At 33.2% G+C, this 57,671-nt stretch carries 52 protein-coding genes (1 of these 52 running past the window's edge); 47 read left to right on the plus strand and 5 right to left on the minus strand.

Annotated features, from left to right (window positions below; all coding sequences use genetic code 11):
• Positions 1 to 210: 210 nt before the first annotated feature.
• From SBL15_RS11025 to SBL15_RS11095, 15 genes are all read left to right on the plus strand, one after another.
• The gene (locus SBL15_RS11025) at positions 211 to 1,722 is read left to right on the plus strand and encodes an NAD(P)H-binding protein (RefSeq protein ID WP_317955979.1); all 1,512 of its coding nucleotides are present in this window, start codon (positions 211 to 213) and stop codon (positions 1,720 to 1,722) included.
• Between the two features lie 420 nt (positions 1,723 to 2,142).
• Positions 2,143 to 2,937 (plus strand): VOC family protein, encoded by a 795-nt coding sequence (locus SBL15_RS11030; protein WP_107611403.1) that lies wholly within the window; start codon positions 2,143 to 2,145, stop codon positions 2,935 to 2,937.
• Between the two features lie 4 nt (positions 2,938 to 2,941).
• Entirely contained in the window at positions 2,942 to 3,421 is a 480-nt protein-coding gene (locus SBL15_RS11035) for a CHAP domain-containing protein (RefSeq protein WP_107611404.1), read from the plus strand.
• Between the two features lie 115 nt (positions 3,422 to 3,536).
• A complete protein-coding gene (gene lspA, locus SBL15_RS11040) occupies positions 3,537 to 4,013 on the plus strand; it encodes a signal peptidase II (protein WP_107611405.1) in 477 nt (158 codons plus the stop codon).
• 11 nt (positions 4,014 to 4,024) lie between these two features.
• Positions 4,025 to 4,942: an RluA family pseudouridine synthase gene (locus SBL15_RS11045; protein WP_107611406.1), complete on the plus strand. Its 918-nt coding sequence runs from the start codon at positions 4,025 to 4,027 to the stop codon at positions 4,940 to 4,942.
• Between the two features lie 446 nt (positions 4,943 to 5,388).
• Complete coding sequence (pyrR, locus tag SBL15_RS11050) at positions 5,389 to 5,916, plus strand: bifunctional pyr operon transcriptional regulator/uracil phosphoribosyltransferase PyrR (protein ID WP_107611407.1); 528 nt, start codon at positions 5,389 to 5,391, stop codon at positions 5,914 to 5,916.
• 231 nt (positions 5,917 to 6,147) lie between these two features.
• A complete protein-coding gene (locus tag SBL15_RS11055; RefSeq protein WP_107611408.1) occupies positions 6,148 to 7,458 on the plus strand; it encodes a uracil-xanthine permease family protein in 1,311 nt (436 codons plus the stop codon).
• 32 nt (positions 7,459 to 7,490) lie between these two features.
• Positions 7,491 to 8,384, plus strand: a complete 894-nt coding sequence (locus SBL15_RS11060; RefSeq protein WP_317955981.1) for an aspartate carbamoyltransferase catalytic subunit — start codon at positions 7,491 to 7,493, stop codon at positions 8,382 to 8,384.
• A gap of 3 nt (positions 8,385 to 8,387) precedes the next feature.
• Entirely contained in the window at positions 8,388 to 9,662 is a 1,275-nt protein-coding gene (locus SBL15_RS11065; RefSeq protein ID WP_317955983.1) for a dihydroorotase, read from the plus strand.
• Positions 9,663 to 10,763: a carbamoyl phosphate synthase small subunit gene (locus tag SBL15_RS11070; protein WP_107611411.1), complete on the plus strand. Its 1,101-nt coding sequence runs from the start codon at positions 9,663 to 9,665 to the stop codon at positions 10,761 to 10,763. It abuts the gene before it with no gap.
• The gene (gene carB / locus SBL15_RS11075) at positions 10,756 to 13,929 is read left to right on the plus strand and encodes a carbamoyl-phosphate synthase large subunit (protein WP_107611412.1); all 3,174 of its coding nucleotides are present in this window, start codon (positions 10,756 to 10,758) and stop codon (positions 13,927 to 13,929) included. The genes SBL15_RS11070 and carB overlap by 8 nt, the downstream gene beginning before the upstream one ends.
• Before the next feature lie 96 nt (positions 13,930 to 14,025).
• Positions 14,026 to 14,718: an orotidine-5'-phosphate decarboxylase gene (pyrF, locus tag SBL15_RS11080; protein WP_317955985.1), complete on the plus strand. Its 693-nt coding sequence runs from the start codon at positions 14,026 to 14,028 to the stop codon at positions 14,716 to 14,718.
• A gap of 1 nt (position 14,719) precedes the next feature.
• Positions 14,720 to 15,328 (plus strand): orotate phosphoribosyltransferase, encoded by a 609-nt coding sequence (pyrE, locus tag SBL15_RS11085; protein WP_037536306.1) that lies wholly within the window; start codon positions 14,720 to 14,722, stop codon positions 15,326 to 15,328.
• Positions 15,329 to 15,358: 30 nt separating this feature from the next.
• Positions 15,359 to 15,586: a hypothetical protein gene (locus SBL15_RS11090; RefSeq protein WP_233641622.1), complete on the plus strand. Its 228-nt coding sequence runs from the start codon at positions 15,359 to 15,361 to the stop codon at positions 15,584 to 15,586.
• Positions 15,587 to 15,922: 336 nt separating this feature from the next.
• Positions 15,923 to 16,327, plus strand: a complete 405-nt coding sequence (locus SBL15_RS11095; protein WP_317955987.1) for a VOC family protein — start codon at positions 15,923 to 15,925, stop codon at positions 16,325 to 16,327.
• Positions 16,328 to 16,404: 77 nt separating this feature from the next.
• Here the strand turns inward: SBL15_RS11095 and SBL15_RS11100 are convergent, their stop codons facing one another.
• Positions 16,405 to 18,102 (minus strand): NFACT family protein, encoded by a 1,698-nt coding sequence (locus tag SBL15_RS11100; RefSeq protein WP_053017060.1) that lies wholly within the window; start codon positions 18,100 to 18,102, stop codon positions 16,405 to 16,407.
• Positions 18,103 to 18,260: 158 nt separating this feature from the next.
• On the opposite strand from SBL15_RS11100, the gene gmk reads away from it, so the two are divergent.
• The 4 genes from gmk (at position 18,261) to priA (ending at position 22,866) form a co-directional block, all read left to right on the plus strand.
• Positions 18,261 to 18,884: a guanylate kinase gene (gmk, locus tag SBL15_RS11105; protein ID WP_016930696.1), complete on the plus strand. Its 624-nt coding sequence runs from the start codon at positions 18,261 to 18,263 to the stop codon at positions 18,882 to 18,884.
• On the plus strand, positions 18,884 to 19,096 hold the full coding sequence (rpoZ, locus tag SBL15_RS11110; protein WP_107611415.1) for a DNA-directed RNA polymerase subunit omega: 213 nt from the start codon (positions 18,884 to 18,886) through the stop codon (positions 19,094 to 19,096). The genes gmk and rpoZ overlap by 1 nt, the downstream gene beginning before the upstream one ends.
• Positions 19,097 to 19,258: 162 nt before the next feature.
• Positions 19,259 to 20,458 carry a bifunctional phosphopantothenoylcysteine decarboxylase/phosphopantothenate--cysteine ligase CoaBC gene (gene coaBC, locus SBL15_RS11115; protein WP_107611416.1) on the plus strand — a complete coding sequence of 400 codons (1,200 nt, stop codon included), beginning with the start codon at positions 19,259 to 19,261 and terminating at the stop codon, positions 20,456 to 20,458.
• Positions 20,458 to 22,866: a primosomal protein N' gene (gene priA, locus SBL15_RS11120; protein ID WP_317955989.1), complete on the plus strand. Its 2,409-nt coding sequence runs from the start codon at positions 20,458 to 20,460 to the stop codon at positions 22,864 to 22,866. Before coaBC ends, priA begins: the two co-directional genes overlap by 1 nt.
• A 62-nt stretch (positions 22,867 to 22,928) precedes the next feature.
• Here the strand turns inward: priA and SBL15_RS11125 are convergent, their stop codons facing one another.
• Positions 22,929 to 23,132, minus strand: coding sequence for a TM2 domain-containing protein (locus SBL15_RS11125; protein ID WP_037537906.1), 204 nt, complete (start codon positions 23,130 to 23,132; stop codon positions 22,929 to 22,931).
• A 177-nt stretch (positions 23,133 to 23,309) separates the two neighbouring features.
• Between SBL15_RS11125 and SBL15_RS11130 the strand changes: the two genes are divergently transcribed.
• The 9 genes from SBL15_RS11130 (at position 23,310) to SBL15_RS11170 (ending at position 32,259) form a co-directional block, all read left to right on the plus strand.
• A complete protein-coding gene (locus SBL15_RS11130) occupies positions 23,310 to 23,798 on the plus strand; it encodes a peptide deformylase (RefSeq protein ID WP_317955991.1) in 489 nt (162 codons plus the stop codon).
• Entirely contained in the window at positions 23,791 to 24,723 is a 933-nt protein-coding gene (gene fmt, locus SBL15_RS11135) for a methionyl-tRNA formyltransferase (protein WP_107611450.1), read from the plus strand. Before SBL15_RS11130 ends, fmt begins: the two co-directional genes overlap by 8 nt.
• Positions 24,720 to 26,027, plus strand: a complete 1,308-nt coding sequence (rsmB, locus tag SBL15_RS11140; protein WP_107611418.1) for a 16S rRNA (cytosine(967)-C(5))-methyltransferase RsmB — start codon at positions 24,720 to 24,722, stop codon at positions 26,025 to 26,027. The genes fmt and rsmB overlap by 4 nt, the downstream gene beginning before the upstream one ends.
• Position 26,028: 1 nt before the next feature.
• Positions 26,029 to 27,123, plus strand: a complete 1,095-nt coding sequence (rlmN, locus tag SBL15_RS11145) for a 23S rRNA (adenine(2503)-C(2))-methyltransferase RlmN (RefSeq protein WP_317955993.1) — start codon at positions 26,029 to 26,031, stop codon at positions 27,121 to 27,123.
• A gap of 5 nt (positions 27,124 to 27,128) precedes the next feature.
• On the plus strand, positions 27,129 to 27,872 hold the full coding sequence (locus SBL15_RS11150; protein ID WP_011275981.1) for a Stp1/IreP family PP2C-type Ser/Thr phosphatase: 744 nt from the start codon (positions 27,129 to 27,131) through the stop codon (positions 27,870 to 27,872).
• Complete coding sequence (gene pknB, locus SBL15_RS11155; protein WP_317955996.1) at positions 27,869 to 29,896, plus strand: Stk1 family PASTA domain-containing Ser/Thr kinase; 2,028 nt, start codon at positions 27,869 to 27,871, stop codon at positions 29,894 to 29,896. Before SBL15_RS11150 ends, pknB begins: the two co-directional genes overlap by 4 nt.
• 194 nt (positions 29,897 to 30,090) lie before the next feature.
• A complete protein-coding gene (rsgA, locus tag SBL15_RS11160; protein WP_317955998.1) occupies positions 30,091 to 30,966 on the plus strand; it encodes a ribosome small subunit-dependent GTPase A in 876 nt (291 codons plus the stop codon).
• Complete coding sequence (rpe, locus tag SBL15_RS11165) at positions 30,966 to 31,610, plus strand: ribulose-phosphate 3-epimerase (protein ID WP_107611423.1); 645 nt, start codon at positions 30,966 to 30,968, stop codon at positions 31,608 to 31,610. The genes rsgA and rpe overlap by 1 nt, the downstream gene beginning before the upstream one ends.
• 7 nt (positions 31,611 to 31,617) lie before the next feature.
• Positions 31,618 to 32,259, plus strand: a complete 642-nt coding sequence (locus SBL15_RS11170; protein WP_107611424.1) for a thiamine diphosphokinase — start codon at positions 31,618 to 31,620, stop codon at positions 32,257 to 32,259.
• A 61-nt stretch (positions 32,260 to 32,320) separates the two neighbouring features.
• Here SBL15_RS11170 and rpmB read toward each other — a convergent pair whose 3' ends face one another.
• A complete protein-coding gene (gene rpmB / locus SBL15_RS11175; RefSeq protein WP_011275976.1) occupies positions 32,321 to 32,509 on the minus strand; it encodes a 50S ribosomal protein L28 in 189 nt (62 codons plus the stop codon).
• Positions 32,510 to 32,791: 282 nt separating this feature from the next.
• Here rpmB and SBL15_RS11180 point away from each other — a divergent pair, with 282 nt between their 5' ends.
• From SBL15_RS11180 to rplS, 18 genes are all read left to right on the plus strand, one after another.
• On the plus strand, positions 32,792 to 33,160 hold the full coding sequence (locus SBL15_RS11180) for an Asp23/Gls24 family envelope stress response protein (protein ID WP_011275975.1): 369 nt from the start codon (positions 32,792 to 32,794) through the stop codon (positions 33,158 to 33,160).
• A gap of 20 nt (positions 33,161 to 33,180) precedes the next feature.
• Positions 33,181 to 34,839, plus strand: a complete 1,659-nt coding sequence (gene fakA, locus SBL15_RS11185) for a fatty acid kinase catalytic subunit FakA (RefSeq protein ID WP_107611425.1) — start codon at positions 33,181 to 33,183, stop codon at positions 34,837 to 34,839.
• Between the two features lie 184 nt (positions 34,840 to 35,023).
• Complete coding sequence (locus tag SBL15_RS11190; protein ID WP_107611426.1) at positions 35,024 to 35,827, plus strand: thermonuclease family protein; 804 nt, start codon at positions 35,024 to 35,026, stop codon at positions 35,825 to 35,827.
• Between the two features lie 154 nt (positions 35,828 to 35,981).
• Positions 35,982 to 38,033: an ATP-dependent DNA helicase RecG gene (gene recG, locus SBL15_RS11195; RefSeq protein ID WP_317956001.1), complete on the plus strand. Its 2,052-nt coding sequence runs from the start codon at positions 35,982 to 35,984 to the stop codon at positions 38,031 to 38,033.
• A 135-nt stretch (positions 38,034 to 38,168) separates the two neighbouring features.
• Positions 38,169 to 38,729 (plus strand): transcription factor FapR, encoded by a 561-nt coding sequence (gene fapR, locus SBL15_RS11200; protein ID WP_107611428.1) that lies wholly within the window; start codon positions 38,169 to 38,171, stop codon positions 38,727 to 38,729.
• A gap of 1 nt (position 38,730) precedes the next feature.
• On the plus strand, positions 38,731 to 39,717 hold the full coding sequence (plsX, locus tag SBL15_RS11205; RefSeq protein ID WP_107611429.1) for a phosphate acyltransferase PlsX: 987 nt from the start codon (positions 38,731 to 38,733) through the stop codon (positions 39,715 to 39,717).
• The gene (gene fabD, locus SBL15_RS11210) at positions 39,710 to 40,639 is read left to right on the plus strand and encodes an ACP S-malonyltransferase (RefSeq protein WP_107611430.1); all 930 of its coding nucleotides are present in this window, start codon (positions 39,710 to 39,712) and stop codon (positions 40,637 to 40,639) included. The genes plsX and fabD overlap by 8 nt, the downstream gene beginning before the upstream one ends.
• Positions 40,629 to 41,366: a 3-oxoacyl-[acyl-carrier-protein] reductase gene (gene fabG / locus SBL15_RS11215; RefSeq protein ID WP_011275968.1), complete on the plus strand. Its 738-nt coding sequence runs from the start codon at positions 40,629 to 40,631 to the stop codon at positions 41,364 to 41,366. The genes fabD and fabG overlap by 11 nt, the downstream gene beginning before the upstream one ends.
• A 112-nt stretch (positions 41,367 to 41,478) precedes the next feature.
• A complete protein-coding gene (locus SBL15_RS11220; RefSeq protein ID WP_001830184.1) occupies positions 41,479 to 41,712 on the plus strand; it encodes an acyl carrier protein in 234 nt (77 codons plus the stop codon).
• 69 nt (positions 41,713 to 41,781) lie between these two features.
• A complete protein-coding gene (rnc, locus tag SBL15_RS11225; protein ID WP_411861500.1) occupies positions 41,782 to 42,534 on the plus strand; it encodes a ribonuclease III in 753 nt (250 codons plus the stop codon).
• Positions 42,535 to 42,618: 84 nt separating this feature from the next.
• Positions 42,619 to 46,188: a chromosome segregation protein SMC gene (gene smc, locus SBL15_RS11230; protein WP_317956005.1), complete on the plus strand. Its 3,570-nt coding sequence runs from the start codon at positions 42,619 to 42,621 to the stop codon at positions 46,186 to 46,188.
• The gene (ftsY, locus tag SBL15_RS11235; RefSeq protein WP_037557992.1) at positions 46,185 to 47,408 is read left to right on the plus strand and encodes a signal recognition particle-docking protein FtsY; all 1,224 of its coding nucleotides are present in this window, start codon (positions 46,185 to 46,187) and stop codon (positions 47,406 to 47,408) included. The genes smc and ftsY overlap by 4 nt, the downstream gene beginning before the upstream one ends.
• Positions 47,395 to 47,727, plus strand: a complete 333-nt coding sequence (locus SBL15_RS11240) for a putative DNA-binding protein (RefSeq protein ID WP_037537868.1) — start codon at positions 47,395 to 47,397, stop codon at positions 47,725 to 47,727. Before ftsY ends, SBL15_RS11240 begins: the two co-directional genes overlap by 14 nt.
• 25 nt (positions 47,728 to 47,752) lie before the next feature.
• Positions 47,753 to 49,123 (plus strand): signal recognition particle protein, encoded by a 1,371-nt coding sequence (ffh, locus tag SBL15_RS11245; RefSeq protein ID WP_107611433.1) that lies wholly within the window; start codon positions 47,753 to 47,755, stop codon positions 49,121 to 49,123.
• Between the two features lie 462 nt (positions 49,124 to 49,585).
• The gene (gene rpsP, locus SBL15_RS11250; RefSeq protein ID WP_011275962.1) at positions 49,586 to 49,861 is read left to right on the plus strand and encodes a 30S ribosomal protein S16; all 276 of its coding nucleotides are present in this window, start codon (positions 49,586 to 49,588) and stop codon (positions 49,859 to 49,861) included.
• A gap of 118 nt (positions 49,862 to 49,979) precedes the next feature.
• Entirely contained in the window at positions 49,980 to 50,483 is a 504-nt protein-coding gene (rimM, locus tag SBL15_RS11255) for a ribosome maturation factor RimM (RefSeq protein ID WP_317956007.1), read from the plus strand.
• Positions 50,483 to 51,220 carry a tRNA (guanosine(37)-N1)-methyltransferase TrmD gene (gene trmD, locus SBL15_RS11260; RefSeq protein WP_107611435.1) on the plus strand — a complete coding sequence of 246 codons (738 nt, stop codon included), beginning with the start codon at positions 50,483 to 50,485 and terminating at the stop codon, positions 51,218 to 51,220. Before rimM ends, trmD begins: the two co-directional genes overlap by 1 nt.
• A gap of 104 nt (positions 51,221 to 51,324) precedes the next feature.
• Positions 51,325 to 51,675 carry a 50S ribosomal protein L19 gene (gene rplS, locus SBL15_RS11265; RefSeq protein ID WP_037537864.1) on the plus strand — a complete coding sequence of 117 codons (351 nt, stop codon included), beginning with the start codon at positions 51,325 to 51,327 and terminating at the stop codon, positions 51,673 to 51,675.
• 156 nt (positions 51,676 to 51,831) lie between these two features.
• Here rplS and SBL15_RS11270 read toward each other — a convergent pair whose 3' ends face one another.
• Together SBL15_RS11270 and SBL15_RS11275 are read right to left on the minus strand one after the other, a co-directional pair.
• The gene (locus tag SBL15_RS11270) at positions 51,832 to 54,441 is read right to left on the minus strand and encodes a YfhO family protein (RefSeq protein WP_107638618.1); all 2,610 of its coding nucleotides are present in this window, start codon (positions 54,439 to 54,441) and stop codon (positions 51,832 to 51,834) included.
• 1 nt (position 54,442) lies between these two features.
• Positions 54,443 to 57,037 carry a YfhO family protein gene (locus SBL15_RS11275; RefSeq protein WP_317956010.1) on the minus strand — a complete coding sequence of 865 codons (2,595 nt, stop codon included), beginning with the start codon at positions 57,035 to 57,037 and terminating at the stop codon, positions 54,443 to 54,445.
• A gap of 237 nt (positions 57,038 to 57,274) precedes the next feature.
• On the opposite strand from SBL15_RS11275, the gene ylqF reads away from it, so the two are divergent.
• Positions 57,275 to 57,671, plus strand: the 5' portion of a protein-coding gene (gene ylqF / locus SBL15_RS11280; protein ID WP_107611438.1) for a ribosome biogenesis GTPase YlqF. It continues 488 nt past the right edge of the window; 397 of the gene's 885 nt are visible here — the first part of the coding sequence; it begins with the start codon at positions 57,275 to 57,277; its stop codon lies beyond the right edge, outside the window.

The raw sequence follows: 57,671 nt of genomic DNA on the forward strand, positions 1-57,671 counted from the left end.
TCTCTCTACAACTATAAAAAATAGCTGTGAAAAAATCTATCGTCATAGATTTCTTCACAGCTAATCTTAGTATGTTTGTATTTACATTTATAATTTATAAGTAAAAATAATGACGATATGCAATGTTTCACTTTTTAATAAAAGGCTATTTAAATAGATATATTAATTAAATCAAGATTATTCGACTATTTAATAATTAGGGGTGAAATCATGAGTAAAATCTTATTAACAGGTGCATCTGGTTATATTGGAGGACATTTAAAAGATCAATTAAAAATGCATCATGATATTATAGCAATTTCAAGAAATACTAGTAACAAAGAAAATGAAGAGAATGTTACTTGGAAAGCTGCTGATTTATTTGATTTAGATGAGATAACAGAAGTAATGGAAGGAGTAGATACTGCAATTTACCTTGTCCATTCTATGATGCCAAACGCCAAGTTAACGCAAGCAAACTTTGAAGATATGGATGCTTTATTAGCAGATAATTTTGCGAGAGCTGCAAAGAAACAAGGCGTTAAACATATTGTATTTATGAGTGGTTTAATTCCAAATGAAGATAAACTATCTGCTCATTTACGTAGTCGTTTGGAATGTGAAAAAATTCTAGGTTCTTATGGTATACCTGTAAGTACATTAAGAGCTGGTTTAATTATTGGGGCTAAGGGAAGTTCTTATCCTATTTTAAAACGTTTAGTTGAACGATTGCCTGGTATGGTATTACCTAGTTGGGCATACAATATGATAGCACCAGTTTCAATTAATGATGTAATTAATAAACTGGCATTACTAGTAGAGCGAACACCACAACATAATGAGGCTTTTGACATTACAGGACCCGAAATTATGAATTATAAAGAATTAATACAACGTACAGCATTAGTGCTAAATAAGCGATTACCAATCGTTGATTTACCAATTATACCTATTTGGGTAAGTAGATATTGGGTACACCTCATTTCACAAGTACCTAAAGAAATGGTTTACCCACTTATGAATAGTTTAGTTCATGATATGATTCCGCAACCAGAGCGCACGCATCCTGATATTTCTATTGGAGAGATGACGTATGAAGAAAGTGTGCAACAAGCGCTAGATGAAGAAAATGAAATAAATGAAAATCAAAACAAATCAAAAAAATCATCTAGTTCTAATAGTAAAGAACAAATTAAAGATGTTAGAGCAATATCACGCTTTAGAATTCCAGAAAATTATTCAATGGAAGATGTCTCAAAAACATATGCGAAGTTTATAAATAATATTACGTTACATTTAATTAATGGAACTATAAATGAAAATGAATTTAATATTAGTTTGCCATTTACTAATCAATTTATTTTAAAAATGGAACGTGATATGCAAGATTCTTCTAAAGATATGATTGTTTATAAAATCGTAGGTGGTAATTTAGCATTATCTAATAATGGTGGTAATGCTAGATTTGAATTTAGACGCATCTTGGATTCAAATGAAGCTATTATTGCATTACAAGAATATGAACCGACGTTACCTTGGTCTGTTTATAAGTTTACACAGGCTAATATCCATAAATCTGTAATGGAATTATTTGTTAATCATATGAATAATCTTGCAGATAAAGATAAAGATAAAGAAGCGACAACACAAAGTGATCAATTGTTTAGTACAATCGCGATGACTGCAGGAGCAGTTATAGGTGCATATGTTGGATCAAAAATTTATCATTTGATTAAAGCCTAAATGACGAAAAATTAGTATTAATTTTAAGCTAAATAAAATACACGACTAATAACTTCATAATTAGTGAGAAAAGACAATTTCTATGAATTATTATAGAAATTGCCTTTTCTTTTTTATGTTTGAATTAAGATGTGTAGCTTTATTAAACTTAAGTGCAACTGCACTTGTGTATGGCGTTCTTAAATAAATAACAAAACATAGTTGTGAAACTTTTAAGCAAGCATCTCGACTTAAGTGAAATAATGAACCCAATTTCTAAGACACTACTTTAGAAGTTAATAAATTGCAATATACATACAAAGACTGATAAAATTTTATATATTTTAAGATAAAATAGTAGGTATTATTTTCATTGAATTGTATTTTTCATCCAGTAAAAGAAGTAAGTTATATTTAGTCATGCAGTATTAGGAGGCCATAATGTTTCATTCAAAACATTCACATTTTGTAAATGGTATAACTTTAAATGTTAGAAATTTAGCAGACTTAAGACCATTTTATGAAACTATATTGGGATTTGAAGTTATTACAGAAACAAATCATTCTGTTCAGTACGAGATAGGTCAGTCAAATCATTTTTTAACATTAAATGAAGTTATAAATGGTAGGGAACCACTTTTATCTGAAGCAGGATTATTTTATGTAGGTATAATGCTTCCTAATATTACAGATTTAGCCGATTTACTTGTACAAATGACAGACTTTGAAATTCCGGTCAATGGTGGAGAACAAAGTGTTTGTACGTCCCTCTTTTTTGAAGATCCAGAGGGGAATGCGTACAAGTTTTATGTCGACCATGATATGGATTACTGGGGCTACGATAATGAAAATGTAAAGTTAGATATTGAAGCAATCAATGTTACACGTTTACTAACAAATGTATCAGAACAAACTTGGCAAGGGATTCCTAAAGGCACTAAAATAGGAAATTTATCACTTAAAACGATACATATGTCAGAGGTTGAATCTTATTATTTAAGATATTTTGGACTTGAACCATCTGCGTTTTTAGATAAGTTTTCACTCTATATGTCTTCAAATCAATACTATCATCATTTAGCTGTTAATCAATGGTTATCAAGTACTAAACGTGTGATGAATAACGTAACATATGGTCTTGCTTTAATTGATTATTATTATCCCGAAACAACGCATATTGATGTTAAAGGTCCAGATGGGCTTTGTTTTAGATTTAATTTTATAGAAGTAGTGTGATTTAATGAAGAAATATATACTTATAATGGTTTTAGGAAGTGCACTTTTCACTGGTGGAGCGATATATGATGGAATTGATAATCAAGATATGACGCAACCGACAATTCATTTTTGGGAAAAGAACCCAATGAAATTAAACTTATATGCTAAAGGCCAATGTACGTATTATGTGTTTGATAGAATTAGACAAGATGGCAATATGATTAGTAATAGATGGGGAGATGCCAAATATTGGGCTAATGAAGCAAGCAAAGAAGGATATAAAGTTAATGATAATCCAAGTGTTGGTTCAATCCTTCAATATCCAAAAGGTCAACATGGTCATGTTGCATATGTAGACAAAGTTAATCATGATGGCTCGTTAACCGTTTTTGATATGAATTATCGTAAACCATATGAAGTTACTAAGCGCACAGTTTACGAATACCAAGTAGATGAATTTAATTATATTCATCCTAAGAAAAATCAAAGTGAAAACGCATAATGAACTACAGTTACTAATATCATCATCTATTTGTAACTGTAGCTTTTTTTATATAGAGGAGTAAGCTATAATGTAGAGTGTTGTCAAAGTGTAGTGTGTGAATGGAGGCACGTGAATGAAAAAGAAATATTATATAACCATATCTTTAATAGTAGCAATCGCTATATTAATTATTGACCAAGTCACAAAACGGATTATTGCTACAGCAATGAATATTGGTGATTCATATGAAGTTATTCCTAATTTTTTAAATATAACATCACATAGAAACAATGGTGCAGCATGGGGAATTCTTAGTGGTAAAATGGGATTCTTTTATATTATTACGATAGTTATTCTCATCGTACTTGTACTATTTTATATTAAAGAAGCAAAGTATAATCTATTTATGCAAGTTGCAATAAGTTTACTATTTGCAGGTGCATTAGGTAACTTTATTGATCGATTAGTTAATGGTGAAGTAGTTGATTTTGTTGATACTAATATTTTTGGATATGATTTCCCAATATTTAATGTTGCGGATTCAAGTTTAACAATAGGTGTATTGTTCATAATCATTGCCTTACTTAAAGATGCGAATTCAAAAGAATAGGAGGCTATAATTTGAAAACACATGAATTTAAAATTGAAAACCAAGAACTTGTTGGACAGCGTATTGATAAATTATTACCTGAATTCAATAATGAATGGTCTAGAAGTCAAATTCAAGATTTGATTAAAGAAGATTTAGTTACAGTTAACGAAAAAGTGATTAAGTCTAATTACAAAGTTAAATTAAATGATCTTATTATCGTTACAGAGAAGGAAGTTGTCGAAGCCGATATTCAGCCAGAGAACCTAAATTTAAATATCTATTATGAAGATGAAGATGTAGCGATAGTTTATAAACCTAAAGGCATGGTAGTACATCCATCACCAGGTCATTATTCTGGTACATTAGTTAATGGCTTAATGTACCAAATTAAAGATTTATCTGGAATTAATGGTGAAATTCGCCCAGGTATAGTTCATCGTATTGATAAAGATACTTCAGGGTTATTAATGGTTGCCAAAAATGATATTGCTCATAGAGGGTTAGTGGAACAATTAATGGATAAATCCGTTAAAAGAAAATATACCGCTTTAGTACATGGAAATATTCCACATGATTATGGCACGATTGATGCGCCTATCGGACGTAACGAGAAAGATCGACAATCAATGGATGTCGTTGATAACGGTAAAGAAGCGGTTACACACTTTAATGTTTTAGAACATTTTAATGATTACACATTAATTGAATGTCAATTAGAGACAGGGCGTACGCACCAAATTCGTGTTCATATGAAATATATTGGTTTCCCACTTGTTGGTGATCCAAAGTATGGTCCACGGAAAACACTTGATATTGGTGGACAAGCATTACATGCAGGTGTTATAGGATTTGAACACCCTGTTACTCATGAATACATTGAACGTCAAGCAGAACTGCCTAAAGAATTTGAAACACTTTTAGAAGATATTCGCTTAAGAGATGCATAAGAAGAGAATAGTTTGGTAGCCCGCAAAGTTTCAACGCTTTGTGGGTATTTTTTCTAATTTCACATTTAATCAATGATTCTTTAATACGTATGTTTCGAAAAGTTAGACTAATTTTTTAGTATTTCTCAAATTCGATTAACTACAGTAAAAGTATTATTTATTTACAATTGATAATTTTAAAAATTGCATTGACTTATAGCTCAAAAAGTTTTAAGCTAGTAACAGTTCAAAAAAGAAATCGGTGTCTTTAAAAGAGATTCCAGAGAGGCTTCAAAGACAATGAGTATAATTCTATATACTTTCTTAAAATAATTCAGCGAAATATATGAATTATTTTATTAGAATGGCTTTATCATGTAATGTATAACATTACATGTGTGTATATAAATTTGCCCTCATGTCTTTGAAAAAGGCATGAGGGTTTTTTAATTTTAAGAGGTGAGATAATGTCTGAGCGAATCATCATGGATGAAGCTACAATACAACGTACTGTAACGCGTATGGCACATGAAATTCTTGAATATAACAAAGGTACAGAAAATCTTGTGTTACTCGGAATTAAAACGAGAGGCGAATTTTTAGCAAGACGTATACAAGACAAAATCAATCAAATTGAACAAAAAACAGTTCCAACAGGTACAATTGATATTACACATTTTCGAGATGATATTGAAATTGCTAACAAGCAAATTACTCAAGATGCAATAGAAATTGATGCTGAAATTAACGATAAGGTAGTCGTCATCATTGATGATGTACTTTATACAGGAAGAACTGTTAGAGCTTCATTAGATGCAATTCTGCTTCATTCTCGACCGATTAAAATTGGCTTAGCCGCACTTGTAGATCGAGGACATCGAGAATTACCAATAAGAGCAGATTTTGTAGGGAAAAACATACCAACTTCTAAAGAAGAATCTGTTTTAGTGTATTTAAACGAAAAAGATTCACAGAATGCAGTAATAATTGAATAAAGACCTTTTAAATCAGTACGAGAGACTGAAAAAGGTAAAGTATTCAAAAGTGAGTGTAGGTTACGATGATAGAATAGTCAGTACTAATAACCATCTCACTATATTTGAATGCTTTGTCACGTAGATACGGATAACGATAAGTATGAGTGCTTATCTGTATGTTTACTACGATTTTTTAGTCTCTTTACATTTAAATGTAAAGAGACTTTTTTTATGAAAGGAAGAAAAAAGATGGAAAATGAACAAATGTTTGAACGCACCGTCAAACCGGTGTTAGACGTACAAGACAAACCTAAACCAACACAATGGGCGCTACTGAGTTTACAACATTTATTTGCAATGTTTGGTTCTACAGTATTAGTGCCATTCCTAACTGGCTTGCCAATATCAGCTGCTTTACTTGCATCTGGGATAGGAACATTGTTTTATATATTAATTACTAAGGCAAAGATTCCAGCATATTTAGGATCAAGTTTCGCATTTATCACACCAATTATTACTGGATTAAGTACACATAGCTTAGGAGACATGTTAGTAGCACTATTCGCTAGTGGCGTAATGTATGTCATCATCGGTATCCTAATCAAAATCAGTGGTACAGGATGGTTAATGCATTTACTTCCACCGGTAGTTGTAGGTCCAGTAATCATGGTAATTGGATTAAGTTTAGCACCAACGGCAGTTAATATGGCAATGTACGAGAACTCAGGAGATATGAAAGGGTACAATTTAAGCTATCTGGTTGTCGCGCTTATTACATTACTTGTAACAATAATTGTGCAAGGGTTCTTCAAAGGTTTCTTATCACTTATACCGGTACTTTTTGGTATCATTATTGGCTATATTGTTTCAATCTTTATGGGATTAGTTAACTTTTCGAATATTGCTAAAGCAAACTGGATTGATTTCCCACATATCTATTTACCATTCAAAGATTATGTGCCATCGATACACCTTGGTTTAATACTCGTTATGTTACCAATCGTTTTCGTAACCGTTAGTGAGCATATCGGTCACCAAATGGTTATCAACAAAATCGTAGGTAGAAACTTCTTCGAGGATCCAGGTTTACATCGCTCAATAATCGGAGATGGTGTTTCAACAATGTTCGCTAGTATTATTGGTGGTCCACCAAGCACAACATACGGTGAAAACATCGGTGTACTAGCAATAACAAAGATTTACAGTATCTATGTTATTGGCGGTGCAGCGGTTATAGCGATTGTCTTATCATTTATTGGTAAGTTCTCAGCGTTGATTTCTTCAATACCGACACCGGTAATGGGCGGCGTGTCCATCCTATTGTTCGGTATTATAGCAGCAAGTGGACTAAGAATGTTAGTTGAAAGTAACATTGATTTTGCAAGCAACCGCAACCTAGTAATCGCATCAGTCATCTTAGTAGTAGGTATAGGTAACTTACTCATCAATTTAAAAGGTTTAGGTGTAAACCTTCAAATCGAAGGTATGGCACTAGCAGCACTTTCAGGTATTATCTTAAATTTAATTTTGCCAAAAGAAAAACAGGATTCAAAAAACTAATTTAACAAGGATTATTTATCAGGAGGCGCTTTATGAATAACTTATTATCTATGGAACATTTATCTAACGAGGACATTTACGATTTAATTCAAACAGCTTGTGATTACAAATCAGGAAAGCAAACATTACCACAATTCGTAGGGAAGTTTGTTTCTAATTTATTCTTCGAAAATTCAACTCGAACAAAGTGTAGCTTTGAAGTAGCAGAACAAAAATTAGGACTTAAAGAAGTTAATTTTGAAACGAGTACTTCATCAGTACAAAAAGGCGAATCACTGTATGATACATGTAAAACACTTGAAAGTATAGGTGTTGATTTACTAGTAATCAGACATTCTCAAAATGCATACTATGAAGAATTAGAAAATCTTAATATTCCGATTGCTAATGCTGGAGATGGTAGTGGTCAACATCCTACACAAAGTCTGTTAGATATTATGACAATCTATGAGGAATATGGTTCATTTGAAGAATTAAACATTTTAATATGTGGTGATATTAAAAATTCACGTGTAGCGCGAAGTAATTTCATAAGTCTAACTTCATTAGGCGCAAATGTAATGTTCTCAAGTCCAGATGAATGGGTGGACGACTCATTAGATGCACCATATGTTCAAATTGATGATGTCATCGACCAAGTAGATATTGTTATGTTGTTACGTGTTCAACATGAACGTCATGGTATTACTGGAGAAGCTAATTTCGAGGCAAATGATTACCATGAACAATATGGTTTGACAATGGATAGATACAATAAGTTAAAAGATAAAGCAATCGTAATGCACCCTGCACCAGTTAACAGAGGAGTAGAAATCGATAGTGAATTAGTTGAAGCACCAAAGGCACGAATTTTTAAACAAATGACTAATGGCATGTATTTAAGAATGTCAGTAATCAATAAACTATTATCAGGAAAAGAGGCGTAAACATTGAAATTAATTAAAAATGCTCAAATTTTAGATAACGGTGAACTTAAACAAGCATCCATTTTAATAGATGGTCAGCACATCAAAGAAATTAACAATAACATTGAAGTAGATGAAAATGTTGAAGTAATTGATGCACAAGGTCATTTTGTAGCACCAGGTTTAATCGATGTTCATGTTCATTTACGTGAGCCTGGTGGGGAACATAAGGAGACAATTGAAACAGGTACAAAAGCTGCAGCACGTGGAGGATTCACAATTGTATGTCCAATGCCTAATACACGTCCAGTACCAGACTCAGTTGAACATATGGATCGATTACAACAATTAATTCAAGATAATGCGCAAGTCCGTGTATTACCATATGCTTCAATAACTGTGCGTCAAGCTGGAAAAGAACATGTTGACTTTGATGCATTAGCAAAGCAAGGTGCGTTTGCTTTCACTGACGACGGCGTTGGTGTGCAGGAATCAGCAATGATGTATGAAGCAATGCAACAAGCTGCAAAGGTCAACAAAGCAGTTGTAGCACATTGTGAAGATAATAGTTTAATTTATGGCGGTGCTATGCATCAAGGTAAACGTAGTGAAGAACTTGGTATACCTGGTATTCCAAATATTTGTGAAGCGGTACAAATAGCAAGAGATGTATTATTAGCTGAAGCAGCTAACTGTCATTATCATGTATGTCACGTATCGACAAAAGAAAGTGTCAGAGCTATTCGTGATGCTAAAGCAGCAGGTATTCATGTGACGGCTGAAGTTACACCACATCATTTACTGTTAACTGAAGATGATGTTCCAGGGGATAATGCAATCTATAAAATGAACCCTCCTTTAAGAAGTAAAGAAGATAGAGACGCATTATTAGAAGGATTATTAGATGGCACAATTGATTGTATCGCAACAGACCATGCACCACATGCTAAAGAAGAGAAAGCACAGCCAATGACTAAAGCACCATTTGGCATAGTAGGAAGTGAAACAGCTTTCCCATTACTTTACACGCATTTTGTAAAAAATGGTGACTGGTCATTACAACAATTAGTTGACTACCTAACAATTAAACCAGCACAAACATTTGATTTACCTTATGGCAAATTGGAAGAAGGTTGCTTTGCTGACTTAACGATTATCAATTTAGATGAAGAACGTGAAATCAAAGGTGAAGATTTCTTATCTAAAGCAGACAACACACCATTCATTGGTTACAAAGTTTATGGTAATCCAATTTTAACAATGGTAGAAGGCGAAGTTAAATTTAAGGAGGATAAATAAATGCTTGAGCGACGTTATCTTGTATTAGAGGATGGGACTTATTTTGAAGGGTATCAATTAGGATCTAATGATTTATCTGTGGGAGAAATCGTATTTAACACAGCGATGACTGGATACCAAGAGACGATATCAGACCCTTCATATACTGGTCAAATCATTACATTCACATACCCATTAATCGGTAATTACGGTATCAATAGAGATGACTTCGAGGCACTAACACCAACTTTGAATGGTGTAGTAGTGAAAGAAGCAAGCACACATCCTAGTAACTTTAGAAACCAAAAGACGTTACATGATGTGCTTGTTCAATACAAGATACCTGGCATTTCAGGTGTAGATACACGTAGCATCACACGTAAAATTAGACAACACGGTGTTTTAAAAGCTGGGTTTACTGATAACCGAGATGACATTGATTCATTAATTAACACATTAAAAAGTACTGAATTACCTCGCGATGAGGTGGAAACAGTATCTACTAAAACACCTTATGTTTCAACAGGTTCAGATTTGAGTGTAGTCTTATTAGACTTTGGTAAAAAACAAAATATTGTCAGAGAATTAAATATGCGTGGCTGTAACGTAACTGTAGTACCATATAACACCACTGCTGAAGAAATATTAGCCATGTCACCAGATGGTGTCATGTTATCAAATGGTCCTGGTGATCCAGATGTTGTAGAGGTTGCAATAGAAATGATTAAAGGTATTTTAGGTAAAATTCCATTCTTTGGAATTTGCTTAGGACATCAATTATTTGCATTATCTCAAGGTGCAACATCATTTAAAATGAAATTCGGTCATCGTGGCGCTAATCATCCCGTAAAAGACTTACGTAGTGGGAAAGTTGATATTACAAGTCAAAACCATGGTTATGCTATCGATAAAAATTCATTGGTAAATACTGACTTAGAAGTAACTCATATTGCACTTAATGATGGTACTGTTGAAGGATTAAGACATAAAAGCTTGCCAGCATTCTCTGTACAATATCATCCTGAAGCAAGACCAGGTCCAAGTGACTCAAATTATTTATTCGATGAATTTATGACTATGATGAAAGAATTTAAAGAAAAGGAGCAAACAGCAAATGCCTAAACGTGACGATATACAAACGATTCTAGTGATTGGATCAGGTCCAATTATCATCGGACAAGCTGCAGAATTTGATTACGCAGGTACACAAGCGTGTCTTGCCTTAAAAGAAGAAGGCTACCGTGTCATATTAGTAAATTCTAATCCAGCAACAATTATGACGGATAAAGAAATTGCAGATAAAGTTTATATCGAACCGTTAACACACGACTTTATTGCACGTATCATACGTAAAGAACAACCTGATGCATTGCTACCAACTTTAGGTGGTCAAACAGGATTAAATATGGCTATTCAATTACATGATAGTGGTGTATTAGAGGCTAATAATGTGAAATTACTTGGTACAGAATTAAAGTCAATTCAACAAGCAGAAGATAGAGAGCTATTTAGATCATTAATGAATGATTTGAATGTACCTGTTCCTGAAAGCGATATTGTGAATAATGTTGAACAAGCATTTGCATTCAAAGATGAAGTAGGTTATCCACTCATCGTTCGTCCAGCATTTACTATGGGCGGTACAGGTGGTGGCATATGCTACAATGATGAAGAATTAAAAGAAGTAGTGAGTAATGGATTGCATTACAGCCCAGCTACACAATGCTTAATTGAAAAGTCAATTGCTGGTTTCAAAGAAATCGAGTATGAAGTAATGCGCGATAAAAATGACAATGCTATTGTGGTTTGTAATATGGAGAATATAGATCCTGTAGGTATTCATACAGGTGACTCTATCGTAGTTGCGCCAAGTCAAACATTATCAGATGTTGAATATCAAATGTTACGTGATGTATCTTTAAAAGTAATTAGAGCATTAGGTATTGAAGGAGGATGTAATGTTCAACTTGCATTAGATCCACATTCATTTAATTACTACATTATTGAAGTGAATCCACGTGTATCTCGTTCATCAGCGCTTGCATCTAAAGCAACTGGATATCCAATAGCGAAATTAGCTGCGAAGATTGCAGTGGGCTTAACATTGGATGAAATGCTAAACCCAGTTACAGGCACATCATATGCAGCCTTTGAACCAACACTAGATTATGTTATTTCCAAAATTCCAAGATTCCCATTTGATAAATTTGAAAAGGGTGAACGTGAATTAGGTACTCAAATGAAAGCCACTGGTGAAGTAATGGCTATAGGACGTACATATGAAGAATCTTTATTAAAAGCGATACGTTCACTTGAATACGGTGTACATCATTTAGGTTTACCAAATGGAGAGAGTTTTGACTTAGATTATATTAAGGAACGCATCAGTCATCAAGATGATGAAAGACTCTTCTTTATAGGTGAAGCAATTAGACGTGGTACAACACTTAAAGAAATACACAATATGACGCAAATCGATTATTTCTTCTTAAATAAATTCCAAAATATCATTAATATTGAACATGAATTAAAAAATCACCCAGGAGATTTGGAATATCTTAAATATGCTAAAGATTATGGATTTAGTGATAGAGTAATAGCACATCGGTTCGGCATGACAGAATCAGAAGTATATCAATTACGCCAAGATAATAATATTAAACCAGTTTACAAAATGGTTGATACTTGTGCTGCAGAGTTTGAATCAACAACGCCATACTACTATGGCACATATGAAACTGAAAATGAGTCAATTGTAACTGATAAAGAGAAAATCTTAGTGCTTGGTTCAGGTCCTATTCGTATTGGACAAGGGGTAGAATTTGACTATGCTACTGTACACGCTGTATGGGCAATCCAAAATGCTGGGTATGAGGCAATTATCGTGAATAATAACCCTGAAACAGTATCTACTGACTTTTCAATTTCAGATAAGTTATACTTTGAGCCGCTAACTGAAGAAGATGTGATGAACATTATTAATTTAGAACAACCTAAAGGTGTTGTAGTTCAATTTGGTGGTCAAACAGCAATTAACTTAGCAGATAAACTAGCTAAACATGGTGTCAAAATATTAGGTACGTCTTTAGAAGATTTAAATCGTGCTGAGGATAGAAAAGAATTCGAAGCGTTATTGCATACGATTGATGTACCTCAACCTAAAGGTAAGACTGCAACTTCTCCAAGTGAGGCACTAACGAATGCACGTGAAATTGGTTATCCTGTAGTTGTAAGACCATCTTATGTGCTCGGTGGTCGCGCAATGGAAATTGTGAATAGCGATGCAGAATTAGAAAATTATATGGAGCAAGCTGTTAAAGCTAGCCCTGAGCACCCAGTGTTAGTTGATAGATACTTAACAGGTAAAGAGATAGAAGTCGATGCAATTTCAGATGGAGAAACAGTTATCATTCCAGGTATTATGGAACATATAGAACGTGCTGGTGTGCATAGTGGTGACTCAATAGCTGTATATCCGCCTCAAACGTTAAGTCAAGAAGATATCGATACGCTAGAGGATTATACTATCAAATTAGCAAAAGGGTTGAACATCGTTGGTCTAATTAATATTCAGTTTGTTATTGCACATGACGGTGTTTACGTATTAGAAGTAAACCCTCGTGCAAGTCGTACCGTACCTTTCTTAAGTAAAATTACCGATATTCAAATGGCACAACTAGCGATGCAAGCTATTATGGGTACTCGTCTTAAAGACTTAGGCTATAAACAAGGTGTACAACCTTATTCAGAGGGTGTGTTTGTTAAAGCACCAGTATTTAGTTTTAATAAACTAAAAAATGTTGATGTGACATTGGGACCAGAAATGAAATCTACCGGTGAAGTTATGGGTAAAAATTTAACTTTAGAAAAAGCACTTTACAAAGGATTAACAGGTAGTGGTGTAGAAGTTAAAGATCACGGTACTGTTCTTATGACAGTAAGTGATAAAGATAAAGATGAAATTGTTAAAATAGCACACCGTTTAAATGAAGTAGGCTATAAAATTTTAGCAACTCAAGGTACTGCGGAAAAATTAAAAGAAGACAACATTCCAGTTGAAGTTGTAGGCAAAATTGGTGGCGACGATGATTTACTAACACGTATACAAAATGGCGAAGTACAAATTGTCATTAATACGATGACTAAGGGTAAAGAAGTAGAAAGAGACGGGTTCCAAATTCGTCGTACAACAGTTGAGAATGGTGTGCCTTGTCTAACTTCATTAGATACGGCTAATGCTTTAACAAATGTAATTGAAAGTATGACATTTTCAATGAGAACTATGTAGATTTACAACTTGAGAACGACAAGGGCGTTATAAGTCAGTGGATATTTTTAAACTGATTATGGCGACCAAGTCGTTCATTTTCAAAGGAGCTATAATATGAAAGATTTACCTATCATAGCATTAGATTTCGAATCGGCAACTAAAGTTAATACATTCTTGGACCAATTTGATGAACCACTTTTCGTGAAAATTGGAATGGAACTTTTCTATCAAGCGGGCCCCGATTTGATTAAATCGATTAAATCTCGTGGCCATGACATATTCTTAGATTTGAAGCTACATGATATTCCAAACACAGTTGAAAAAGCAATGGAAGGCTTAGGAAAGTTAGATGTAGACTTACTTAATGTGCATGCAGCTGGAGGTACAGACATGATGAAAGCTGCAGTAAGGGGTTTGCACAAATATAGTAATGATACAAAGATCATTGCTGTGACGCAATTAACATCTACAACAGAAGAAATGCTACGTAATGAACAAAACATTCAGACGACGATTGAAGAAGCAGTGTTAAACTATGCTACTTTAACACAACAAGCTGGTCTAGATGGTGTGGTTTGTTCTCCACTTGAAGCAGAATTGCTAACAAACAAATTAGGTTCTAATTTCTTAAAAGTCACACCAGGTATTAGACCACAAGGGGCTGCTGTAGATGATCAAAAACGTATTACTACACCTGAAGATGCTAAACAATTAGGGGCAACACATATCGTAGTTGGGCGACCAATAACCCAAAGCGAGAATCCTGTGGAAAGTTATCATACTATTAAAGAAAGTTGGTTAGGTTAATATGGCTAAAGAAATAGCAAAATCTTTGTTAGATATTGAAGCAGTAACATTATCTCCGAATGACTTATATACGTGGAGTTCAGGTATCAAATCTCCTATCTACTGTGATAACCGCGTAACATTAGGTTATCCTGAAGTGCGACGTGCCATTCGTGATGGTTTAAGTCAAATGATTATTGAACAATTTGGTGACGTAGATATTGTTTCTGGTACAGCCACAGCAGGTATTCCTCATGCCGCTTACATCTCTGAAAAGTTAAATTTACCTATGAATTATGTTCGTTCTAAAAGTAAAAGTCATGGTAAACAAAATCAAATTGAAGGAGCAGTAAGTAAAGGGAAGAAAGTGGTAGTAGTAGAAGATTTAATTTCTACAGGTGGATCTTCAATTACAGCAGTTGAAGCTTTAAAGGAAGCTGGTGCTGATGTTTTAGGTGTCGTTGCCATTTTCACTTATGGCTTAAAGAAGGCAGATGATATGTTTAATGAAATTAATGTTCCATTTTATACATTAAGTAATTATAATGAGTTAATTGAAGTGGCTCGTGAAGAAGGAAAAATTTCTGAGAATGATATACAGACTTTAGTTGAATGGAGAGATAACTTGTAATATGCTATGTCAAAAGGGGGATTGATTGTGATGACTGATAGTGAGGCCAACCGTTTCTATAACAATATGAAACATGTTAACGAATTCTTATATAGAGAAGAAGATTTTAAATCCCCGGATAACACAATGTCGATTGACAATAGTATTAGAGAAATGAGTGGAACTCAGCCAAAAGTGAGTATGGATTCATTTGTGCATACGAGTGATTTCTTTAAAAAAGCTAAAGAAACGTTAAGGCAAAAAGGTAAAATAGATTAAAAACGTGGTATATATGACAAATACTTTTTCATAAATAGTTAAAAAGTAGTCATATATTCCACGTTTTTGTTTATAAAAAGAAAATATAAAACAATAAATTAGCGAATAAAAATTTTAATTAATACCCATCCGATAAGTAAGACAATAAGCATAGATAAAATCGGTATAATAAGATGCATCATATTAGAAAGCCTCCAATTGAACTTTAGTTTAATTTTAACTTGAAAATAGTATAAGTCAAAAATTTAGATTAAAAGAATCAAATATTCAAATTTTTTCAAAATAATTAAAATTAGTCTAAAATAAGTATTAAAGATATAGAGAGGGGGAATTATTGTGGAAATACCGAAAATAACAACATTTCTAATGTTTAATAATCAAGCAGAAGAAGCTATAAATTTATATACGAGTCTATTTGAAAACAGTGAAATTTTAACTATGGTGAAGTATGGTGAAGAGGGACCAGGCGTTCCTGGAACAGTACAACATTCTATATTTACGTTGAATGGACAAGTATTTATGGCAATCGATGCTGATAATGGAGAAGATTTACCGATGAATCCATCCATTTCTTTATATATAATTGTTGATAATGCCATGGAAATGGAACGACTATTTAATGGTTTGAAGAAAGAAGGCGCTATATTGATGCCTAAAACTGCAATGCCACCATTCCGCGAATTCGCATGGGTGCAAGATAAATTTGGCGTTAGTTTTCAACTCGCGTTGCCTGAAAAATAAAAAATAGGATTAGAACCGAATGTATAAATGCATTTGGTTCTAATCCTATTATTTATTATATATTTTTTTTGTCATTCTTATTTGACTTTCATACTTTGAATTTTGTCATAATCTGGAGTTGCAAATAATGTTTTTTGATTGTCATAAGTTACAAACCCAGGTTTAGCGCCTGATGGTTTATGAACATTTCTTATTTCCGTATAGTCCACGGGAATTTGACCAGAATTACCCGCTTTTGAGAAATAACCAGCTAACATAGCTGCCTCTTTAATCGTTTCTTCACTTGGTGCATCATTCAAAATGACAACGTGTGAACCTGGAATATCTTTTGTATGGAACCATATATGGGTCTTTTGAGCTTTGCGATTAGTTAAATAATCATTTTGTTTATTATTTTTACCTACTAATATAGTATCGCCATCCGTAGAGATATATGTTTGAAGTTGAATTTTATCATGCTTCTTCTTTTTGATGTTTTTACGTTGCTTCATAAATCCCTGTTCTGCTAATTCATCGCGAATATCATCAATTTCATCAACTGTAATATGATCTAATTGTTGTTCAATATTTGCAAAATAGTCTATGTTTTCACGTGTTAAATGAATTTGATGATCTAATTCACGTTCACGTGTTTTCATACGATTATATTGCTTGTAGTAATATTGCGCATTAACTGATGGTGATTTAGTAGGATTCAAAGGTATCGTTATTTCCTCATTGGTGTAGTAATTTAATACAGTTACAGCGTCATCACCTTGATTAATACGATAAATATTAGCGGTAATTAATTCACCGTAAAGTTGTTGCTTATCTTTATCTTTAGCACTTTCATATTCATCAATTAGTTTACTTAATTTATGCTGATATTTTTGAGATTGTTGTTGCACAAATCGAACTAAATCATTTGCGCGTTGTTTAACGCGTTCTCTTTCACCACGTGCATCATAGTAGCGATCTAATAATTCATGTAAGGACGCATATTCAACCATGTCATCATGAAATTGATTTAATTTCATAAAATAAAAATCTTCTTTTCCAGTTTCATGATTTTTATGGAAAATAGGGACGGGTGTTTTCAATGTCTGGTTGATAACTTCGTCATATGCTTTAGGTAGCGTTTCCGTTGTCATAAATTGATAGCGATTAACGATTTCATTAGTAATGAGAGGACTAAAGCCTTCGAAAGTGTTTAATAATTGTTTCGCAATTTTACCACTATTGAAATCTATATATTTTAAAGCTTCTTCGCCTGTTATATTAAAAGGGTTCAATTTGTTTTGAGTAGGTGGCGCTTCATATTTGAATCCTGGCATAACAGTACGATATTGATTGGTATTAGGGGTTAAATGTTTAAACCCTTCAATTATTTTGTAATTGTCATCAACAAGTAACAAGTTACTATGTTTACCCATGATTTCTAAGATAACCGTGCGATAAATGGTATCACCAATTTCATCTTTACTTTCAATATCGATTTCAATACGACGGTCATTGCCAATCTGACGTATAGCTTTAATAATGCCACCTTCTAGATGCTTTCTAAAAACACGAGCAAACATTGGCGGTTCAAATGGATTATCATATTTTTTAGTCGTAATATGCATTCTTGAAAAACTAGGGTGTATGGATAGTAATAGTTGATGATTTTTGCGATTTTGACGTATAACCATAAGGATAGTGTCATTTTCAGGTTGGTTGATTTTATGAATTCGTCCTGATACTAAAAACTGTATTGATTCAACTATTTTTTTAGTGAATAAGCCATCATATGCCATAAATAATTTCCACCTTCAATTTAATCATTCAGTATATTGTAACATGGTAGAATGATAGCGTCATGATTTAAGTTTATGTTGCATACTCTATACAATTTTAACTACAATATGATATTATATTTAAATAATAGAAGAATAGCTTAGAGAGGTCGTAAGGCATGGATAATGAAAAAGGATTACTAATTGTTCTTTCAGGTCCTTCAGGAGTAGGCAAAGGAACTGTTCGCAAAGAGATATTTGATGATCCAACTACATCATATAAGTACTCTATTTCAATGACGACACGAAATATGCGTGAAGGTGAAGTTGATGGTGTAGATTACTTTTTTAAGACGAAAGAAGAATTTGAAGCTTTAATTCAGGAAGATCAATTTATTGAATATGCTGAATACGTTGGAAATTACTATGGTACACCTGTTCAATATGTTAAGGATACGATGGCTGCTGGACATGATGTGTTCTTAGAAATCGAAGTAGAGGGTGCCAAACAAGTAAGAAAGAAATTTCCAGATGCATTATTTATCTTCCTTGCACCACCTAGCTTAGATCATTTGAAAGAGCGTTTAGTTGGACGTGGCACTGAATCAGACGAGAAGATACAATCCAGAGTAAATGAAGCACGTAAAGAAGTAGAGATGATGAATCTTTATGACTATGTTGTGGTAAACGATGAAGTCCATTTAGCGAAAGAACGTATTCAATCAATTGTTGAAGCAGAACACTTAAAACGCGAACGTGTTGAAGCTATATATAGAAAAATGTTATTGGAGGCCAAAAAATAATGTTAAACCCACCATTGAACCAGTTACAATCTAAAATTAATTCTAAATATTTAATTGCTACGACTGCAGCTAAGCGTGCACGTGAATTAGATGAAAGACCTGAAACGGCTTTATTAAGTGGATATCATTCAGCTAAACCTGTTGGTGAAGCGTTAGAAGAAATTGCTAGCGGTAAAATTACACCAGTAGTTGCTGATGAGTTCACAATGTAGAAAATGAATTAAATATAATTTTTTGTATGCACATCTTATTGATTTAAGTATAACCACTTTTCAATAAGATGTGTCTTTTTAATTAAACGTTTAATTTGTGTATAATAAATTTAATATAAATTATGATTAATAATCGAGATAGTAAAAGGGAGAAATACGATTATGAAACACATTTTACTAGCTGTTACAGGTGGTATTGCAGCATATAAAGCAATAGATTTAGCGAGCAAATTAACACAAGCCGGTTACGATGTACGTGTGATGTTATCAGAACATGCTCAAGAATTTGTTACTCCACTCGCTTTCCAAGCTATTAGTAGAAATCCAGTATATACTAATACGTTTAAGGAAGAGAATCCACAAGAAATTCAACATATCGCACTAGGTGATTGGGCAGATGCGATTGTAGTTGCCCCAGCTACTGCCAATGTGATAGCTAAATTAAGTGTGGGAATAGCAGATGATATTCTGACATCAACCTTGATAGCTACTGAGACGCCAAAGTTTATTGCCCCAGCAATGAATGTACATATGTATGAGAACAACCGCACGCAACATAATATTAACGTTTTAATGGAAGATGGATATCACTTTATTGAACCTGGGGATGGTTATTTAGCATGTGGTTATGTTGCTAAAGGACGAATGGAAGAACCTTTGCAGATTGTCAAAGTTCTGAATGATTTTTTCAATTCTCAAAAGATAAAAGAAGAGAGTTCATTTAAAGGTAAACATGCTTTAGTGACAGCTGGACCAACAGTCGAGGTGATTGACCCAGTTCGTTTTGTATCAAATCGTTCTTCTGGAAAAATGGGTTACGCATTAGCTGAGGCATTAAGAAATAGAGGCGCACATGTTACATTAGTAACTGGACCAACACAACTAGCTGATCCGATTGGTGTAGATGTTGTTCATATTGAAAGTGCAGAGGAAATGTTTGAAGCGGTGACGACACGTTTTGATAAGCAAGATATAGTTATTAAAGCAGCAGCTGTTTCAGATTATACACCAATGGAAGTATTAGATCATAAAATGAAAAAGCAAGATGGCGATTTAGCTGTGACGTTTAAACGTACTAAAGATATTCTTAAATATTTAGGTGAACATAAAGGACAACAATACTTAGTTGGGTTCGCTGCTGAAACGCAAAATATAGAAGCATATGCACAAGATAAGTTAAAACGAAAAAATGCAGATGTCATTATTTCAAATAATGTAGGTGACAAGACGATTGGTTTTAAATCAGATGATAATGAATTGACAATGCATTTTAAAAATAAAGAAATGATTAATATTAAGAGAGGCAAAAAAGTTCAATTAGCTGAACAAATTTTAGATGAATTAGAAACTAGGTGGCAATAATGATTGCAAAGGTAATAGTAGATATTCCTTCTAAGAGCGTTGACTTCAAATTTGATTATCTTATACCTAAAAATTTAGAAGCGTTTATTCAAGTTGGCGTCAGAGTTGTAGTTCCATTTGGTCCTCGTACAATTCAAGGATACGTGATGAATATTGAAACCGAACCAAGTGATGATATTAATCTTGAAAAACTTAAAGAAATCAAAGAAGTCCAAGATATAAAACCTGAATTAACTTCTGAATTAATTCAATTAAGTGAATGGATTAGCCATTATCATGTATCAAAAAGTATCTCTGTATTAGAGGTCATGTTACCGAGTGCTATCAAAGCTAAATATACTAAAGTCTTTGAAGTTGTGAAACATAATGATATGGATGAGCAGTTGCTGAAATTTTTTGATTCCGACGGTCAATATAAGTATAAAGATGCTCAAAAAAATGACCATCTTCCTATTTTAAATAAACTCTTAAAGGCTGGGACTGTAAAAGAAGTAACCCTATTATCTCAAAACATTAAAAAGAAAACACAGAAAGCTGTACGTATTATAGATGGATATCATCCAGATGAAGTCCTTGCTAAACTTGAGAAAAAAATCAAACAATATGATGTATATGCTTACCTTCTCGATGAGCGCCATAAAACTGTCTTTTTAAAAGATATGGAAGAAATGGGTTTTTCTAAATCAAGTATTGATGGATTAGTTAAAAAAGGTTTCATCGAAAAATATAATGCTGAAGTAGAGCGTGATCCTTTTGCTAATCGAGTGTTTGAACAAGAAGAGAAACGAGAACTGACTTCAGAACAACGTATTGCTTATGAAAATATTAAAGAGAAAATTAATAATAGTGAACAACGAACATTCTTACTACATGGCGTGACAGGTTCAGGTAAAACTGAAGTCTACTTGCAAACAATTGAAGAAGTACTTAATAAAGGTAAAGAAGCAATGATGTTAGTCCCTGAAATTGCATTAACACCTCAAATGGTTTTACGATTTAAGCGTCGTTTTGGTGATGATGTAGCAGTATTACATTCTGGCTTATCTAATGGTGAACGGTATGATGAATGGCAAAAGATTAGAGATGGTAGAGCCCGTGTAAGTGTTGGAGCTCGTTCAAGTATTTTTGCCCCTTTTAAAAATTTAGGAATTATCATTATAGATGAAGAGCATGAATCAACGTATAAACAAGAGGATTATCCCCGTTATCACGCGAGAGATATTGCTGAATGGAGAAGTCAATTTCATCAATGTCCTCTAGTCTTAGGAAGTGCAACACCAAGTTTAGAATCATATGCGCGTGCTGAAAAAGGTGTGTATCAGCTACTAACGTTACCTACAAGGGTTAATCAACAGGCTTTACCATCAATAGATATTGTTGACATGCGAGAAGAATTAAGCGCTGGCAATCGTTCGATGTTTTCTAATGAATTACGAGAGGCTATTGAAGAACGATTACGTAAAAATGAGCAAATCGTATTATTTCTTAATCGTCGAGGATATGCATCATTTATGTTGTGTCGAGATTGTGGTTATGTACCACAATGTCCACACTGTGATATTTCATTAACCTATCATAAGTCTACGGACCAATTAAAATGTCATTATTGTGGTTATCATGAGGTGCCTCCGAATAAGTGTCCTAATTGTGAGAGTTCGCATATACGCCAAGTAGGGACTGGTACACAACGCGTAGAAGAAATCTTGCAACAAGAATTTGAAGAAGCACGTATTATACGAATGGATGTTGACACAACTTCTAGAAAAGGTGCTCACGAGAAATTACTTAATGAATTTGAAGAAGGTAAGGGCGATATTTTATTAGGTACACAAATGATTGCTAAAGGGTTGGACTATCCCAATATTACACTAGTAGGTGTTTTGAACGCAGATACAATGTTAAATCTACCTGATTTCCGTGCTAGTGAACGGACGTATCAACTATTAACGCAGGTAGCTGGAAGAGCGGGACGTCATGATAAACCAGGTAGAGTTATTATTCAAACATATAATCCAGAACACTATGCTATTGAAGATGTTCAAAAGAATGATTATCTAACCTTTTATCAAAAAGAAATGGAATACAGAAAGATAGGTAAATACCCACCATACTATTTCTTAATTAATTTTACGATATCTCATAAAATTATGAAAAGAGTGATGGAGGCCTCCAAACATATTCATCAAATTTTATTGCAACATCTAACGGATCGTGCGTTAGTTTTAGGGCCATCTCCAGCAGCCATCGCACGAATTAACAATGAACATCGTTTTCAAATTTTAGTTAAATATAAGAGCGAACCAGAATTACTGAAAGCACTTCAATTTTTAGATGATTATTATCATGAAGCTTATTTAAAAGATAAGCTAGCATTAAAAATAGACATTAATCCGCAAATATTAATGTAAAAAATAAGAGTTACGCAATTATTAAGGATGGGTTCCTAAATTGCGTAACTCTTTTACTTTAATTACATTACAACATTTCCGTTTTCATCTGCTGGTCTTAATAATGTTAGGACGCCACTTATAATTGCAATAATGTGAGGAATTCCTGTCCAGAAAAAGGCCAAGTGTAAAAGTCCTGACATTGTTTTACCTGCATAAAATTTATGAACGCCGAAACCACCTAAAAAGAATGCGAGCACAATGTATATAATTTTATTTACTTCCATATTTACACCTCCACTGTTAAATATTGTATTTATTGGTATCTTTAATATATATTTTAAAGGTATAGAAAATAAAAGCAATTAAAACAGATTGAAGTGCCTAAATTTAAGACTAAGGTCGCATTTCAAAGTGAATTAAGTTATAATTATATGATGAATTTTTCAAGAGGAGCATATTTAATGGCGATACAAAAATTAGTCCAGTCAACGCATCCTGTATTAACTAAAAAAGCACAACCTATTAAAGCGTATGATGCTACATTAAAAGATTTATTATTAGATTTGGAAGACACATTATATGCAGAAGAGGCCTCAGCTTTATGTGCGCCTCAAATCGGCATAAGTAAACAAGTAGCTATCATTGATATGGAAGTTGAAGGATTATTGCAACTAATCAATCCTAAAATTAAATCAGAATCTAATGATAAAATAATCGATCTTGAAGGCTCTGTAAATTTACCAGGTATATATGGAGAAGTCGAACGTAGTAAAATGATCACAATTGAATCGAATGATTTAGAAGGTAATACGATTGAACTAACTGCATATGACGATGTAGCTAGAATGATACTGCATATAATCGATCAAATGAATGGTATACCATTTACAAAACGTGCACAGCATTTATTAACTGATGAAGAAGTGGAGGCGTATTTTGAAAATGACTAAAGTGATATTTATGGGGACACCTGATTTTTCAACTAAAGTATTGGAAATGTTAATCGAAGAGCAAGACGTTATAGCAGTCGTGACTCAACCCGACAGACCAGTTGGACGTAAACGGGTATTAACGCCACCACCTGTTAAACGAGTGGCTGAAGAACACAATTTACCTGTGTTTCAACCAGAAAAATTAAATCAATCTGATGAATTGGAGCAACTATTACAGTTAGAGCCCGATTTAATCGTTACTGCAGCGTTCGGACAGTTATTGCCTGAACAGTTATTACAATTACCTAAGTTAGGTGCAATTAATGTTCATGCATCATTATTACCAAAGTATCGCGGTGGCGCACCAATACATCAAGCGATAATAGATGGTGAAGCTCAAACAGGAATCACGATCATGTATATGGTTAAAAAGCTAGATGCAGGAAATATTATTTCACAAAAAGCTATTAATATTGAAGATAATGACGATGTAGGTACGATGCATGATAAGCTTAGTGTACTCGGTGCTAAACTACTAAAAGAAACGCTACCTTCAATCGTAAATCGCACGAATGATAGTATTGCACAAGATGATGCACAAGCAACATTCGCTTCAAATATTAGCAGAGAAGATGAAAGAATTGATTGGACTATGAATGCAAAAGATATTCATAATCATATTCGTGGCTTATCTCCATGGCCAGTTGGCTATACAACTATGGATGATACAAATTTAAAATTATATGCAGCACATATCGTCAGTAATAAAAAAGGTCAACCTGGTGAGATCATAGAGACGACTAAAAAGTCAATTGTTGTTGCTACAGGATCAGATGATGCAATTGCTTTAACAGATATTCAATTAGCTGGCAAGAAACGTATGCTGGCATCAAATTATTTAAGCGGTGTACAAGAATCGCTAGTTGGGAAAATATTAAAATGACACAATCAGTGAGAGAATTAGCGTTTCAAACAATTCAAGAAATATTGAATGACTATGCATACAGTAATCTGAGAATTAATGAAGTTTTATCTGCTGGTAATGTTTCTAATATCGATAAACCTTTATATACTGAACTCGTATATGGGACAGTAAAGAGAAAAATGACATTGGATTTCTATCTTAGACCTTTTGTGAAGACAAAAATAAAAAGTTGGGTCAGACAACTGTTATGGATGAGTTTATATCAATATATTTATCTAGATAAAGTACCGAATCATGCCATTATCAACGAAGCAGTAAATATTGCAAAGCATCGTGGGGGCCCTCATAACGGTAATGTTGTAAACGCAATATTGAGAACAATCTTTAGAAGTGAATTGCCAAGTTTAGAATCTATTAAGAATGATAAGCAGCGTATGGCCATTGAATATAGTATTCCAAAGTGGATTATTGAACATTGGATTACGCACTATGGTGTTGAAACGACACGAAAGATGGCATCATCATTTTTTGATCAAACTGCGGGTACAGTTCGTGTTAATACAAGTAAAAATAAAGTTGAAGACGTTGTGTCAAGTTTGCAAGGTGAAGGATATGAAGTTAAAGTCGATGAATTGATTCCATATTGTTTACATCTAAAAGGGCGTCCAATTATTGAATCTTCAAATTTTAAGAATGGAAATATTTCTATTCAAGATAAAAGCTCAATGTTTGTAGGATATTTGATGGGTGTTGAAGAAAATGACGTTATTTTAGATGCTTGTAGTGCACCTGGAGGTAAAGCGTGTCACATAGCTGAGTTATTGGCGCCAAGTGGTCACGTGGATGCTACAGATATCCATAAGCATAAAATTGGTTTAATAAAAGAAAATATTGTAAAGTTACAACTTAATAACATTAAAGCTTTTGATCATGATGCAACAAAACCATACAAAGATGTATATGACAAAATTCTTGTCGATGCACCGTGTAGTGGTTTAGGTGTGCTTAGACACAAGCCAGAAATTAAATATGTTCAAACTCAACAAGATATTCAAGACCTAGTTGAATTACAGTTAGAGATATTAGACAATGTAAAAGATAACTTGAAACCTGATGGTACACTAGTTTATTCAACATGCACTATTGAACAACTTGAAAATGAAAATGTTATTTATACATTTTTAAAAAATAATAAAGACTTTGAATTTGAACTTATGACTCACCCAGTTACCGGTGAACAAGTGAAGACAATACAAATTCTACCCCAAGACTTTAATTCGGATGGCTTTTTCATCACTAAAATAAAAAGAAAGGAAAGTTAAGATGATAACTACTGAAAAAAAGAAGAAAAATAAATTCTTGCCTGATTTTGAAAAACAGTCGATTTATTCATTAAGATATGATGAACTGCAAGAATGGTTAGTAGAACACGGCCAACAAAAATTTAGAGCCAAACAAATATTTGAATGGCTATATCAAAAGCGCATAGATAGCATTGATGACATGACAAATTTATCCAAAGATTTGCGTCAAGTTTTAAAAGATAATTTTGCAATGACAACATTAACTACTGTTGTTAAACAAGAAAGTAAAGATGGAACAATTAAATTCCTATTTGAACTACAAGATGGCTATACTATTGAAACCGTATTAATGCGTCATGACTATGGAAATTCAGTTTGTGTGACAACTCAAGTTGGTTGTCGTATCGATTGTACATTCTGTGCCTCAACATTAGGAGGCTTAAAACGTAATTTAGAAGCAGGAGAAATTGTTTCACAAGTCTTAACAGTTCAAAAAGCATTAGATGCAACTGATGAACGTGTATCCCAAATTGTTATAATGGGTATTGGTGAACCTTTTGAGAATTATGATGAAATGATGGATTTCTTACGTATCGTTAATGATGACAACAGTTTAAACATCGGTGCACGCCATATTACAGTTTCAACATCAGGTATAATTCCACGTATTTATGATTTTGCCGAAGAAGACATTCAAATTAACTTTGCCGTAAGTTTGCATGCAGCTAAAGATGAAATTCGATCTAAATTAATGCCAATTAACAGAGCATATCATGTAGATAAATTAATGGAAGCAATCAAATATTATCAAGAAAAAACAAATCGCCGTGTGACATTTGAATATGGATTGTTCGGTGGCGTAAATGATCAACTAGAGCACGCACGTGATTTAGCACATCTTATTAAAGATTTAAATTGTCATGTTAACTTAATCCCAGTTAATCATGTTCCAGAACGAAATTACGTCAAAACACCTAAAGACGATATTTTTAAATTTGAAAAAGAACTAAAACGATTAGGTATTAATGCTACAATTAGAAGAGAACAAGGATCAGATATTGACGCAGCATGTGGACAATTAAGAGCGAAGGAACGACAAGTAGAAACGAGGTAATCACAATGCTAAACGCACAATTTTTCACAGATACTGGACAACATAGAAATAAAAATGAAGATGCAGGAGGTATTTTTTATAACCAAACCCAACAACAGTTATTAGTATTATGCGATGGTATGGGTGGTCATAAAGCGGGGGAAATTGCAAGTCAGTTTGTTACTTATGAACTTCAAAAACGTTTTGAAGATGAGAATTTTATTGAGTATGAACAAGCCGAAACTTGGTTGCGTTTTAATTTAAAAGAGATTAATCGTGAACTATTTGAATATGCTCAAACTAATGAAGAATACAAAGGTATGGGTACAACATGCGTTTGTGCCCTGGTATTCGATAAACAATTGGTAGTGGCCAATATAGGGGATTCTAGAGCCTATCTAATTAACTCTAGAGAAATTGAACAAATTACTTACGATCATTCGTTTGTAAATCACTTAGTGATGACAGGTCAAATAACTGAAGAAGAAGCTTTTACACACCCGCAACGTAATATTATTACTAAAGTAATGGGGACAGATAAACGCGTGAGTCCAGATATATTTACAAAACGTTTTAATCATTATGACTTTATAATGTTAAATTCTGATGGTTTAACGGACTATGTTAGAGGTGAAAGTATTCATGAGTCTTTTAATGAATCATTATCATTAGAAGAACATGGGGAGCAACTAATTCAATTAGCATTAAATCATGATTCAAAAGATAACATCAGTGTCTTAATAGCAGCTATTGAAGGTGATCGTCTATGATTGGAAAGATAGTTAGTGAACGTTACAAAATAGTAGATAAGCTTGGTGGCGGGGGTATGAGTACCGTTTACTTAGCAGAAGATACCATTTTAAATCGTGAAGTAGCGATTAAAGCAATCTCTATTCCTCAGAATGAAAAAGAAGAAACGATGAAGCGTTTCGAACGAGAAGTTAACAATGCGACACAACTTTCACATGAAAACATTGTTGAAGTATATGATGTTCAAGAAGATGAAGAGTGCTTCTTTCTAATTATGGAATATATAGATGGACCTACTTTATCAGAATACATACATAGCCATGGACCTTTAAGTGTAGATATAGCTATTGATTTCACGAATCAGATTTTAAAAGGTGTGGCACAAGCGCATGAAAAACTTATCATACATAGAGATATAAAACCTCAGAACATTTTAATTGATAAGAACAAAACACTAAAAATCTTTGACTTTGGAATTGCAAAGGCGTTAAGTGAAACATCTATGACACAGACGAATCATGTATTAGGTACAGTTCAGTATCTCTCACCAGAACAAGCTAAAGGTGAAACTACGAATGAAGCAACTGATATCTATTCCATCGGTATCGTTCTATACGAAATGTTAGTTGGTGAACCGCCATTTAATGGTGAGACAGCCGTTAGTATCGCAATAAAACATATTCAAGATTCAATTCCAAATGTAACGGAGTTAAGATCTGAAATACCTCAATCACTAAGTAATGTCGTACTTAAAGCAACGGAGAAAAAAGCCTCTGATCGCTATCAAAGTGTTAAAGATATGAAAGAAGATTTAAGTAGCGTGCTTGTGTCTAGTCGTGCTAATGAAAAGAAGCATTCTATTGAAGAAGATGAGACAAATACAGTATCGATTGATAGACAAGATATTAAAAGTAAAATAAAAGAAGAAAATGAACAAAAACAAATTGCACAAACGATGCAAATACCGATTGTTAATGAGCATCATTTTCAAACTAGTGAAGCACAAATTTATGAACCACCTAAGAAAAAACGTTCAAAAAAGAAGAAATTCGCTATTGCGCTTATTTTACTATTATTAGTCGCAAGTTTATTTGGTTTTATAGCGATGGGCATGTTTGGTAGTAAATATGCGGAAATGCCTGATCTTAAAGGTAAAACTGAAAAAGAAGCGGAAAAAATACTGAGACAATCTCATTTAGAAATTGGTAATATCTCTAGAGATTACAGTGATGATTATCCGGAAAATAAAATAATAAAGACTAAACCAAAACAAGGTGAAAGAGTTAATCAGCATGAAAAGGTAGATATTGTGCTTTCAAAAGGGCCTGAACGTGCTAAAATGCCTAATGTTATAGGCATGAAAAAAGCAGATGCATTAGATAAATTGAAACAATCTAAACTTGATCATGTGACAGTCAATCAAGAATATAATAATCAAGTACCTAAAGGTGCTATAGCTAAGCAAAGTGTTAATCCTGATAGTTATGTTCGTATAAACGATCATCAAATTACTTTAACCGAATCATTAGGTGTTAAAAAGGTATATGTTAAAAATTATGAAAATAAAAATTATCAAATTGCAAAGAAAGAACTTGAAAAAAGTGGTCTGAAAGTACAAATGACGACAGAATCAAGTAATAATGTTAAAAAGGATAATATTATTTCACAAAGCCCTAAAAATACAGAGGTTGAAGAGGGAAGTACAGTACAATTCATTGTTTCAAAAGGAAAAGCATCTTCAAAAGATGAAGACAAAGATTCAGAGAAATCTAAATCTTCTAGTGAAGACAAGTCTGATGATAAACAAAAAGTTAAGAATTATACAGAAACATATCACATCCCATATACGGGAGATGACGAAAGTCAAAAAGTTCAAGTTTACATTAGAGATAAGGACAATAGTGGCACATCTGCTAGCCAAACGTTTAGTATAAAAGATGACAAAACGATAACGATTCCGCGTAAAATTGAGCAAGGCTCAGATGCGGGCTATACGATTAGAGTTGATGGCGATGTAATTGCAGATAAAGATATAGAATATTAAATTTAACCCTTTTAGTGAATGGAATAACGCACATTCCCTAAAAGGGTTTCTTAGTAAATAAATCGTAAAATTATTATGTAAACTAAAAATAAATATATAATGATAAATCATTTCTTCAATTCACTTCTGGATATAATAATCTTCAAGCATTTGCTATAATAATTTAATATAAATAATGATTAAGAGGTGTCATTTTGGAAACTGGACGAATTATCAAACTAATTAGTGGTGTCTATCAAGTAGATGTTGATGGAACTTTATATGATACTAAACCACGCGGTCTTTTTAGAAAGAAGAAATTTTCACCAATTGTGGGGGATATCGTTGATTTTGAAATTCAAAACACAAGTGAAGGCTATATTCATCAGGTTCACGAGCGTCATAATGAATTGAAACGACCACCAGTTAGTAATATTGATGGCTTAATCATCGTGATGAGCGCTGTTGAACCAGATTTCTCAACGCAATTGTTAGATCGCTTCTTAGTTATTGCGCATTCGTATGATTTAGAGCCGAGTATTCTAGTGACTAAAAAGGATTTAGCCTCTGAAAATGAAATTGAACAAATTAATGCGTGGTTAAAAGTTTATGAAGCAATTGGTTACAATACGCAATTTGTAGGCAAGCATACGAGTCAACAAGAAGTTGTGGCTACATGGCCTAAAGGGCTCATTGTATTAAGTGGTCAATCAGGTGTAGGTAAATCGACGTTTATCAATGCGTTTAAACCAGAACTAAATTTAGAAACTAATCATATCTCTAAATCGCTTAATCGTGGTAAACATACAACTAGACATGTAGAGTTGTTTGAAAGAGAATCTGGTTTTATCGCAGATACACCTGGATTTAGTGCGCTAGATTTCGATCATATTGATAAAGATGAATTGAAGCATTATTTTATAGAAATGAATCGCTTTAGTGAGGAATGTAAATTTCGAAATTGCAACCACATTAAGGAACCAAAGTGTCATGTCAAACAGCAATTAGAAAATGGTGAATTAGCACAATTTCGCTATGATCACTATATTCAATTATATAATGAAATTTCAAATAGAAAGGTCAGATATTAATGAAGAAAATCTACCCATCACTTTTATCAGCCGATTTTTTAAATTTAGAGAATGAAATTAAAGCTTTAGAAGAAGCACAAATTGATGGTCTGCACTTTGATGTAATGGATGGTCAATTTGTACCTAATATTTCTATTGGTATTCCTATTCTTGATTCAGTTAGAGCAACTACTCAATTACCGATTGATGTTCACTTAATGATTGAACAACCTGAACAATATATTAATACCTTTGCTGAACACGGTGCTGACATGATATCAGTACATGTTGAGGCTACACAGCATATTCATAGAGCATTACAAATGATAAAAAATGCCGGAAAGAAGGCTGGCGTTGTAATTAATCCTGGTACACCAGTTGAGTCAATATTACCAGTACTTGAAATTGTTGATTATGTACTTGTTATGACTGTAAATCCAGGATTTGGTGGTCAATCATTTATAGAAGCATGTGCAGCAAAAGTGAAAATCTTAAGAGATTTAAGACAATCATTAAATTTAAATTTTAATATCGAAGTTGATGGTGGTATCAACAATGAAACTATTAAAATATGTGCTGATAATGGGGCAGATATGTTTGTTACCGGTTCTTATTTCTTTAAACAGGAAGATTATGGTAAGGTAACACAATTATTGAAAGGCTGATATTGATATGCGAATCAATTTATTATGTAGTGACCGTCATTTGCCATCAGATGTATTAACCGCGTTGAAGCAGGACTCTTGGGGCGGGATTGACAGAGGTGCACTTATTCTTATAAATCATTCTATTATTCCAGTTTTCTCAGTTGGAGATTTTGATTCTGTTTCAGAAGAAGAACGTCATCAATTGAAACACGAATTAAATATCAAACCAGTTAAGGCTGAAAAAGATGATACTGATTTGGCATTAGGTGTAGAGGAAGCTGTTAATAGAGGATTTACAGAAATACACATTTATGGCGCAACAGGTGGTAGATTAGATCATTTTATGGGTGTTTTGCAAATACTACAAAAGCCAAAATATGTAGAACAAAACATCTTAATTATTGTTGAAGATCTACAAAATGAAATTAAGTTATTGAAGCAAGGTAGTCATGAAATTCGTAAATTACAAAATTATCCATACGTTTCATATATTCCAGTTAGTGATATGGTTGCTTTGTCATTAGTTGGATTTAAATACAATTTGAATCAGCAACCTCTTGAAAAAGGATCTACACTTACATTATCGAATGAGGTTAAAGAGAATATTGCACAAATCGAAGTACATGAGGGACAAGTCTTACAAATTAGAAGTAGAGATGCAAATTAAAATTAAGCATAAAAAAATGCCTTCACCACATATGAAGGCATTTTTTAGTGCATTATATTTATTAAACTCTAGTAACTTTACCAGATTTTAAAGCACGAGCAGAAACCCAAACTTTTTTAGGTTTTCCGTCAACTAAAATTCTAACTTTTTGAAGGTTAGCATTAAATCTGCGTTTATTCGCATTTAAAGCGTGTGAACGATTATTACCAGTCGATGCTTTACGACCTGTCACGTAACATTGTTTACCCATCAAAGTACCTCCTTTAATAAATATAAATACACTTGACTACTTATATACTTAAATAAGATACCATATATGAAATTTTAAAGCAATGAAATTAAAGTCGTTTTCTTTAAAAATGTTTTGAAATTTATAATTTATGGTATAATTGTAAGCTGAGGAGTTATGTAATATATTTAATTAAGTTATTAAGACTTATTTATGGAAGAATCGGTTATTTTCAATTATGAATTTAATTGTAAATTTTTATAGTTTCGTCATTTTTAAACAAATTTCAGGAGGAATATAAAGATGACAATAGAAATCTCAAATGATTATGGTAAAATCGATATCTCAAATGAAGTCATTGCTTCAGTAGTAGGCAGCAAAGCTGTTGAAAGCTATGGTATTGTAGGTATGGCATCAAGACAACAAGTTAGAGATGGCATTGCCGAAATTTTAGGACATGAAAATTATGCTAGAGGCATTGAAGTAAAAGAAAACAATGGTGTCATTGATATAGATATGTATATTATTGTAAGCTATGGTGTAAAAATTTCAGAAGTAGCAAACAACGTACAATCATCAGTAAAATATACACTTGAAAACTCACTAAATGTTAAAGTGAATTCAATTAATATATTTGTACAAGGTGTAAGACTTAATAATAAGGGCAAGTAGGTATAGGAGGACTTAGCAGGATGATTAGCAAAATTAATGGTAAATTATTTGCCGATATGATAATACAAGGGGCACAAAATTTATCTAATAATGCAGATTTAGTGGATTCATTAAATGTATACCCTGTGCCAGATGGCGACACAGGAACTAATATGAATCTTACGATTACTTCTGGACGTGAAGAAGTTGAAAATAATTTATCTCAAAGCATTGGTGAATTAGGGAAGACATTCTCTAAAGGATTACTTATGGGTGCACGTGGCAACTCAGGTGTTATTCTATCTCAATTATTTAGAGGTTTCTGTAAAAATATCGAAACTGAAAATGAAATAAATGCGCAACAACTTGCAAGTAGTTTTCAAGCGGGAGTTGATACAGCTTATAAAGCAGTGATGAAACCGGTTGAAGGTACGATCTTAACTGTTGCTAAAGATGCTGCAAAAGCTGCGGTTAATAAAGCCGAAGAAACAGATGATTGCGTTGAAGTTATGGAATATACAATTGCGGAAGCTGAAAAATCATTAAATAATACGCCAAATCTACTTGCCGTATTAAAAGAAGTTGGTGTAGTAGATAGTGGCGGTAAAGGATTACTATGTGTGTATGAAGGCTTCTTAAAAGGATTGACAGGTCAAACTATTGAAGCTAAAAAAGAAAAGTTAAACACAGAAGAATTAGTACATGAAGAACATGATTTCCACGGTGTGATAAATACAGAAGATATCAAATACGGCTATTGTACTGAAATGATGGTTCGCTTTGGAAAAGATAAAAGAGCATTTGATGAACAAACATTTAGAACAGATATGAGTCAATTCGGTGATTCTTTACTTGTGATTAATGATGATGAAATTGTTAAAGTGCACGTACATACTGAAACGCCTGGTGAAGTGTTCAACTATGGTCAAGAGTATGGTGAACTTATTAAATTAAAAGTTGAAAATATGCGTGAACAGCATCGTGAAGTGATTAGAAAAGAGAAACTAAATCATCATTCTGAAGAGCAAGAAGAATCAAAAACAGTTGAGACTGCGATTATCGCGATTTCAATGGGTGATGGTATTTCTGAATTGTTTACATCTATGGGTGCGACACATATCATAAGTGGTGGGCAAACAATGAATCCTTCAACAGAAGATATTGTGAAAGTAATTGAGCAATCGCAATGCAAACGCGCTATTATTCTACCAAATAATAAAAATATTAGAATGTCGAGTGATCAAGCTGCAACTTTAGTTGAAGCGGATACAGTTGTTATCCCTACAACATCAATACCACAAGGTATTGCGGCATTGTTCCAATACGATCCTTCATCATCGCTTGAAGATAATCACTCTCATATGACAACAGCATTAGAATCAGTGAAATCTGGTTCAGTAACATTTGCTGTTCGTGACACTAAAATTGATGGTGTAGAAATTAAAAAAGGCGAATTCATGGGATTGTCAGAAAGCAAAATTGTTACAAGCAATGATGATGAATTTGCTACAGTCACTGGTTTGCTTAAAGCTATGCTTAATGAAGATAGTGAAATTTTAACTATCATTGCTGGTGAGGATGCAAATGATGAAATCTCTGGCAAATTAGTAGAATGGGTTGAAAGTGAATACCCGGATGTTGAAGTAGAAGAACATAATGGTGGACAACCGATTTATCAATATTTATTCTCAGTTGAATAACTAATTTCTAAAATAGCTATGAAGTAATCTATGACTATAGAATGCTTCATAGCTATTTTTTATATAGAGCTAAACTTTCATTTTCTTATAAATGATTTAAATGATAAAAATATTAAAATTTTAATAGTATTTTTTATGATATTTAGTATAAAATAAAGGTATATTAATTATTAGGAGAATACTTATGGGGAACATATATTTAGTATTTATTTGTCTTTTTATTATTATAAGTCTTATGTTACTTCTTTTTAAAAAGAAGGTTGCTATTGCAAGTTTTTCGATTTTAATAGCATTTACCTCAATATTAGTAGTAATGCCACAGCACATCGTTAATGCGCAAAGTAATGTATTAACAAAAGAGAAAGTTAAATTTGTGAAGGGCATCGACGGAGATACTGTTCAACTTCTTTACAAAGGAAAGAAATCAACTTTTAGATTGTTGCTTATCGATACACCTGAAACTAAAGATCCACGTAAACCTGTTCAAAAATATGGTCCAGAAGCTAGTCGTTTCACGACAAATATGTTAGCGAATGCTCGCACTATTCAAGTGCAGTTTGATAGAGGGCAACGCACAGATAAATATGGTCGTTATTTAGCGTATGTTTATGCTGATGGTAGAATGGTTAACGAAGCCGTTGTAAGACAAGGTTTAGCACGCGTAACATACATTTATCCACCTAATAATACGTTCGAACAGATGTTGAAGGTGAGTCAATCGAAAGCTCAAGCTGAAAAGCTAAATATTTGGAGTACGACAACATCGAACTCTAAAACCAAGACAGGTCAGACATCTACCGCCAAGTCTACTGTGAAGCCAACAACACCAAAGACCTCGCCTTCAAAAACAACAAAAAAGCAATCTAAAGAAAATTATAAAAATTGTACTTTGATGAGAAAGAAATATCCCAATGGAGTTAAAAAAGGACATCCTGCTTATCAATCTAAGTTAGACCGTGATAAAGATGGATGGGCATGTGAAAGATAAGCATTAATCATATAGTGAATTAGGGTGCGGAACAATGAATTCGTAATGAATATTGTTTCGTACCTTTTTTATAGTGCAAAAGGCGTAACAATCAATTAATCAGCCTAATCATGATAAAATAAAAATTAATATTACAAATACTAGGTGAGAAGTTATGACTAAAGTCAATTTAATAGAAAGTCCGTATCCGCTTCAAAGTATCAAAGGACTAGGACCAAAAAGAATTGCTTTATTGCAAGAACTGAATATTAATACGGTTGAAGACTTAGTACTCTATCTACCGACTCGATACGAAGATAATACAGTTGTAGATTTAAATATGGCTGAAGATCAATCTACAGTTACAATTGTCGGAGAAGTTTATTCGATGCCAACTGTCGCATTTTTCGGCAGAAATAAATCAAAGTTAACAGTGCACTTGATGGTAGATAACATCGCGGTCAAGTGTATCTTCTTTAATCAACCATACTTGAAAAAGAAAATTGAACTTCATGGGACGGTAACTGTTAAAGGAAAATGGAATCGTGCAAAACAAGAAATAAATGGAAACAGGATGTTTTTTAATGAAAAATCACAAGATACAAGTGAAATTAAGTTAGAACCTGTTTATCGCATTAAAGAGGGCATTAAACAAAAACAAATGCGGGATATGATTTATCAAACTTTAGATGATGTTACAATTCATGAATGGCTTACAGAAGAACTTAAACAAAAATATAAATTAGAATCCTTAGAGGATACACTACATGCCTTACATCGACCCAAGGATCGACAGGACTTATTACGTGCTAGAAGAACATATGCCTTTACTGAGTTATTTATGTTTGAATTAAGAATGCAGTGGTTAAATCGTTTAGAAAAGTCATCTGACGAAGCTATTGAGATAAATTACGATATTCAAATAGTGAAAGATTTTATAGAAACTTTACCTTTTGAATTAACTGATGCACAAAAAAAGAGTGTAAATGAAATCTTTAGAGATCTAAAAGCACCGATACGTATGCACCGATTACTACAAGGTGATGTAGGGTCAGGTAAAACAGTTGTTGCAGCAATATGTATGTATGCGTTGAAAACAGCGGGCTATCAATCAGCATTAATGGTCCCAACGGAAATTTTAGCTGAACAACATGCAAACAGTTTAACTGAACTGTTCGGTGAGTACATGAATGTAGCATTGCTGACAGGTTCTGTTAAAGGTAAAAAAAGAAAAGTTCTATTAGAGCAATTAGAAAATGGTACTATTGATTGTTTAATAGGTACACATGCGCTTATTCAAGATGATGTAACATTTCAAAATGTAGGACTTGTCATAACAGATGAACAACATCGCTTCGGAGTCAATCAACGTCAACTCTTAAGAGAAAAGGGTGCAATGACGAATGTACTCTTTATGACAGCAACACCGATTCCTAGAACACTTGCTATATCTGTATTTGGTGAAATGGATGTGTCATCAATTAAGCAACTACCTAAAGGGCGCAAGCCAATTATTACAAATTGGGCAAAGCATGAACAATATGAGCAAGTGCTATCGCAAATGACGTCTGAACTTAAGAAAGGACGTCAAGCCTATGTAATATGTCCATTGATAGAGAGTTCAGAGCATCTTGAAGATGTGCAAAATGTAGTCGAGTTGTATGAATCACTTAAACTGCATTATGGCGAGGAAAAAGTAGGATTATTACATGGTAAAATGCCAGCTGAAGAAAAAGATGAGGTTATGACGCGATTCAGTCAACATGATATAGATATACTAGTTTCAACAACTGTAGTTGAAGTTGGCGTCAATGTACCAAACGCGACATTTATGATGATATATGATGCAGACCGCTTTGGTTTATCAACGTTGCATCAATTAAGAGGCCGTGTAGGACGTAGTGAACACCAAAGTTACTGTGTCCTTATCGCGTCTCCCAAGACAGAAACTGGCATAGAACGCATGACTATTATGACGCAAACAACGGACGGTTTTGAATTGAGTGAACGTGATTTAGAAATGCGTGGTCCTGGTGACTTCTTTGGAGTTAAACAAAGTGGTTTGCCTGACTTTATGGTAGCGAACATTGTTGAAGATTATCGAATGCTTGAAGTAGCTCGAGACGAAGCGGCAGAGTTGATACAATCAGGTGAATTTTTTACAGAAACATATCAGCACTTACGAGAATTCATTGATCAGAACTTGCTACATATGAGTTTTGATTGATGCTCGAAAGTCACTATTGTCAAAAAGTAAAATATACCACTATGATATTTGTTGAGCTTATCAAACGGAAAGTGTTATGATATGTGAGGAATGTTTAAGACTTGGTACTAATTTCACTTTTAAGGAGGGATTTAATTGAAATTGAAAAAAGCAGAACGTCGTCAGGCGATTCAAAAAGCAATTGAATTAAATCCCTTTATTACGGATAGTGAATTATGTGAACAGTTTGAAGTTAGTATTCAAACCATACGGTTAGATAGAACTAACCTAAGTATTCCAGAACTACGAAAGCGTATTAAATTAGTAGCTGAGCAAAATTATGAACAAATTCGTGCCCTAGAGGCAAATGAAGTGGTTGGAGATTTAATTCAAGTTGAACCAGATATATCCGCTCAATCTCTCATTGAAATTACTGAAGAATCCGTTTTTACGAAGACTCAGATAGCACGAGGTCATGTGTTATTTGCTCAAGCAAATTCGCTTTGTGTAGCTTTAATACATAAATCAACAGTGTTAACACAGGAAAGTAATGTAGCATTCATTGAGAAAGTTAAACTTAATGATACAGTAAGGGCAGAAGCACACGTTGTAAATAAAACTTCGCACCATTATGTTATAGAAGTAAACTCATACGTAAGAGACACAATAGTGTTTAAAGGAACGTTTAAAATGTTTTATATAAGCGAGGATGAATGACATGGTTAAAATTGCTATTGATATGATGGGTGGAGATGACGCACCCGGTATCGTCTTAGAAGCGGTTGAGAAAGCAGTTAATGATTTTAAAGATTTAGAGATTATTTTATTTGGTGATAAAAATCAATACACACTCAATCATGAACGTATAGAATTTAGACATTGTTCTGAGAAAATAGAAATGGAAGACGAACCTGTTAGAGCTATTAAACGTAAGAAAGACAGTTCAATGGTAAGAATGGCAGAAGCAGTGAAAAAAGGTGAAGCGGATGGATGTGTGTCTGCAGGTAATACCGGAGCGCTTATGTCAGCAGGTTTATTCATTGTTGGTCGTATTAAAGGCGTGGCAAGACCAGCACTTGTAGTCACTTTACCAACAATTGATGGTAAAGGATTTGTATTTTTAGATGTGGGTGCCAATGCAGATGCGAAACCTGAACATTTATTGCAATATGCACAACTTGGTAATATTTATGCTAAAAAAATACGTGGCATTCAAAATCCTAAAGTATCATTATTGAATATCGGTACAGAACCAGCTAAAGGTAATACATTGACTAAGAAATCTTACCAACTACTTAAAGACGATCAAAGCTTTAACTTTGATGGTAATATTGAAGCTAAAACGTTAATGGAAGGTAATACTGATGTAGTGGTAACTGATGGATATACGGGTAACATGGTACTTAAAAATATTGAAGGTACTGCAAAATCAATAGGTAAAATGTTGAAAGAAACATTTTTAGGAAGTTTAAAAAACAAACTAGCAGCTTTAGTATTAAAAAAAGACTTAGATACATTTACTAAGAAGATGGATTATGCAGAATACGGTGGATCAGTATTATTAGGTCTTGACGGAACGGTTGTTAAAGCGCATGGTGGATCTAATGCTCGCGCGTTTTATTCTGCAATTCGACAAGCTAAAATTGCTGGCGATGAAAAGATTGTCGATATTATGAGAGAGACGGTAGGTGGTAAGGATGAGTAAGGTAGCAATTATTTTCCCAGGTCAAGGTGCACAAAAAGTTGGCATGGCAAGTGATTTGTTTAATGAGGATGCGAAAGCGACAAATATTCTAAATACAGCTCAAGAAGCAATGGACTTTGATTTATTGGAAACGATGTTTACAGATAATGAGAACAAACTAGGTGAAACTGAACATACACAACCAGCTTTATTGACGCATAGTATAGCGTTATATAGTGCATTAGATAATATTAATGCTGATTATACTATGGGACACAGCTTAGGTGAATATTCTAGTTTAGTTGCTGCAGGAGTATTAAAATTTGAAGATGCAGTTAAGATTGTTCGCAAACGTGGTCAATTAATGGCTCAAGCTTTTCCAAATGGTGTTGGTAGTATGGCAGCAGTATTAGGTTTGAGTTATGAAGAAGTAGACCGAATTTGTAAAGAATTATCTACAAATGATGAATTGGTCGAACCAGCAAACATTAATTGTCCAGGCCAAATTGTAGTGTCAGGTCACAAATCACTTATTGATAAATTTGTTGAAGAAGGTAAATCGTTAGGTGCTAAACGTGTCTTACCTTTAGCGGTTTCTGGACCTTTTCATTCTTCAATGATGCAAGTGATTGAAAAAGACTTTGAGTCTTTCATTAATCAATTTGAGTGGCATGATGCATCGTTCCCGATTGTTCAAAATGTTAATGCACAGGGTGAAACTGATGCAGCAACAATTAAGTCCAATATGATTAAACAATTATATTCACCTGTTGAATTTATCGAATCAGCAGAATGGTTAATTGCGCAAGGTGTAGATCATTTTATAGAAATTGGTCCTGGTAAGGTCTTATCTGGTTTAATTAAGAAAATAAATCGCGATGTTAAATTGACATCAATTCAAACATTAGAAGATGTGAAAGGATGGAATAATCATGACGAATAAAAATGCATTAGTGACTGGTGCTTCAAGAGGTATAGGTCGTAGTATCGCATTACAATTGGCTGAAGATGGTTTCAATGTAGCCGTAAACTATGCAGGTAATAAAGAAAAAGCTGAAGCAGTTGTTTCTGAAATTAAAGCTAAAGGTGTTGAAAGTTTTGCGATTCAAGCAAATGTAGCTGAAGGTGACGAAGTTAAAGCTATGATTAAAGAAGTCGTTAGTCAATTTGGTTCGTTAGATGTACTTGTGAATAACGCTGGTATCACTCGTGATAACTTATTAATGCGCATGAAAGAACATGAATGGGATGATGTTATCAATACTAACCTTAAAGGTACATTTAATTGCATTCAAAAAGCTACACCTCAAATGCTTCGTCAACGTGGTGGTGCAATCATTAACTTATCAAGTATTGTAGGTGCCATGGGTAATCCAGGACAAGCTAACTATGTTGCTACTAAAGCAGGTATAGAAGGTTTAACGAAATCAAGCGCACGTGAACTTGCATCACGTGGTATTACAGTCAATGCGGTAGCACCTGGTTTCATTGTTTCAGATATGACAGACGCACTGAGTGATGATTTAAAATCACAAATGTTAGAACAAATACCTTTATCTCGATTTGGTGAAGATACAGATATAGCGAATACAGTAGCATTTTTAGCATCTGATAGAGCAAAATATATTACTGGCCAAACAATCCATGTCAATGGTGGCATGTACATGTAATTGAAGTACTTGAATTTTATTATCAGTGTTTAAGAAATGCTTGTATTTTACCCATTAAAATGGGAAAATATAGTAGTCTATGGATAGACACTTTTAAAGGAGGTGAATCGACGTGGAAAACTTCGATAAAGTAAAAGATATCATCGTTGACCGTTTAGGTGTAGATGCTGATAAAGTAACTGAAGACGCATCTTTCAAAGATGATTTAGGCGCTGACTCACTTGATATCGCTGAATTAGTGATGGAATTAGAAGATGAATTTGGTACTGAAATTCCTGATGAAGAAGCTGAAAAAATCAATACTGTTGGTGATGCAGTTAAATACATCAATAGTCTTGAAAAATAAAAACTTACATCTGAGTCGTCTACAAGATGGCTCAGATTTTTTCTTAAGAATCAAACAAAGAATAAACATATGGGAGGTTCTAATGTGACTAATCCAAAAAAAAAAGAAATGGTTAATGACTTTCAACAACAGTTTGCGAAGAAAATGAATGAGTTGGGATTTACATATTCAAATATTGACTTGTATCAACAAGCTTTCTCTCATTCAAGTTTTATCAATGACTTTAATATGGATCGTTTGGCGCATAATGAGCGACTCGAATTTCTAGGCGATGCGGTATTAGAATTGACGGTATCACGCTACCTTTTTGATAAACATCAGGATCTACCAGAAGGTAATTTAACAAAAATGCGTGCAACAATTGTATGTGAGCCCTCACTTGTAATATTTGCTAACAAAATCGAGTTAAATCAACTTATCTTATTAGGTAAAGGTGAAGAAAAAACGGGTGGGAGAACACGCCCTTCATTAGTGTCCGATGCCTTTGAAGCTTTTGTCGGGGCTTTATATCTTGATCAAGGATTAGATGTAGTTTGGCAATTTGCTGAGAAAGTGATTTTTCCATATGTTGAGGATGATGAATTGGTTGGTGTTGTTGATTTTAAAACACAATTTCAAGAGTATGTTCATAGTCAAAATCGTGGAGATGTGACTTATCGTTTAATTAAAGAAGAAGGTCCAGCGCATCATCGATTGTTTACGTCGGAAGTCATTTTAGAGAATGAAGCAGTAGCAACAGGTCAAGGTAAAACTAAAAAAGAATCAGAACAAAAAGCGGCAGAGAGCGCTTATTCAAAATTAAAAAGCAATAATAATCTTTAACATATATTAAAGAAAACCATTAAACGGTAAAATATTGTCCTCCTCTCAACTAGAATGAGTGGAAAGATTAACAAGGAGAATAGTATGGTGTATTTAAAATCAATTGATGCCATAGGTTTTAAATCATTTGCAGATCACACAGATGTTCAATTTGACAAGGGTGTAACTGCAATTGTTGGGCCTAATGGTAGCGGAAAAAGTAATATCACTGATGCCATTAAATGGGTATTAGGTGAACAGTCCGCCAAATCATTACGTGGCTCTAAAATGGAAGATATTATTTTTTCAGGAGCAGAACATCGAAACGCTCAGAATTATGCAGAAGTACAATTGAAACTTGACAATAAAGCTAGAAAGTTACAAGTTGATTCAGATGATATCGTCGTGACACGTCGTTTATATCGTAGTGGTGAGAGCGAATACTATCTTAATAATGATAAAGCGCGTTTAAGGGATATCACTGAACTATTCCTGGATTCTGGTTTAGGAAAAGAAGCATTTAGTATTATATCTCAAGGTAGAGTAGATGAAATTTTAAATGCTAAACCTATTGATAGACGACAAATACTTGAAGAATCAGCTGGTGTATTAAAATATAAGAAGCGAAAAGCTGAATCATTACAAAAGTTAGACCACACTGAAGATAATCTTACGCGCGTAGAAGATATTTTATATGATTTAGAAGGACGCGTTGAACCATTAAAAGCTGAAGCATCAATTGCAAAAGAGTATTTAAAATTATCTGAAGAGATGAAACAAAGTGATGTTATTGTTACTGTACATGATATCGACCAATATTCAGAGGATAATCGTCAACTGGATCAAAAATTAAATGATTTAAAAAGCCAACAAGCGGATAAAGAAGCAAAACAAGCTCAGATTAATAAATATATTCAAAAGCAAAAGTCTCAACGTCAACAAATTGATAATGACATTGAACAATTAAACTATAATTTAATCAAAGCTACTGAAGAATATGAAAAGTTCACAGGTCGATTGAATGTTTTAGAAGAAAGAAAACGAAATCAATCAGAAACGAATGCTCGTTTTGAAGAAGAGTTAGATAATTTACATCAAGAATTAAAAAAAGCTCAAAATGAAAAAGCTGATATTACTCAACAAATTACTACTTTAAAAGAAAAACAAAAAGAGTTGAATAATAGTATTCATCAATTAGAATCACAACTGTATGTTTCTAATGAACAACATGACGAAAAATTGGAATCAATCAAAAATGAATACTATGAATTAATGTCTGAACAATCAGATGTAAATAATGATATTCGCTTTTTAGAGCATACGATTAAAGAGAATGAAGCGAAAAAATCACGCTTAGATTCTCGCTTGGTTGAAGCGTTCAATCAACTTAAAGCGTTGCAAAGTGAAATTTCTAATACAAAACGCAACCATCAAGCTACTGTTAAACAATTGAGCGATATTGAGACTCAAATAAGTCAACTAGAACAGCAGTTATCAAAAGCTAAACAAACTCAAACTGAATATGAAGATAAACTTTATCAGGCTTATCGATACACTGATAAAATGAGAGCTAGAATAGAGAGTTTAGAAACTCAAGAAGAGGATTATACTTATTTCTTTAATGGTGTTAAACATGTGTTAAAAGCTAAAAATGATAACCTACAAGGTATTCATGGTGCTGTTGCAGAAGTGATAAATGTGCCATCTGAATTGACTCAAGCGATTGAGACCGCATTAGGTGCTTCATTACAACATATCATAGTTGATACTGAAAAAGATGGACGCCAGGCAATACAATTTTTAAAACAAAAGGGTCTTGGTAGAGCCACATTCTTACCATTAAATGTTATAAAATCTAGACAATTATCTAATAATATTAGGCACATCGCTGAAAATACAAATGGATTTATCAATGTAGCTTCAGATGCGATTAAAGTTAATTCACAATATCAAGCTGTAGTTGAAAATTTAATAGGTACTACTATTATCGTAGACAATTTGAAACATGCTAATGAACTGGCAAGAGCTATCCAATATAAAACACGCATTGTAACTTTAGAAGGAGATATTGTTAATCCTGGTGGTTCTATGACCGGTGGTGGTGCGCGCAAGACGAAGAGTATTCTTTCACAAAAAGATGAACTGACAACTATGCGTAATCAATTAAAAGATTATGAATCGCAAACACAAGATTTCGAGAAACAGTTACAAAAACAAAAAAATGAAGTTGAACATCTCAGCGAAACTTATTTTAAAATGAGTCAGCAATATAACGAAGTAAAAGAACAATCTCATAACGAAGCGTTAGAATTTGATCGACTTAAAACACAAGAAGCGCACATTAAAGATGAACATGAGGAATTTGAATTCGAGAAAAATGATGGCTACCAAAGTGAAAATAGTCGCATTACTTTAACTGAAAAACAAGAGCGATTAACTATTATTCAAGGTAAGTTAAAACAACTTGAAACAGATATTGAACGTTATACTCAATTATCTAAAGTAGGTAAAGAGAATACCACTCAAGTGCAACAACAATTAAACCAAAAACGCTCTGACTTAGCTGTAATTAAAGAACGAATAAATGCTCAAAAAGCGTCATTAGAACGTACAGATAAACAGATAGAGACGATTAACAAACAATTAACAAATGTTGACGATAAAATTAAACTCTTCAATTCTGACGAAATGATGGGGGAACAAGCATTTGAAAAATTACAACAACAGATAAAATCTAAAGAAAATGACCGACAATCCATCACTGATCAGTTAAAACAATTGAAAAAAGAACGTATTGATGTCAATGAAGATGTTGAGTCACATGAAGCTACATTGCAAGAATGTCATCAAGATTTATTGTCAATTGAAAGTTTTTATCAAGATATAAAAGCACAACAATCGAAATTAGATGTATTGATTAACCATGCAATTGATCATTTGAATGATGAATATCAACTAACTGTTGAGCGGGCTAGAAGTGAATTCTCTTCAGAAACGCCAATTGATGCGCTGAGAAAGAAAGTCAAACTAACTAAAATGTCAATTGAAGAACTAGGGCCAGTAAATATTAATGCTATTGAGCAATTTGAAGAATTAAATGAGCGTTATACTTTCCTAGATGAACAACGTACAGACTTGCGTGAAGCGAAACAAACACTTGAACAAATTATAAGTGAGATGGACCAAGAAGTGAAAGGTCGTTTTAAAGAAACGTTTTTACAAGTGCAATCTCATTTTACGACAGTATTTCAGTCGTTATTTGGAGGTGGACATGCTAAATTAGAGTTAACAGATGATGATTATTTATCAGCTGGTGTCGATATTATTGTTCAACCACCTGGTAAGAAATTGCAACACTTATCTTTATTAAGTGGTGGTGAGCGTGCATTAAGTGCTATTGCACTACTATTTGCTATCTTGAAAGTAAGATCTGCTCCATTTGTTATACTAGATGAAGTAGAGGCTGCACTCGATGAAGCGAATGTAATTCGATACGCTCAATTTTTAAAAGAATTATCTATTCAAACTCAATTTATTGTTATTACACATCGAAAAGGAACTATGGAATATTCAGACCGTTTATATGGTGTGACGATGCAAGAGTCAGGTGTTTCAAAATTAGTAAGTGTCAACTTAAATACAATTGATGAGGTTATGAAGGAGGAACAAGCATGAGTTTCTTTAAACGATTAAAAGACAAATTTTCAACGAAATCTACTGAAGATATAGAACAAGAATTATCAGAAGAAGAAGGTAATCAGAGTAGCGCAACTCATGATGACAATGATGAAGCACAGATAGAACCGAAGAAAAAACCACGTAAATTAAGTGAAGCGGACTTTGATGACGATGGATTAATTTCAATTGAAGATTTTGAAGAAATTGAAGCACAAAAAATGGGTGCTAAATTTAAAGCAGGACTTGAAAAATCACGTCAGAACTTCCAAGAACAACTTAATAATTTGATCGCACGTTATAGAACAGTAGATGAAGATTTCTTCGAAGCACTTGAAGAAATGTTAATCACTGCAGATGTCGGTTTCAACACAGTGATGCAATTAACAGAAGAATTACGTACTGAAGCACAACGTCGAAATATACAAGAAACTGAAGATTTACGTGAAGTTATTGTTGAAAAGATTGTTGAAATCTATCATCAAGAAGATGACCAATCAGAAGCAATGAATCTTGAAGACGGCCGTTTGAATGTCATTTTAATGGTTGGCGTAAATGGTGTTGGTAAAACAACTACAATCGGTAAATTAGCACACAGATATAAAATGGAAGGCAAAAAAGTAATGCTTGCCGCTGGAGATACATTTAGAGCTGGTGCAATTGATCAACTACAAGTTTGGGGAGACCGTGTAGGTGTTGAAGTAATTCGTCAAAGTGAGGGTTCAGATCCTGCTGCAGTTGTATATGATGCAATTAATGCCGCTAAAAATAAAGGTGTCGATATATTAATTTGTGATACTGCAGGACGTTTACAAAATAAATCTAATTTAATGCAAGAATTGGATAAAATGAAACGTGTCATTAGCCGAGCTGTACCAGATGCGCCACATGAAGCTTTATTATGCTTAGATGCAACAACAGGTCAAAACGCATTATCTCAAGCACGTTCATTTAAAGAAGTTACAAACGTATCAGGTATAGTATTAACTAAATTAGATGGTACTGCTAAAGGTGGTATTGTACTTGCGATTAGAAATGAACTTCACATACCTGTGAAATATGTAGGATTAGGTGAGAAACTTGATGACTTACAACCATTTAACCCAGAAAGTTATGTATATGGCTTATTTGCAGATATGATTGAACAAAATGAAGATATTCCAGATGAAGTTGCTGAATTAGATTTTAATAATGAGGATAATCCAAATGGGGAAAAATGATTTAGTTAAAACTTTGCGAATGAATTATTTGTTTGATTTTTATCAAACATTATTAACTGAAAAACAAAGAAATTATTTGGAATTGTTTTATTTGAGAGACTATTCACTAAGTGAAATTGCAGAGACATTTGATGTGAGTAGACAAGCAGTTTATGATAATATAAGAAGAACTGGCGATTTAGTAGAAGATTATGAAGCTAAATTGAATTTGTATGAAAAATTTGAACAACGTCGTAAAATTTATGACGATATGAAACAAACATTAAATGATTCTAAGAAGTTAGAACAATACATTAATCAATTAGAAGAATTAGAATAAATAGAGATAAAGGAGGGCAATTGATATGGCATTTGAAGGATTATCCGATCGTTTGCAAGCTACGATGCAGAGAATGCGTGGTAAAGGTAAAGTTACTGAAGCGGATATTAAAGCAATGATGCGTGAAGTACGATTAGCATTATTAGAAGCCGATGTAAACTTTAAAGTAGTTAAAGAATTTGTTAAGACAGTGTCAGATCGTGCCTTAGGATCAGATGTAATGCAATCATTAACACCTGGTCAACAAGTCATTAAAATTGTACAAGATGAATTAACTCAATTAATGGGTGGCGAAAACTCAACGATTAAAATGGCAAACAAGCCACCAACTGTTGTTATGATGGTTGGCTTACAAGGCGCAGGTAAAACAACAACAGCCGGTAAACTAGCATTATTAATGCGTAAAAAATATAATAAAAAGCCAATGTTAGTTGCAGCGGATATTTATCGTCCAGCCGCAATTAATCAATTACAAACGGTAGGTAAACAACTTGATGTTCCTGTTTATAGTGAAGGGGACCAAGTTAAACCTCAACAAATCGTTGAAAATGCATTAAAACATGCCAAAGAAGAACATTTAGATTTTGTAATCATTGATACAGCAGGTCGTTTGCATATTGATGAAGCGTTAATGAATGAACTTCAAGAAGTTAAAGAAATTTCTAAACCTAATGAAATCATGTTAGTTGTAGATGCTATGACTGGGCAAGACGCTGTTAACGTTGCTCAATCATTTGATGACCAGTTAGATGTTTCTTGTGTTACGTTGACTAAATTAGATGGGGACACTCGTGGTGGTGCTGCTTTATCGATTCGTTCAGTAACTCAAAAGCCAATTAAATTTGTTGGTATGAGTGAGAAGATGGATGGACTTGAACTGTTCCACCCAGAGCGAATGGCTTCTCGTATACTTGGTATGGGAGATGTTTTAAGTCTTATTGAAAAGGCACAACAAGATGTTGACCAAGAAAAAGCTAAAGATTTAGAACAAAAAATGCGTAATTCTACGTTCACTTTGGACGATTTCCTTGAACAATTGGATCAAGTTAAAAACCTTGGCCCACTTGATGACATCATGAAAATGATTCCAGGAATGAATAAGATGAAAGGCATGGATAAGTTAAATATGGATGAAAAGCAAATTGACCATATTAAAGCGATTATCCAGTCTATGACACCAAGTGAAAGAGAAAATCCAGCAGTACTAAATGTATCTAGAAAAAAACGTATCGCCAAAGGTTCCGGTCGTTCACTACAAGAAGTGAATCGCTTGATGAAACAATTTAATGATATGAAGAAAATGATGAAACAATTCAGTGGTGTTGGCCGAAAAGGTAAAAAAGGTAAACGTAGTCAAATGGAAAATATGTTAAAAGGTATGAACTTACCATTTTAATTAAGTGAAAATATCGAACGCTCCTCAAATAGCGTTCGATATTTTGATGTTTATTGAAAAATAAATGTACTACCAAACATTTAGGTAATAAGGTTCGGCCTAGCTAAAGCATAAACGCAGTGGTTGATTGGACTTGAAATAAAATATTTCAAGCACCTAATCAACTATGCGGGGGTGACGGGGCCCCAACACAAAGAATTTCATTAAGAAATTCTACAAGCAATGAAAGTGGGGTACGAATTCAAAGAATTCTATCTCACTCCCATAACCAAATCTACGGTTTTAAAAAAACCTAGTAAAAGGAACACCCTAGCTAAAGCTAGTGCGTAAGTCCCACTAACTAAATAAATTTAGAAGTGGGGCTTTAGGTAAAGAAAAAAGTCTTTACAAAATATCAAGTTACTGTTAATATTATTTCTTGTAGAAAATAAAAAGTAAAAGATTTAAAGGAGAGTTTTATATATGGCAGTTAAAATTCGTTTAACTCGTTTAGGTTCAAAAAGAAATCCATTTTATCGTATCGTTGTAGCAGACGCACGTTCACCACGTGATGGTCGTATTATCGAACAAATCGGTACTTACAACCCAGCTAGTGTTAATGCTCCAGAAGTTAAAATTGATGAAGAATTAGCATTAAAATGGTTAAAAGACGGTGCTAAACCAACTGATACAGTTCATAATATCTTATCTAAACAAGGTATTTTAAAAACTTTTGATGAACAAAAACACGCTAAATAATTAGCTTAAACTTTATAAGTAAAGTAATAGAGGCGCCAACTGATGGCGCCTTTTTAAATACTGAAAAATCATGATATGATAAACAAAATGACATTAATGGATTAAATGAGGTGCAAATATGCAAGTTGAAGTTGGTCAAATCGTAAATACACATGGAATTAAAGGTGAAGTTAAAGTGAAATCTAATTCCGATTTTACCGATACCCGTTTCCAACCAGGTGAAGTATTGACGGTAAATCATCAAAATCATGAAGAACAATTGACTGTCTTATCTTACCGTGTTCATAAAGGATTTCATATGTTGAAATTTGAGGGAATAAATAACGTTAATGACGTCGAACAATATAAAGGTGACTATTTGTACCAAGAACGCGATCATGAAGATATTGAACTAGCTGAAAATGAATATTACTACTCTGACATCATTGGAAGTACTGTATTTGATGATGACAATCAACCTATCGGCAGAGTTATCAATATTTTTGAAACAGGTGCAAACGATGTTTGGGTTGTTAAAGGAGAAAAGGAATATCTCATTCCTTATATAGCTGATGTAGTTAAAGAAATTGATATTGAAAATAAAACGATTCGTATAACACCTATGGAAGGGTTGTTAGATTAATGAAAATTGATTATTTAACTTTATTTCCTGAGATGTTTGATGGCGTGCTCAATCACTCCATTTTAAAAAGGGCACAGGATAAAGAAATCATTAGTGTGAATACTGTAAATTTTAGAGATTACGCCATTAATAAACATAATCAAGTGGATGATTACCCATTTGGTGGTGGACAGGGTATGGTGCTAAAACCTGAACCAGTCTTCAATGCTATGAAAGATTTACAACGAACTGATCAAACGCGTGTCATTTTAATGTGTCCTCAAGGTAGACCTTTTTCACAAGGAATTGCACAAGAATTAAGCGAAGCTGAGCATATCGTATTTATTTGTGGACATTATGAAGGTTATGATGAACGTATAAGAACGCACCTAGTGACGGATGAAATTTCAATGGGGGATTATGTATTAACTGGAGGAGAATTGCCAGCGATGACGATGACAGATGCGATTGTGCGATTAATACCAGGTGTATTAGGAAATCAACAATCACATCAAGATGATTCGTTCTCAGATGGTCTATTAGAATTTCCTCAATATACGCGTCCAAGAGAATTTGAAGGTATGACCGTTCCAGATGTATTATTATCAGGTAATCATGCAAATATTGAACAATGGCGACATGAACAAAAATTAATCCGTACTTATCATAAGCGACCGGACTTACTTGATCGATATCCTTTAACGGAAGACGATGAAAAATTTATAGAAAGCTATAAAAAGCAATTGAAAAACAATTAGTATTATGCTAATATATATCAAGTGTGAAAAGACACTAATTATCACTATGATCCGCTGCTATATGAATGTCTAGGCAAGAACATAGGTTGAAGGAGAGTATATCAATGAGTAATCATAAGTTAATCGAAGCAGTTACAAAATCACAATTACGCACAGACTTACCAGCATTCCGTACTGGTGATACTTTACGTGTACACGTACGTATCGTAGAGGGTTCACGTGAACGTATCCAAGTATTCGAAGGTGTTGTAATCAAACGTCGTGGTGGAGGAATTTCTGAAACTTTCACAGTTCGTAAAATTTCTTCAGGTGTAGGTGTGGAACGTACATTCCCATTACACACTCCAAAAATCGAAAAAATCGAACTTAAACGTCGTGGTAAAGTACGTCGTGCTAAATTATACTACTTACGTAGTTTACGTGGTAAAGCTGCTAGAATCCAAGAAATTCGTTAATCAGCAAACTGAGTATAATAATAAGACAGAGGTTAGATACAACGTTTGTCTTACAAATAAAGCTTCCAATCTTCTTCTTTCAAGTTGAGATTGGAAGCTTTATTATTTTTATTCACATTTTAAATAATAAAAGTTTAAGTTATTAATTATCTTAATTTAGCGTTTTTTCTTAACCCATAAACTAAATAATATACTACCGATAATACCAATGAAACTCATAATAGCAAGTAGATAGAAGTGAGGAGGGGTGTATGTGAGTTTAATCACTTTATCTCCTTTATTAACTGGTATTGCTGTCATGATACCATTAGCTTGGTGAACAGGTACTTCTTTCCCATCGACTTTCGCATGCATACCATTTGCATATACAGTTGGTAAAATGACATAGCCTGTTGCGTTCTTTGGTTTCTTGACGACATAACCATTTCTCATATCTTTAACTTTCACAGGTGTTAATTCTTTTGAAGCTTTTTTAAGTGTGCTGTAGTCCTCACCATAAATACCTTTCACAGATAAACGATAATTCCCTTTAGATAGATGAATATTTAGCTTATCAGACGCTTTAACACGCATTGTAACTGGTGTAACTAAGCGACGATATTTGTAGCTCAGTTCATTTCGATTTTGCGAATATTCATTAACACCTACTGAATGCGCTTTGTCAGGCGAAAGTAGTTCAACATCCATTTCTACGTACATATCTTTATACTGATTAGCGATAGATTCAGGTAATTTTAATGTAACCCCACCATTGTCCTTGTGTACTTTAAGATGATTTTGATTTTTCCAAGTCGCATCTTTTGTAAACATTTTTGACTCGTTTAAAAGATTTTTATTAGGTTTAAATGAAGTATTTGCTTTTTCTGAATTGTCGTTTAATACGATCCCTTTTAACATAGTTTGTTCACGATCTAAAGGTGACTTTAAATCATCACTATTATATATATGATTAGTTACATGAGCAGATGGATAGTCAATCATGTTTTTAGAATGGATAAGCGTATTTTTACCATTCAATATCGTATATTTCTTTTCAAAACCGTAAGTCATATTTTGATCTTCAGGATGACGTAGTCGATCTTGAACATTCCATAAAGCAGTTAAGTTTGCACGATTTCCTAAAAAGCGATACGTACTATTTTTATCAACGGGCATATTAATTTGCATTAATTTATCATAATATTTCAAAATTCCTCCATCAAAAATGCTTGAGTATAGCGAAATACCATTGTAGTGATAAAGAAAAGGAGAATTTAATGCATATGCGGACATATAATCAATACGATGAAATGGATCATCATGATGTTCTTTGATAGAATCAATTTTTTTAGCAATAGTATCATTATAGTATGAAGGATCGCTCAATGTATTGATTGTCGTTGAATATGGGTCTATCGTTCTTTGTCTTGAATCATGTGTCATTATAATTTGTTGACCGAAAAATAGCACTATCAACGATAACATAATAATTGGTTGTTTCAGTAAAGATTTGCGATAGATAAATATTCCTAGCACAACGATGATAATTAAAGCAATTACCATCCAATCCACAAAGTTGTCAGCTATGATATATCTACACAAACCAGCAATAAATACGGGCACACCTGCAAATAGAAACTGTTTCATAGTCAACTCTGATAAGTGATGAATATATAAAGCAATCAGTCCACTTGTAGATAACACTAAGAAGTAAACCCAACGTCGTTGTGGTAATGAGAATCCATTAAAAGCACTGTCAAAGTACTGTGATAATGAACCAATAAGTAAGAACCACGTTATAATAGCGAAAATTTTATAGTAATAGTGTTTATATAACTTTGGCGTTAATAAAGCTACCAATGCAATAAGTGATATTGTTACATAAAAGCCATTTGAAAATATATAATAATTATTTTTAGTTAAATCAGTAAATAGAGAGATGTTGAAATCAGAATTTTGTTGGCGATCATTATTTAGGAAAGATGATACACCAGTGTAAAAACCTAATATGCTTGATAGGAGCGCAAACATAGCTCCTATAATTAGTAAATAACATTTTTGCCAACGAGATACGATGTCATGGCGATATTGGAATACGACACGTAATATAAAATAAATACCTAACACAATGGCTTGATAATAAGTAAAGTAAAAATTTGAAAATAGCGTGATTGCCACTGCAAAGATGAACAAACCTATCTTTCTACGTTGAAAGAAACGTTCCATTCCCCATAATGATAATGGCAATATAATTAATAAATCTCCATAAAATGACCAAGTAAAATTGTAATATAACACTACTGTTGATGCCCCATATAAAATTGTTGCTATCAACAGAGGTGTAGAACTTAACTTTAAGTATCTAAAATAATAAAATGCACAAATAAAAGTAATTATTGTTCGTACATATGCAACAATTAATTGATTTGTTGGCCAAAAGCGAATGTTTTGCGGTTGCCAATGGAATATATGTTCACCGATCCATACAATAATAAAATTGACCCACATGATTGGTGAAAGGGAATAATAATAGGCTAACCCTTTAACATAATCTCCGCCTAGTCCAAATGAATGATCATAAAATCCTTTTAATTGTGTGAAGTGTTCATATAAATATAATTGGAACGGCATCATTTGTCTAAAACCATCACCAGAGCCACTAAATACCACGCCATCTTTTATGTAATCCCGGATAAATGGATAATAAATGGTTAGTGTTACGATATTAGCTATGATGAAAATGAAACCAAACGTCCATAAGGGTTTTGACCATATTTTTTTAATCAATTTACTTCCTCATCTTTCGTTTTTTTGAATTAAAAATTTTTACAAAAACAGCACTAAGAATCATACTCATTAATGAAATGAATATCATAGTATTCCAGTAAGGAGGTTGATATTTAATGACAATTTGTTTTGCATTTTTGTCGACTGGAACACCGGTCATCATATAATTCACTTTTTGGATTTTTGCAGGTTGACCATCAACATACGCACGCATTCCTTTTCGATAAGGAATGTTTATTGAAGCTATACCACTCTCATGGTGACTGAGTTGGGCTTGTATACCATTTTTAATATCATGATAACTTGTATCAAAATCAGCATTATCATGCGCCTTTTTAAGCGTATCATAATTTTCGCCATTTAATTGTTGTAAATCGACATAAAATTCACCATCAGGCGAAAGGGTAATAGTGATATCACCATTTTTATCTGGTTGAGTGCGATAAAGTTGAGTGTCTACACCTGTTCGATAGGTAGAATTATTAAACAATCGATGATTAGCGTAATTATTAATAGCGACTGTGTAATTACTATCTGGATTACCTCTCTTAATCTTCATTGTTAAATAAAAATCATCATATTTATCACGTATTTGTTTTGGAAGATGTAATTTTATAGTACCACCTTTGCCACCAATGACTTTATAGCGATTTTTTCCAATTCGCTTAATATTTTGTTGTTGCATATCAACATTTGATAGTAAATTAGATGTTGGTTGTTTGAAAGATTTTCCTGCATTATTCATGATCACACCATTTAACATCGCATGCTCACGATCTATAGGTTTTTTTAAAGATTTATTATTATAAACATTTTTCGTAACTTTAACACTCGGCAAGTTAAGTGTATTTTCATAGATAGAATATTGTCCACTTGTTTTAACCTTTTTAAAATAGGCGGGTAAATTTCCCTGATAATCTTTAAGCATCATATAACGTACTGAGAAAAGACTCGCTATATTTTGTCGACCATTTATTGATTGATATCGACTTAGTGACTCCTCGGCAAGATTAATTTTTAGTGCATCATAATAGTAATCGAGAATATTATGATGGAAGATACTTGAATATAAACTTAGTCCCTTAAAGTGTTGGTACATAGGTGTGTTATCTTGCTCATTCACTCGCCAATCGATACGTTCATCTTCTCGTTTACTATTCTTCATTATATTAACTAATGAACGCTGTAAGTCTGAACTATATAAACTTGAATTAATATAAAATGTATTAGCTCGTTCTTGATGATCTTTAAAATAAATTTGATTTTTAATAAAGACGAAAGAAACCATTAAATTGAGTAAGATTATAGAAATGCCGAATATATAGCTTAGATTAATGCGATAACGTCTATCTTTTAAAATTAAAATAAGTAACCCTATTAAAGAAACAATTGGTACAAGTACAAGCCAAGCTACAAATTTATGATAGGTAATAGCACTAGCGAAAATGACAATTTCAGCAATAATATTACTAATTAAATATGATTTGATTTTTAGTGTCCTAAAATATTTTAGAAATAGACCAATTAATATTGCTGAATTAAAAGACAATATAAAATGCCAACGTTTTTGTGGTGCAGAAAATCCATTAAACAATTGATCGATAAATGGTACAAAGCTTAATAGAATAAATGCGAAAGTTAAAATCGCGAATAAGCGATAATAAAAGTGTTTATAAAGTTTAATACATAATAATGCTTGAATAGTTAGAAATAGCAATACGATTAAATAATTATCAAAGAAGATATTTGTGTTAATATCTAGCTTTTCGAAGGTATTTACTGTTCCTGAAAAAGGGACACGACGATTATTTAAAAAACTTTGAACACCGTGGAAGAACATAAATAAACTATTACCTAACCCTAAAATGGCACTGATAGCAAATAATAGTAAAGCTTTGCCACGTGTAATAATATCTTTAGAGTGTCTAAAAATTATACGAAGAAGTATGTAACCTGCACCTATAAGACAAAGATAATATGCAAAGTAGAAATTATTTATCATTATTAGTGTAATTGTGACAATAAATAGACCAAATTTTTGTTTTTGAAGTGTGCGTTCTATAGAAAATAGTAACAATGGCATCCAAATAAATACATCACTAAAGAATGGCCAATAAACAGTAAAGCGATAATAAAGCGGCGACATAACAAATAGAAATGCCATAATAATACTAATCCAAGTATTACGTGAAATAAATTTACTATAGAGATAGGTACAATACATCGCTAATGCAGCTTTAATAATGGAAATAACTAGCGCATTTACCATCCAAAATAGTAATCCCTGAGTATTTATATGAATAATTGTTTTTAATAGAATGATACATAGTACATTAACAATAAATAGTATGTTTGTTGAGAAATAATAGCTTAAATCCGTAAAAAAATCTCCACCTAGACCAAAATCAGTAGCATAAAAAAGATTGCCATCGCTCCATTTATCAAATAGAAACATTTGAATAGGTATCATCTGTTCGATACCATCGTTGGGTCCTGTGAATAATACGCCATCGTGAATAAAGCGAAAAATTATATAGCTATGTCCTATGAAAGACAGTGTTAAGAATATACCTATATATATTAATATTTTCTTCATAATTTACCTCTAAGCGATAGGATTATAATTGTAACAGTATATTTAAATTGTAGGGGATAGATTGTGCGATTAAAAGTAATTATGCTTTTCTAACATTATAAACTTATTGTACTTTATCGTTTTATTTAATGAATGATAAAATAAATGATGAACTTAGAAAAAAAGTGGCTCTCAAATAAAAATTCAATTATAATCAACAGGTTGAATTAAAATATATCGAAAGTAAGGTGACAATTAATGGCAATTCAATGGTATCCAGGACATATGGCAAAAGCTAAACGAGAGGTAACAGAACAATTAAAAAAAGTAGATGTTGTATTTGAATTAGTTGATGCACGTATTCCATATAGTTCTCGTAACCCAATGATTGATGAAGTAATTAAACAAAAACCACGCGTAGTTATTCTTAATAAAAAAGATATGTCCAATTTAAATGAAATGCAGAAATGGGAACGCTTCTTTATAGATAAAGGATATTATCCTGTGTCAGTAGATGCTAAGCATGGCAAAAATTTAAAAGGTGTAGAAACAGCAGCTATAGCAGCAACAAAAGAAAAATTTGAACGTGAGAAAGCTAAAGGACTTAAACCTAGAGCAATTAGAGCAATGATTGTTGGCATACCTAACGTTGGTA

This window comes from Staphylococcus sp. NWU MKU2, assembly GCF_033283605.1.
Lineage (GTDB): Bacteria > Bacillota > Bacilli > Staphylococcales > Staphylococcaceae > Staphylococcus > Staphylococcus haemolyticus.

Coding starts and splice junctions, on each gene's coding strand:
- priA (WP_317955989.1), top strand. CDS start 20,458: ATGATTGCAAAGGTAATAGTAGATATTCCTTCTAAGAGCGTTGACTTC.
- SBL15_RS11090 (WP_233641622.1), top strand. CDS start 15,359: ATGACTGATAGTGAGGCCAACCGTTTCTATAACAATATGAAACATGTT.
- SBL15_RS11030 (WP_107611403.1), top strand. CDS start 2,143: ATGTTTCATTCAAAACATTCACATTTTGTAAATGGTATAACTTTAAAT.
- coaBC (WP_107611416.1), top strand. CDS start 19,259: ATGAAACACATTTTACTAGCTGTTACAGGTGGTATTGCAGCATATAAA.
- SBL15_RS11190 (WP_107611426.1), top strand. CDS start 35,024: ATGGGGAACATATATTTAGTATTTATTTGTCTTTTTATTATTATAAGT.
- SBL15_RS11170 (WP_107611424.1), top strand. CDS start 31,618: ATGCGAATCAATTTATTATGTAGTGACCGTCATTTGCCATCAGATGTA.
- rpsP (WP_011275962.1), top strand. CDS start 49,586: ATGGCAGTTAAAATTCGTTTAACTCGTTTAGGTTCAAAAAGAAATCCA.
- SBL15_RS11240 (WP_037537868.1), top strand. CDS start 47,395: ATGGGGAAAAATGATTTAGTTAAAACTTTGCGAATGAATTATTTGTTT.
- ffh (WP_107611433.1), top strand. CDS start 47,753: ATGGCATTTGAAGGATTATCCGATCGTTTGCAAGCTACGATGCAGAGA.
- SBL15_RS11055 (WP_107611408.1), top strand. CDS start 6,148: ATGGAAAATGAACAAATGTTTGAACGCACCGTCAAACCGGTGTTAGAC.
- rnc (WP_411861500.1), top strand. CDS start 41,782: ATGGGAGGTTCTAATGTGACTAATCCAAAAAAAAAAGAAATGGTTAAT.
- rpe (WP_107611423.1), top strand. CDS start 30,966: ATGAAGAAAATCTACCCATCACTTTTATCAGCCGATTTTTTAAATTTA.
- pyrF (WP_317955985.1), top strand. CDS start 14,026: ATGAAAGATTTACCTATCATAGCATTAGATTTCGAATCGGCAACTAAA.
- SBL15_RS11070 (WP_107611411.1), top strand. CDS start 9,663: ATGCTTGAGCGACGTTATCTTGTATTAGAGGATGGGACTTATTTTGAA.
- SBL15_RS11275 (WP_317956010.1), bottom strand. CDS start 57,037: ATGAAGAAAATATTAATATATATAGGTATATTCTTAACACTGTCTTTC.
- SBL15_RS11150 (WP_011275981.1), top strand. CDS start 27,129: ATGCTAAACGCACAATTTTTCACAGATACTGGACAACATAGAAATAAA.
- recG (WP_317956001.1), top strand. CDS start 35,982: ATGACTAAAGTCAATTTAATAGAAAGTCCGTATCCGCTTCAAAGTATC.
- SBL15_RS11100 (WP_053017060.1), bottom strand. CDS start 18,102: ATGGCATATGATGGCTTATTCACTAAAAAAATAGTTGAATCAATACAG.
- pyrR (WP_107611407.1), top strand. CDS start 5,389: ATGTCTGAGCGAATCATCATGGATGAAGCTACAATACAACGTACTGTA.
- ftsY (WP_037557992.1), top strand. CDS start 46,185: ATGAGTTTCTTTAAACGATTAAAAGACAAATTTTCAACGAAATCTACT.
- carB (WP_107611412.1), top strand. CDS start 10,756: ATGCCTAAACGTGACGATATACAAACGATTCTAGTGATTGGATCAGGT.
- SBL15_RS11035 (WP_107611404.1), top strand. CDS start 2,942: ATGAAGAAATATATACTTATAATGGTTTTAGGAAGTGCACTTTTCACT.
- SBL15_RS11130 (WP_317955991.1), top strand. CDS start 23,310: ATGGCGATACAAAAATTAGTCCAGTCAACGCATCCTGTATTAACTAAA.
- pknB (WP_317955996.1), top strand. CDS start 27,869: ATGATTGGAAAGATAGTTAGTGAACGTTACAAAATAGTAGATAAGCTT.
- lspA (WP_107611405.1), top strand. CDS start 3,537: ATGAAAAAGAAATATTATATAACCATATCTTTAATAGTAGCAATCGCT.
- rimM (WP_317956007.1), top strand. CDS start 49,980: ATGCAAGTTGAAGTTGGTCAAATCGTAAATACACATGGAATTAAAGGT.
- plsX (WP_107611429.1), top strand. CDS start 38,731: ATGGTTAAAATTGCTATTGATATGATGGGTGGAGATGACGCACCCGGT.
- fmt (WP_107611450.1), top strand. CDS start 23,791: ATGACTAAAGTGATATTTATGGGGACACCTGATTTTTCAACTAAAGTA.
- fabD (WP_107611430.1), top strand. CDS start 39,710: ATGAGTAAGGTAGCAATTATTTTCCCAGGTCAAGGTGCACAAAAAGTT.
- smc (WP_317956005.1), top strand. CDS start 42,619: ATGGTGTATTTAAAATCAATTGATGCCATAGGTTTTAAATCATTTGCA.
- rlmN (WP_317955993.1), top strand. CDS start 26,029: ATGATAACTACTGAAAAAAAGAAGAAAAATAAATTCTTGCCTGATTTT.
- rpmB (WP_011275976.1), bottom strand. CDS start 32,509: ATGGGTAAACAATGTTACGTGACAGGTCGTAAAGCATCGACTGGTAAT.
- trmD (WP_107611435.1), top strand. CDS start 50,483: ATGAAAATTGATTATTTAACTTTATTTCCTGAGATGTTTGATGGCGTG.
- rpoZ (WP_107611415.1), top strand. CDS start 18,884: ATGTTAAACCCACCATTGAACCAGTTACAATCTAAAATTAATTCTAAA.
- fabG (WP_011275968.1), top strand. CDS start 40,629: ATGACGAATAAAAATGCATTAGTGACTGGTGCTTCAAGAGGTATAGGT.
- pyrE (WP_037536306.1), top strand. CDS start 14,720: ATGGCTAAAGAAATAGCAAAATCTTTGTTAGATATTGAAGCAGTAACA.
- SBL15_RS11180 (WP_011275975.1), top strand. CDS start 32,792: ATGACAATAGAAATCTCAAATGATTATGGTAAAATCGATATCTCAAAT.
- SBL15_RS11060 (WP_317955981.1), top strand. CDS start 7,491: ATGAATAACTTATTATCTATGGAACATTTATCTAACGAGGACATTTAC.
- SBL15_RS11125 (WP_037537906.1), bottom strand. CDS start 23,132: ATGGAAGTAAATAAAATTATATACATTGTGCTCGCATTCTTTTTAGGT.
- gmk (WP_016930696.1), top strand. CDS start 18,261: ATGGATAATGAAAAAGGATTACTAATTGTTCTTTCAGGTCCTTCAGGA.
- rsmB (WP_107611418.1), top strand. CDS start 24,720: ATGACACAATCAGTGAGAGAATTAGCGTTTCAAACAATTCAAGAAATA.
- SBL15_RS11025 (WP_317955979.1), top strand. CDS start 211: ATGAGTAAAATCTTATTAACAGGTGCATCTGGTTATATTGGAGGACAT.
- rplS (WP_037537864.1), top strand. CDS start 51,325: ATGAGTAATCATAAGTTAATCGAAGCAGTTACAAAATCACAATTACGC.
- fakA (WP_107611425.1), top strand. CDS start 33,181: ATGATTAGCAAAATTAATGGTAAATTATTTGCCGATATGATAATACAA.